Source organism: Halobacterium sp. R2-5 (assembly GCF_011734195.1).
Taxonomy (GTDB): domain Archaea; phylum Halobacteriota; class Halobacteria; order Halobacteriales; family Halobacteriaceae; genus Halobacterium.
Genome location: NZ_JAANTH010000002.1, coordinates 1,031,749 through 1,087,501 on the forward strand (window position 1 = coordinate 1,031,749; position 55,753 = coordinate 1,087,501).

General features: G+C 69.2%; 52 protein-coding genes (2 of these 52 running past the window's edge). 22 read left to right on the forward strand and 30 right to left on the reverse strand.

Features of this window, described 5'->3' with window-relative positions:
• Positions 1-700, reverse strand: the 5' portion of a protein-coding gene (locus G9C83_RS14195) for a phosphotransferase family protein (RefSeq protein WP_167247014.1). The gene continues 371 nt to the left of window position 1, outside the view; 700 of the gene's 1,071 nt are visible here — the first part of the coding sequence; it begins with the start codon at positions 698-700; its stop codon lies off the left edge, out of view.
• 107 nt (positions 701-807) lie between these two features.
• Here G9C83_RS14195 and G9C83_RS14200 point away from each other — a divergent pair, with 107 nt between their 5' ends.
• Together G9C83_RS14200 and G9C83_RS14205 are read left to right on the forward strand one after the other, a co-directional pair.
• A complete protein-coding gene (locus G9C83_RS14200; RefSeq protein ID WP_167247249.1) occupies positions 808-1,575 on the forward strand; it encodes a glucose 1-dehydrogenase in 768 nt (255 codons plus the stop codon).
• Positions 1,576-1,696: 121 nt separating this feature from the next.
• Positions 1,697-2,914: an acyl-CoA dehydrogenase family protein gene (locus tag G9C83_RS14205; RefSeq protein WP_167247016.1), complete on the forward strand. Its 1,218-nt coding sequence runs from the start codon at positions 1,697-1,699 to the stop codon at positions 2,912-2,914.
• Positions 2,915-2,927: 13 nt separating this feature from the next.
• On the opposite strand, the gene G9C83_RS14210 is transcribed toward G9C83_RS14205, so the two are convergent.
• Entirely contained in the window at positions 2,928-3,761 is an 834-nt protein-coding gene (locus G9C83_RS14210; protein WP_167247018.1) for a hypothetical protein, read from the reverse strand.
• 472 nt (positions 3,762-4,233) lie between these two features.
• Here G9C83_RS14210 and G9C83_RS14215 point away from each other — a divergent pair, with 472 nt between their 5' ends.
• On the forward strand, positions 4,234-4,545 hold the full coding sequence (locus G9C83_RS14215) for a pyrimidine/purine nucleoside phosphorylase (RefSeq protein ID WP_167247020.1): 312 nt from the start codon (positions 4,234-4,236) through the stop codon (positions 4,543-4,545).
• On the opposite strand, the gene G9C83_RS14220 is transcribed toward G9C83_RS14215, so the two are convergent.
• A complete protein-coding gene (locus tag G9C83_RS14220; RefSeq protein ID WP_167247022.1) occupies positions 4,542-5,363 on the reverse strand; it encodes an SDR family oxidoreductase in 822 nt (273 codons plus the stop codon). The two genes, G9C83_RS14215 and G9C83_RS14220, sit on opposite strands and share 4 nt — an antisense overlap.
• A 107-nt stretch (positions 5,364-5,470) precedes the next feature.
• Here G9C83_RS14220 and G9C83_RS14225 point away from each other — a divergent pair, with 107 nt between their 5' ends.
• The 6 genes from G9C83_RS14225 (at position 5,471) to G9C83_RS14250 (ending at position 10,931) form a co-directional block, all read left to right on the forward strand.
• The gene (locus G9C83_RS14225; RefSeq protein WP_167247024.1) at positions 5,471-6,565 is read left to right on the forward strand and encodes an amino acid dehydrogenase; all 1,095 of its coding nucleotides are present in this window, start codon (positions 5,471-5,473) and stop codon (positions 6,563-6,565) included.
• Between the two features lie 2 nt (positions 6,566-6,567).
• Positions 6,568-7,374, forward strand: a complete 807-nt coding sequence (locus G9C83_RS14230; RefSeq protein WP_208288748.1) for an SDR family oxidoreductase — start codon at positions 6,568-6,570, stop codon at positions 7,372-7,374.
• 35 nt (positions 7,375-7,409) lie between these two features.
• Positions 7,410-8,765 (forward strand): DolP-mannose mannosyltransferase, encoded by a 1,356-nt coding sequence (locus G9C83_RS14235; RefSeq protein WP_167247026.1) that lies wholly within the window; start codon positions 7,410-7,412, stop codon positions 8,763-8,765.
• Positions 8,766-8,819: 54 nt separating this feature from the next.
• On the forward strand, positions 8,820-9,215 hold the full coding sequence (locus tag G9C83_RS14240) for a MaoC family dehydratase (RefSeq protein ID WP_167247028.1): 396 nt from the start codon (positions 8,820-8,822) through the stop codon (positions 9,213-9,215).
• Positions 9,216-9,270: 55 nt separating this feature from the next.
• On the forward strand, positions 9,271-9,705 hold the full coding sequence (locus tag G9C83_RS14245) for a universal stress protein (RefSeq protein ID WP_167247030.1): 435 nt from the start codon (positions 9,271-9,273) through the stop codon (positions 9,703-9,705).
• A gap of 86 nt (positions 9,706-9,791) precedes the next feature.
• The gene (locus G9C83_RS14250; protein ID WP_167247040.1) at positions 9,792-10,931 is read left to right on the forward strand and encodes a site-2 protease family protein; all 1,140 of its coding nucleotides are present in this window, start codon (positions 9,792-9,794) and stop codon (positions 10,929-10,931) included.
• Here G9C83_RS14250 and G9C83_RS14255 read toward each other — a convergent pair.
• Positions 10,921-11,850 (reverse strand): DMT family transporter, encoded by a 930-nt coding sequence (locus tag G9C83_RS14255; protein ID WP_167247042.1) that lies wholly within the window; start codon positions 11,848-11,850, stop codon positions 10,921-10,923. The two genes, G9C83_RS14250 and G9C83_RS14255, sit on opposite strands and share 11 nt — an antisense overlap.
• Positions 11,851-11,978: 128 nt before the next feature.
• On the opposite strand from G9C83_RS14255, the gene G9C83_RS14260 reads away from it, so the two are divergent.
• A complete protein-coding gene (locus tag G9C83_RS14260; protein ID WP_167247044.1) occupies positions 11,979-12,569 on the forward strand; it encodes a DUF998 domain-containing protein in 591 nt (196 codons plus the stop codon).
• Here the strand turns inward: G9C83_RS14260 and G9C83_RS14265 are convergent.
• The 3 genes from G9C83_RS14265 to G9C83_RS14275 are packed head-to-tail and all read right to left on the reverse strand — an operon-like array spanning position 12,566 to position 15,815.
• On the reverse strand, positions 12,566-13,702 hold the full coding sequence (locus tag G9C83_RS14265) for an ABC transporter permease (RefSeq protein WP_347877804.1): 1,137 nt from the start codon (positions 13,700-13,702) through the stop codon (positions 12,566-12,568). The two genes, G9C83_RS14260 and G9C83_RS14265, sit on opposite strands and share 4 nt — an antisense overlap.
• Positions 13,699-14,361 carry an ABC transporter ATP-binding protein gene (locus G9C83_RS14270; protein WP_167247253.1) on the reverse strand — a complete coding sequence of 221 codons (663 nt, stop codon included), beginning with the start codon at positions 14,359-14,361 and terminating at the stop codon, positions 13,699-13,701. Before G9C83_RS14270 ends, G9C83_RS14265 begins: the two co-directional genes overlap by 4 nt.
• Positions 14,358-15,815 carry a hypothetical protein gene (locus tag G9C83_RS14275; protein ID WP_167247046.1) on the reverse strand — a complete coding sequence of 486 codons (1,458 nt, stop codon included), beginning with the start codon at positions 15,813-15,815 and terminating at the stop codon, positions 14,358-14,360. The genes G9C83_RS14270 and G9C83_RS14275 overlap by 4 nt, the downstream gene beginning before the upstream one ends.
• Positions 15,816-16,077: 262 nt before the next feature.
• Between G9C83_RS14275 and G9C83_RS14280 the strand changes: the two genes are divergently transcribed.
• Entirely contained in the window at positions 16,078-17,103 is a 1,026-nt protein-coding gene (locus G9C83_RS14280; protein WP_167247048.1) for an NADP-dependent oxidoreductase, read from the forward strand.
• Between the two features lie 21 nt (positions 17,104-17,124).
• Here G9C83_RS14280 and G9C83_RS14285 read toward each other — a convergent pair whose 3' ends face one another.
• Both G9C83_RS14285 and G9C83_RS14290 read right to left on the reverse strand, forming a co-directional pair.
• On the reverse strand, positions 17,125-18,270 hold the full coding sequence (locus tag G9C83_RS14285; protein ID WP_167247051.1) for an aminotransferase class I/II-fold pyridoxal phosphate-dependent enzyme: 1,146 nt from the start codon (positions 18,268-18,270) through the stop codon (positions 17,125-17,127).
• Entirely contained in the window at positions 18,267-18,755 is a 489-nt protein-coding gene (locus G9C83_RS14290) for an Lrp/AsnC family transcriptional regulator (protein WP_167247053.1), read from the reverse strand. Before G9C83_RS14290 ends, G9C83_RS14285 begins: the two co-directional genes overlap by 4 nt.
• Before the next feature lie 130 nt (positions 18,756-18,885).
• Here G9C83_RS14290 and G9C83_RS14295 point away from each other — a divergent pair, with 130 nt between their 5' ends.
• From G9C83_RS14295 to G9C83_RS14305, 3 genes are all read left to right on the forward strand, one after another.
• Positions 18,886-21,213: a response regulator gene (locus G9C83_RS14295; RefSeq protein ID WP_167247055.1), complete on the forward strand. Its 2,328-nt coding sequence runs from the start codon at positions 18,886-18,888 to the stop codon at positions 21,211-21,213.
• A 137-nt stretch (positions 21,214-21,350) separates the two neighbouring features.
• Positions 21,351-22,958 carry a hypothetical protein gene (locus tag G9C83_RS14300; protein WP_167247057.1) on the forward strand — a complete coding sequence of 536 codons (1,608 nt, stop codon included), beginning with the start codon at positions 21,351-21,353 and terminating at the stop codon, positions 22,956-22,958.
• 60 nt (positions 22,959-23,018) lie between these two features.
• A complete protein-coding gene (locus G9C83_RS14305; protein ID WP_167247059.1) occupies positions 23,019-23,492 on the forward strand; it encodes a redoxin domain-containing protein in 474 nt (157 codons plus the stop codon).
• A 13-nt stretch (positions 23,493-23,505) separates the two neighbouring features.
• On the opposite strand, the gene G9C83_RS14310 is transcribed toward G9C83_RS14305, so the two are convergent.
• Positions 23,506-23,865 carry a hypothetical protein gene (locus G9C83_RS14310; protein WP_167247061.1) on the reverse strand — a complete coding sequence of 120 codons (360 nt, stop codon included), beginning with the start codon at positions 23,863-23,865 and terminating at the stop codon, positions 23,506-23,508.
• A 139-nt stretch (positions 23,866-24,004) separates the two neighbouring features.
• Here G9C83_RS14310 and G9C83_RS14315 point away from each other — a divergent pair, with 139 nt between their 5' ends.
• Positions 24,005-25,006: an aldo/keto reductase gene (locus tag G9C83_RS14315; protein WP_167247063.1), complete on the forward strand. Its 1,002-nt coding sequence runs from the start codon at positions 24,005-24,007 to the stop codon at positions 25,004-25,006.
• 34 nt (positions 25,007-25,040) lie between these two features.
• Here G9C83_RS14315 and G9C83_RS14320 read toward each other — a convergent pair whose 3' ends face one another.
• The 3 genes from G9C83_RS14320 to G9C83_RS14330 form a co-directional block, all read right to left on the reverse strand.
• On the reverse strand, positions 25,041-25,679 hold the full coding sequence (locus tag G9C83_RS14320; RefSeq protein ID WP_167247065.1) for an NAD(P)H-binding protein: 639 nt from the start codon (positions 25,677-25,679) through the stop codon (positions 25,041-25,043).
• 71 nt (positions 25,680-25,750) lie between these two features.
• On the reverse strand, positions 25,751-26,170 hold the full coding sequence (locus G9C83_RS14325; RefSeq protein WP_167247067.1) for a hypothetical protein: 420 nt from the start codon (positions 26,168-26,170) through the stop codon (positions 25,751-25,753).
• Complete coding sequence (locus tag G9C83_RS14330; protein ID WP_167247069.1) at positions 26,170-27,045, reverse strand: ParA family protein; 876 nt, start codon at positions 27,043-27,045, stop codon at positions 26,170-26,172. The genes G9C83_RS14325 and G9C83_RS14330 overlap by 1 nt, the downstream gene beginning before the upstream one ends.
• A gap of 1,018 nt (positions 27,046-28,063) precedes the next feature.
• Between G9C83_RS14330 and G9C83_RS14335 the strand changes: the two genes are divergently transcribed.
• Positions 28,064-29,731 (forward strand): aldehyde ferredoxin oxidoreductase C-terminal domain-containing protein, encoded by a 1,668-nt coding sequence (locus G9C83_RS14335; RefSeq protein WP_167247071.1) that lies wholly within the window; start codon positions 28,064-28,066, stop codon positions 29,729-29,731.
• Here the strand turns inward: G9C83_RS14335 and G9C83_RS14340 are convergent, their stop codons facing one another.
• On the reverse strand, positions 29,732-30,979 hold the full coding sequence (locus G9C83_RS14340) for a Zn-dependent hydrolase (RefSeq protein ID WP_167247073.1): 1,248 nt from the start codon (positions 30,977-30,979) through the stop codon (positions 29,732-29,734).
• 97 nt (positions 30,980-31,076) lie between these two features.
• Between G9C83_RS14340 and G9C83_RS14345 the strand changes: the two genes are divergently transcribed.
• Entirely contained in the window at positions 31,077-31,889 is an 813-nt protein-coding gene (locus G9C83_RS14345) for an SDR family oxidoreductase (RefSeq protein WP_347877805.1), read from the forward strand.
• Position 31,890: 1 nt separating this feature from the next.
• Here the strand turns inward: G9C83_RS14345 and G9C83_RS14350 are convergent, their stop codons facing one another.
• Positions 31,891-32,994: a cis-3-hydroxy-L-proline dehydratase gene (locus G9C83_RS14350; RefSeq protein ID WP_167247075.1), complete on the reverse strand. Its 1,104-nt coding sequence runs from the start codon at positions 32,992-32,994 to the stop codon at positions 31,891-31,893.
• A gap of 88 nt (positions 32,995-33,082) precedes the next feature.
• On the opposite strand from G9C83_RS14350, the gene ddh reads away from it, so the two are divergent.
• Positions 33,083-34,024, forward strand: a complete 942-nt coding sequence (gene ddh, locus G9C83_RS14355; RefSeq protein WP_167247077.1) for a D-2-hydroxyacid dehydrogenase — start codon at positions 33,083-33,085, stop codon at positions 34,022-34,024.
• 153 nt (positions 34,025-34,177) lie between these two features.
• Positions 34,178-35,023: a succinylglutamate desuccinylase/aspartoacylase family protein gene (locus G9C83_RS14360; RefSeq protein WP_167247080.1), complete on the forward strand. Its 846-nt coding sequence runs from the start codon at positions 34,178-34,180 to the stop codon at positions 35,021-35,023.
• 35 nt (positions 35,024-35,058) lie between these two features.
• On the opposite strand, the gene G9C83_RS14365 is transcribed toward G9C83_RS14360, so the two are convergent.
• The 7 genes from G9C83_RS14365 to G9C83_RS14395 form a co-directional block, all read right to left on the reverse strand.
• Entirely contained in the window at positions 35,059-35,859 is an 801-nt protein-coding gene (locus G9C83_RS14365) for a creatininase family protein (RefSeq protein WP_243838044.1), read from the reverse strand.
• 3 nt (positions 35,860-35,862) lie between these two features.
• A complete protein-coding gene (locus G9C83_RS14370; protein WP_167247082.1) occupies positions 35,863-37,065 on the reverse strand; it encodes an FAD-dependent oxidoreductase in 1,203 nt (400 codons plus the stop codon).
• Between the two features lie 94 nt (positions 37,066-37,159).
• Positions 37,160-38,020, reverse strand: a complete 861-nt coding sequence (locus G9C83_RS14375) for an ABC transporter permease (RefSeq protein WP_167247084.1) — start codon at positions 38,018-38,020, stop codon at positions 37,160-37,162.
• A 1-nt stretch (position 38,021) separates the two neighbouring features.
• Entirely contained in the window at positions 38,022-38,975 is a 954-nt protein-coding gene (locus G9C83_RS16075; protein WP_167247086.1) for an ABC transporter permease, read from the reverse strand.
• A gap of 7 nt (positions 38,976-38,982) precedes the next feature.
• The gene (locus G9C83_RS14385; protein WP_167247088.1) at positions 38,983-40,080 is read right to left on the reverse strand and encodes an ABC transporter ATP-binding protein; all 1,098 of its coding nucleotides are present in this window, start codon (positions 40,078-40,080) and stop codon (positions 38,983-38,985) included.
• A 27-nt stretch (positions 40,081-40,107) separates the two neighbouring features.
• The gene (locus tag G9C83_RS14390) at positions 40,108-41,307 is read right to left on the reverse strand and encodes an extracellular solute-binding protein (protein ID WP_167247090.1); all 1,200 of its coding nucleotides are present in this window, start codon (positions 41,305-41,307) and stop codon (positions 40,108-40,110) included.
• Between the two features lie 157 nt (positions 41,308-41,464).
• On the reverse strand, positions 41,465-42,466 hold the full coding sequence (locus G9C83_RS14395; RefSeq protein WP_167247094.1) for an agmatinase family protein: 1,002 nt from the start codon (positions 42,464-42,466) through the stop codon (positions 41,465-41,467).
• A gap of 85 nt (positions 42,467-42,551) precedes the next feature.
• Here G9C83_RS14395 and G9C83_RS14400 point away from each other — a divergent pair, with 85 nt between their 5' ends.
• Entirely contained in the window at positions 42,552-43,451 is a 900-nt protein-coding gene (locus G9C83_RS14400) for an EamA family transporter (protein WP_167247096.1), read from the forward strand.
• Between the two features lie 26 nt (positions 43,452-43,477).
• Here the strand turns inward: G9C83_RS14400 and G9C83_RS14405 are convergent, their stop codons facing one another.
• Both G9C83_RS14405 and G9C83_RS14410 read right to left on the reverse strand, forming a co-directional pair.
• A complete protein-coding gene (locus G9C83_RS14405) occupies positions 43,478-44,752 on the reverse strand; it encodes an amidohydrolase (RefSeq protein ID WP_167247099.1) in 1,275 nt (424 codons plus the stop codon).
• A complete protein-coding gene (locus G9C83_RS14410) occupies positions 44,745-46,115 on the reverse strand; it encodes an aspartate aminotransferase family protein (protein WP_167247101.1) in 1,371 nt (456 codons plus the stop codon). Before G9C83_RS14410 ends, G9C83_RS14405 begins: the two co-directional genes overlap by 8 nt.
• 104 nt (positions 46,116-46,219) lie before the next feature.
• On the opposite strand from G9C83_RS14410, the gene G9C83_RS14415 reads away from it, so the two are divergent.
• The gene (locus G9C83_RS14415; protein WP_167247103.1) at positions 46,220-47,398 is read left to right on the forward strand and encodes a M24 family metallopeptidase; all 1,179 of its coding nucleotides are present in this window, start codon (positions 46,220-46,222) and stop codon (positions 47,396-47,398) included.
• On the opposite strand, the gene G9C83_RS14420 is transcribed toward G9C83_RS14415, so the two are convergent.
• The gene (locus G9C83_RS14420; RefSeq protein WP_167247105.1) at positions 47,395-48,357 is read right to left on the reverse strand and encodes a D-2-hydroxyacid dehydrogenase; all 963 of its coding nucleotides are present in this window, start codon (positions 48,355-48,357) and stop codon (positions 47,395-47,397) included. The two genes, G9C83_RS14415 and G9C83_RS14420, sit on opposite strands and share 4 nt — an antisense overlap.
• Complete coding sequence (locus G9C83_RS14425) at positions 48,350-49,681, reverse strand: aminotransferase class III-fold pyridoxal phosphate-dependent enzyme (protein ID WP_167247107.1); 1,332 nt, start codon at positions 49,679-49,681, stop codon at positions 48,350-48,352. The genes G9C83_RS14420 and G9C83_RS14425 overlap by 8 nt, the downstream gene beginning before the upstream one ends.
• 126 nt (positions 49,682-49,807) lie before the next feature.
• Between G9C83_RS14425 and G9C83_RS14430 the strand changes: the two genes are divergently transcribed.
• Positions 49,808-50,602: an IclR family transcriptional regulator gene (locus G9C83_RS14430; RefSeq protein WP_167247109.1), complete on the forward strand. Its 795-nt coding sequence runs from the start codon at positions 49,808-49,810 to the stop codon at positions 50,600-50,602.
• Positions 50,603-51,248: 646 nt separating this feature from the next.
• Here G9C83_RS14430 and G9C83_RS14435 read toward each other — a convergent pair.
• The 4 genes in view from G9C83_RS14435 to G9C83_RS14450 are tightly spaced (at most 60 nt apart) and all read right to left on the reverse strand, a layout consistent with a single transcriptional unit that may run on beyond the window.
• Positions 51,249-52,019, reverse strand: a complete 771-nt coding sequence (locus tag G9C83_RS14435) for an IclR family transcriptional regulator (RefSeq protein WP_167247111.1) — start codon at positions 52,017-52,019, stop codon at positions 51,249-51,251.
• 59 nt (positions 52,020-52,078) lie between these two features.
• Positions 52,079-53,503 carry a dihydrolipoyl dehydrogenase gene (gene lpdA / locus G9C83_RS14440; RefSeq protein WP_167247113.1) on the reverse strand — a complete coding sequence of 475 codons (1,425 nt, stop codon included), beginning with the start codon at positions 53,501-53,503 and terminating at the stop codon, positions 52,079-52,081.
• A gap of 47 nt (positions 53,504-53,550) precedes the next feature.
• On the reverse strand, positions 53,551-55,011 hold the full coding sequence (locus G9C83_RS14445) for a 2-oxo acid dehydrogenase subunit E2 (protein WP_167247115.1): 1,461 nt from the start codon (positions 55,009-55,011) through the stop codon (positions 53,551-53,553).
• A gap of 60 nt (positions 55,012-55,071) precedes the next feature.
• Positions 55,072-55,753 carry the 3' portion of an alpha-ketoacid dehydrogenase subunit beta gene (locus tag G9C83_RS14450; RefSeq protein WP_167247117.1) on the reverse strand. Its footprint extends 284 nt past the window's final position, so the window shows 682 of its 966 coding nt (coding positions 285-966); its start codon lies beyond the right edge, outside the window; its stop codon occupies positions 55,072-55,074.

Genomic DNA, 55,753 nt, shown 5'->3' on the forward strand with positions numbered 1-55,753 from the left:
CGGCCGCGATCTCGGGGTCGTCGGCGGGCGAGAACATGACGTTGTCGAGCTTGTAGTCGCCGTGGACCATCGCGTGCGGGTGGTCCTCGGGGCAGTGCTCGACGAGCCAGTCGCCGACCCTGTCGAGCGCCGGGACCTCGCGCTCCTCGGCGGTGACCTCGAACGCCCACTCGAGCTGTTCGCGCCACCGCTCCACTTGCCGGGTCGTGTACCCCGCCGGTCGGCCGAGTTCGCCGAGCCCGACCGCCTCGTAGTCCACTTCGTGAATCGCGACGAGCGTGTCCACGAACTCCTCGCCGAGCGTCCGCCGCCGCTCGGGCGTCGCGAACCGCTCGGGCTCGTCCTCGCGGAGCACGTCGCCGCGCTCGCGCTCCATCACGTAGAAGTCGCTCCCGATGACGGAGTGGTCCTCGCAGGCCGCCACTGTCGCCGGCACCGGAACGTCCGTGTCCTGTAGCGCGTCGATAACGCGGTACTCGCGCAACACGTCGTGGGCCGTGTCAGCCGTCTCCCCGGGCGGCGGCCGCCGCACCACCAGCCGCCGGTCGCCCCACTCCGCGAACAGCGTCTCGTTCGAGTGCCCCTCCGCGTGCCGTTCGACGTCGAACGTCGCCGCGTCGCCCAGTTCCTCGCGGAAGTACGCCGCCAGAGCGTCCTCGTCGACGAGGCGCGCGAAGTACTCCGGACTGTCTTCGCCCATACGCCCCGTTCGCACCCACCGCCCGAATAACTACGGGTCGTGCCGACGCGGACCACAGTCTGATGTGGGTGCCCGCTGAACGTCCGGGCATGACGCAGTTCGACGACATCGGAGACCTGTTCTCGCTGCACGGCCGGACCGCACTCGTCACGGGCGGCACGCGCGGCATCGGGAAGGCAATCTCTCGCGGGCTCGCCGCCGCCGGCGCGGACGTGGTGCCCGTCTCGCGGACCGAGGAAGACGTCGAGGCCGCCGTCGAGGACGTCCGCGAACTCGGCGCGACGTCGCTGGTCCAGCCGCTCGACGTGACCGACGAGGCGGCCGTTCGCGAGACCGTCGAGCGCGTCGCGGACGAACTCGGCGGCGTCGACGTGCTCGTGAACAACGCCGGCATCAACCCCGGGCACGCGCTCGGCGCGCCCGGGGACGTCGGCCTCGACGGGTTCGACGACACCGTGGACGTGAACCTCCGCGGCGCGTTCGCGTGCACGAGCGCCGCCAGCGAGCACCTGGAGGCCTCCGAGTACGGCGCCGTCGTCAACGTCGCGAGCGTCGGCGGCGTCGTCGGCCTGCCGCGCCAGCACCCCTACGTCGCCACCAAGCACGGCCTCGTCGGCCTGACCAAGAGCATGGCTCTCGACTGGGCGCCGGGCGTCCGCGTGAACGCGCTCGCGCCCGGCTACGTCGCCACCGACCTCACCGCGGAGCTCCGCGACGACGAGGACCTCCGGCAGTCGATTCTCGACCGAACGCCCCTGGACCGGTTCGCCGACCCCGAGGAGATCGCCGGGCCCGCGGTGTTCCTCGCGAGTCCCGCGGCGTCGTTCGTCACCGGCGAAGTCCTCGCCGCGGACGGCGGCTGGACCGCCCGGTAGGGGTCCGGAAGTCGTCGCCCGCGCGAATATTTATGGGCCGGGCCGGCGCAGTTGGAGGCACAGTGCTCGTCGACGCCGCGCGGCCCCAGCGCTCCGCCGCGGGCGCGAGCACGGCGACACTATGATCACGTTCAACGACTCCGAGACTGCCGAGGAACTGGCGACCCGCACCCGCGACCTGATGGAGGAGGTCGTGCTCCCGGTCGAGCGCGAGCTCGAAGGCGGGATGACTGTCTCCGAGGGAACGGTCTCCGAACTCCGCGAGGCCGCTCGCGAGTACGGCGTCTACGCACCACAGATACCCGAGGAGTACGGCGGGCTCGGCCACTCGTTCCGGGACGTCCTGCCGGCGTTCGAGGAGGCCGGCCGGTCGCTGCTCGGCCCGCTCGCGCTGCGCGTCTCCGCGCCCGACGAGGGGAACATGCACTTCCTCGAACTCCAGGGCACCGAGACCCAGAAGGAGCAGTACCTCCGGCCGCTCGTCGCCGGCGACATCAACTCCGGGTTCGCGATGACCGAGCCGCTGCAGGGCGGCGGCTCCGACCCGAAGATGCTGCAGACGACTGCCGAGAGAGACGGCGACGACTGGGTCATCGACGGCCACAAGTGGTGGACGACGCAGGGCGTCGAGGCGGACGTGTTGCTCGTGTTCGCGCGCACCGACCAGGACGCCCACCCCTACGAGGGGAGTTCGGTGTTCATCGTGCCGAAGGACGCCGACGGCGTCGAGGTCGTCCGGAACATCCCGCACCTCGGTAGCCCGGTCACGGGGAAGGGCCACGCCGAGATCAAGTTCGACGGCGTGCGCGTCCCCGACGAGCACCTGCTCGGCGAGGAGGGCGAGGGGTTCGCGCACGTCCAGGAGCGCCTCGGGCCCGCGCGGCTCACGCACTGCATGCGGTTCTCGGGGATGGCCGACCGCGCGCTCGACGTCGCGAAGGCGTACACGTCCGAACGCGAGGGGTTCGGCTCGAAGATCGCCGACAAGCAGGCGGTGCGCTTCGATATCGCCGAGCACGAGATGCGGCTCGCCGCCGCGCGCTCGCTCGTCCGCACCGCCGCCGAGGAGATCGCCGCGGGCAACCAGGCCCGCGTGGAGGTGTCGATGAGCAAGGTGTTCGCCGCGAACGTCGTCCAGGACGCCATCGACACGGCCGTCCAGCTCTGCGGCGGCAACGGCATGGCGCGGGACCTCCCGCTGGCGGACTTCTACGAGAGCGTCCGCCAGTTCCGCATCGTCGACGGCGCCGACGAAGTCCACAAGCGCACTATCGCCCGCGAGGCGTTCGCGGACGTCGACGAGTCCGAACTCGACCCGATTACGCGCTTCGACGCCTGAACTCCGCCCCCGCTCAAGCGTCCGTCTGCGCGTCGAGAACGTCCGTAATCCTCTCCCGGGTCGTCTCGACGTGGTCGCTCACCACCGCGGTTGCGCGCAGGACGGGGTACGTGAACGGCAGCGGGTCGTAGACGTAGTCCGTGAGCGAGGCGTCGCTGCTCGACCGGCGGCGGCCAGAGCCGGGTTCGAGGTCGCCGGACTGCCGGCGGGCGGCGAGCTCCCGGAGGCGCTCGTCGAGGACCGCGAGGTCGCCGAGTAGGTTCCGGAGCTCGGCCGGCGTGCAGCCGTAGAGCGGCCGCGACCGGACGACGCCGAGGTCCTCACAGACCTCGCGGAGCGCCGCGTTCCCCTCCTCTAACGCGTCCGCCTCTCTTTCGAGTTCGCCGAGCAGCTGTTCGCGTCGAACTTCCGCCTCGCGGGCCGCGGCGAGCAGCCGCGACTTCAGCAGCGGCGACACCGCCGCCGACTCGCGGAGCGCCGCCGCGAGGTCGGCGCCGAACTCCGCGGCGACGTGCTCCCAGTAGGATTCACCGTACTCCGCGTCGTAGTGTGCGGTGTCCATGACCGTCTCGGCGTACGCCTCACGGACGAGCGCCGCCGTGGACCGCTCGGAGCGGTGCTCCCGCGACTTCACGCCCCCGACCGCCGTGCGCGCCGGCACTCCCGACTGCGGCCCCGCCCGGTCGGTGTCGATCCCCGCCAGTCGCGCGCGGAACGCCTCGAAGGCGTCGAGCTCCGCGCGCAAAATGCGGCGCTCCCGCTCGACCACCTCCCGCGCCTCGTGGACGCAGTCGACGGTCCGGGGGCTGTCGGCTCCGCGGACCCGCAGGTGAATCGGTCGGGTCATGCGTGCTCCACCGCCAACGTACACAACTGTCACGGACGTCCATAATACTATTGTCGGCTCGGAAACACCGGGGAAGTAGCTAAGATCTATGCACTATGCTGAAATGGTACTTTCGAAAGTCGAGCCGAGTGGAGAATCCTCGACCGATTATTCGATATATGCGTATTCGAGACCTGTGTGGTGATAAAACTCGGATTTCGTCTGAACGGCTCCTCGATAGAGCTTCCTCGAGCTTACTTCTCAGATACTGGCTGGGAACAGCTGTTCCGGGTTTTTCGAGTGGAACCTGATATTCGTCTACGGATCGCTTCTAAAGGTACTAAATCAGAGGGGAGGAGAAATAAAACAGATTCAGTATGTTTTACGCTGCTGTCGCTCGTAACTCCGATTCTCGGCCGGAACCGACTGGGTCGCTCCAATCTACCGAGTGTCGTGGTAACACTTAACAATCTCTTGGTGGTGGATGGATACGATGCCCGACGACGCGTTCAAGGACGCCACCGTGCGCAAGCGCGCGAACGTCTACTACGACGGCCGAGTGACGAGCCGCGAAGTACAGTCCAGCGACGGGGAGCGCTACACGCTCGGGCTCGTGCTCCCGGGGACCTACGAGTTCGAGACGGAGACCGAGGAGACCATCGAGATACTCGCGGGCAGCGGCCGCCTCGAACTCCCCGAGGAGACGCTGCCGTTCGCGGAAGGCGACGTGGTCGACGTCGACGCCGGCGTGCCCTTCGAGTTCGTCGCGGACGAGGTCGTGGACTACTGCTGCGCGTACGGCTAGCGCTCCTTGCTCCCCCAGCCGAACGCCAGCCACCCGCCGTCGGCGTGCACGACTTCGCCGGTCATGTAGTGGTCGCCGCTCACAAGGAACACCGCGCAGTTCCCCATCTCCTCGACGGAGCCGAACCGATCCAGGGGCGTGCGGTTCTCGATGTCGCGGTCGTCGTAGCCGTACCGCGGCCACGGCTCCTTCTCGTCGTCGCCCTCGTCGGCTTTCTCCTCGCGGGTCTGCTCGTCGAGCTCGGTCTTCACGAACCCCGGCGCGAGCGCGTTCACGTGGACCTCGTGTTCGGCGAGCTCCACCGCCAGGCAGCGCGTGAGGTTGTTCACGCCGCCCTTCGAGGCGTTGTAGGGCGCGCGGCCCTGGACGCCGATACTCCCGAAGATGCTCGAGATGTTCAGGATGTGCCCGCCGTCGCCCTGCTCGGCCATCGCCTTCCCGGCGGCCTGCGCGCCGAAGAACACGCCGTTGAGGTTCACGTCGACGACGCTCCGCCACTCGTCCTCGGTCATCTCCAGGGCTGGCGCGATGACGCCGATGCCGGCGTTGTTCACCATGATATCGAGGCTGCCGTACTCCTCGATCGCTCGCTCCACGAGGTGTTCGGCGTCGTCTTTCTCGCTGACGTCCGCGCCGACGCCGATGGCTTCGCCGCCTACCTCTCGGATCGCTTCGGCGGTGTCCTCGGCGCGGTCCTGCGAGCGCGAGTTCGTCACCACGTTCGCGCCTTCCTCGGCGAATCGCTCGGCGATGTGCTCTCCGATGCCGCTGCTCGACCCCGTGACGATGGCCGTCTGGCCTGCTAACCGTCCCGACATACTCTGCCGTGTGTTATCATACGACGTAAGTATTTGCCCCGAAACACGGATCGCGCGCCGGCACCCCAACCCAATAGCTAAGTTCTTGTCCGTTATCAGCACACTCCATGCAAGGTATTTGTGAACAATTGGCAGAACACGACCACGACGAACTGAAGGCGTTCCGCGACGAGGAGACCGGGCTCCGCGGATTCGTCGGCATCCACGACACCACGCTGGGCGCCGCAGCCGGCGGGACGCGACGATACGCGTTCGACTCCGAGGCGGACGCCATCGAGGACGTGCTCCGACTGTCGCAGGCGATGACGTACAAGTACGCCATCTCCGGCATCAACATGGGCGGCGCGAAGGCCGTCATCTGGGTCGAGGACGACGACCACAACACCGAGGAGCTGTACCGCTCGTACGGCCGGATGGTCGACAGCTTCGGCGGCCGCTTCGTCACGGGCGGCGACGTCGGCACGGACGAGCGCGAGCTCCGCTGGATAAACATGGAGACCGACTACGTGCTCGGCCTCCCCGAGCAGTTCGACCACCCCGACGGCTACCACGGCGGCGGCCTCGGCGTGCTCCGTGCGATGGAGGCGTGCTGCGACTTGACGTACGGCGACCGCGACGTCTCGGACCGCCACGTCGTCGTGCAGGGCATCGGCGACATGGGCAGCGCGATCATCCGCTACCTCTCCGACCGCGGCGCCCGCATCACCGTCGCGGACCCGGACCAGGAGGCCGTCGACTGGGCCGTCGACGAGCACGGCGCCGAAGTGGCCGACCCGAACGACGTCTACGGCGTAGACTGCGACATCTTCGCGCCGTCCGCGCTCGGGTTCGTCATCAACGACGAGACAATCCCGCAACTGGAGTGCGACATCGTCTGCGGCGCCGCGAACAACCAACTGGAGGACCCCGAGCGCCACGGCCGCCGGCTCCACGAGGAGGGCATTTTGTACGCGCCGGACTACCTCGCGAACTCCGGGCGCACCATCGACGACACCGACCTGCTGCGGAAGGGCGGCTACCAGCACGACCGCGCGCGAGCGATGATCGACGCCATCTACGACCGCATGGTCGAAATCGGGCAGCGCTCCGAGGCCCAGGACCGGCCCACGAACGAGCTCGCCGACGAGATGGCCGAGCAGCGCATCGAGGCGGTCGGGTCGATGCGCGCGAAGGTGACAGAGCGGCGCGCGCCGAAGTGGTAACCATGAGCCAGTCGCTGGAAGGAGACACCGCGATCGTCACGGGGTCGAGTACCGGGCTCGGTCGCGCAATCGCGGAGAAGTTCGCGGACGAGGGCGCGAACGTGGTGACGAACTCGCGCTCGCAGGACCGCGCCGAGGACACCGCCGAAGCGATCCGGGAGGCCGGCGGGAACGCCGTCGCGGCGGAGGCCGACGTGAGCGAGAAGGCGGACGTCGAAGCGCTCGCGCAGGCGGCGGTCGACGAATTCGGCTCCCTGGACGTGATGGTCAACAACGCCGGGACGACCGTCGAGAAGCACGTCTTCGACCAGACGCCCGAGGACTGGCAGCGCGTCCTCGACGTCAACCTCACGGGGACGTTCTACGGCTCCCAGGTGGCCGGCGAGCAGATGGCCGAGCAGGGCACGGGCGGCCAGATTATCAACGTGTCCAGCATGTTCGGGAGCGTCGGCGTGCAGGGCCGCGCGCCCTACAACGCGACGAAGGGCGGTATCGAGAATCTCACTCGGTGTCTCGCGGTCGAACTCGCGGAGTACGACGTCCACGTGAACGCGCTCGCGCCCGGCTACGTGAAGACGGACCTCGCGGAAGCCCCGTGGGGCGAGGAGATCACCGAGGACCGCGAGTGGCCGTACTACGGCTACACCGAGGAGCACATCGAGAACCGCACGCCGCTCGGCCGCTTCGGCACGCTGGCGGAGGTCGGCAACTGCGCGGCGTTCCTCGCGGCCGGCGACCACTACATGACCGGGGAAGTGATGCACAACGACGGCGGGTGGCTGGCGTTCGGCTGGGGCAGCAAAGCGTAGGGGCCTGCGGGTCGAACCCGTAGTCACCCTCCAAGATGCCGGGCTTCGACGACTGGGCTCCCGAGTCGCACGCGACGCTCCAGCGCCGAATCGCCGACGACTGGCGGCGGCTGCTCGTCGCCGGCGCGGCCGGCCTCGTGGTCGCCGCGACCGCAATCAAGTTCGCGAGCGAGCCGTTCCACGTCAACCGGGACTCCGCGCTGTTCCAGCACGCGGGCTGGTACATCCTGGAGGGCGCGACCCTGTACGTCGACATCTGGGACCTGAAGCCGCCGCTCGTCTACGCCGTGACGACCTTGCTCGCGTTCCTCACCGGCGGGAACATGGCGCTGCTGCACGTCGTGAGCGTCGCCGTCGCGGTCGCTGCAGTCACCGGCGGCGTCGTGCTCACGGGGTTCACCGTCCACAGCCTCACGGACGACGGCTTCGCCGCCGTCACCGCCGGATTCTCGATGTTCGTGCTCACGTCGGTGTACGCGTTCCCGTACGCTGGGATCCGCCCGAAGTACTTCGCGTTCCTCTGCGCGGCCGCCGCGCTCTCCCTCGCCGTCGAAGACCGCCCGCTCGCCGCCGGTACCGCCGCGGCGCTGGGCGCGGGCTTCTGGCAGCTCGGCGGCGGCGTCGCCGCGCTCGTCGTCGCGATGGCGCTCCAGCGGGGCGGCGTGACGGCCGCAGTCCGCACCGTCACCGGCGGCCTCGCGGTCGCGGCGCTCACGGTGCTTCCGTTCGTGCTGACTGGAACGGCGATACCGCTGTTCGTGGAGGTCGTGCTCGCGCCCGTCTACGGCGTCGAGCGGTACACGGTCCCCGGCCGGGCGCTCGCGTTCGTCGCCGAACTCGGGCCGGGCGTGTTCCTCGTGCCCGTCGCCGCCTACGGCTGGTGGCGCGGCGTGCGTGCGGAGTGGCGGACGTATTGGTGGGTCGCCGCCGGCGGCCTCAGTTACCTATTCCAGATATTTCTGGAGTTCCAGGGCGCAATCGAGCTGATCCTCCTGTTCCTCTTCCTCGCGCTCGGCGTCGGCGTGCTCGCCGCCCGCGCCCGGACGCCCTCGGGTCGCTCGCTCGTCGCCGCCGCCGTCGTCGTGCTCGTCGTGACGTCGCTGTACTGGAACGCCAGCCCGGTCACGCCCGTCAGGGACGAAGTCGAGGAGGCCCGGGACCAGTTCGGCGTGTCGGCCTACGAGGACCTCCCGGCGGACCCGCCCGGGTCGCCGTCGATGCGGGAAATCTACTGGAACAAGCTGCAGCCCGAGAACTGCCACTACCGGCTCGGAGACAAGCAGAAGTACTTCGAGACGGCGACGGGCGGCTCCATCGAGAAGGAGCGCTGCGGCCAGTGGCCGTTCGACGAACCGCCCCGTTCGTGGCTCGTCGACGCGGTCGTCCCGTGACTGGCGGGTCGAGGCGACCCGTGGTGTTTTCGTCGTGGCCCGTCACGGACCGGTATGCCAGTCGCGTCCGTCGGCGACACCGCCGAGTCGTCCGTCCACGTCACCGAGGAGACCATCGAGGCGTACGCCGAAGTCTCCGGCGACGACAACCCCATCCACCTCGACGCGGAGTACGCCGCCGAGACGATGTTCGGCGGGCGCGTCGCCCACGGGATGCTCTCCGCGGGCGTCGTCAGCGCCGCCGTCGGCGACCTACCCGGCGACGTCGTCTACGTCTCGCAGGAGATCTCCTTCGAGCAGCCCGTCTACCCCGGCGACACCGTCACCGCCACTGCCGAAGTCGTCGACGCGCTCGGCGGCGACAGGCTCCGCCTCGACACCACCGCCGAGACGGAGGAGACGGTCGTCTCCGGCGAAGCCGTCGTGCTCTCGCTCCCCCACGACAGCTGAGGCGCTCCGACCCGCGGACGCCGGGACTTATCACGGTCCCGCGACAGCAGTCGGTATGGGTCAACACGTCCTCGTCCCGGTCGACGGGTCGGCGGAATCCGAGGCGGCACTCGCGTACGCGCTGGACGAGCTCCCCGAGGCCAGCATCACGCTGATTCACGTGCTCGCGCCGCTGAGCTCGTACGGGTACGGGGGCGACGAGTACTTCGACTACGACAGCTACCAGGAGGAAGCACAGCGACAGCGCGACCGCGGCGAAGCGCTGCTCGACGACCACCGCGAGACGGTCGCGGCGCGCGGCGTCGACGTCGAGACGGTGCTCGCGACCGGGAAGCCCGGCAGGGAGATTCTCGAAGCGATCGAGGCCCACGACGTCGACCACGTCGTCATGGGGAGCCGGGGGCGCTCCGGCGTCGGTCGGGTGCTGTTCGGGAGCGTCGCCGAGACGGTGACCCGCCGGTCGCCCGTCCCAGTCACCATCGTCCGATAGCGCGGCGCGCCGCCGTCGCGGACGCCGAGACGAACGGCAGTCGCCGCGGTCCGGACAACTAAACCTCCTGCGCTACACCACGACGTATGCGGAGTTTCACCGTCACCCGGATCTGGGACATCCCGATTCGCGTCAACACGTCGCTGCTCGTCTTCCTCCCGATTCTCGCGTGGCTCATCGGGAGCGGCGCGCAGATCCAGTTCTACGCCGGCCTCATCGAGGGCGTCACGGGCGTCGGCTTCGACCTCTCGCGGCTCGAAGCCGGGAACACCTCGTGGCTCATCGGCGTCACCGCCGCACTCGGCCTGTTCGTCAGCGTCACGCTCCACGAACTCGGGCACTCGTGGGCGGCGCTGCGGTACGGCATCGGCATCGAGTCCATCACGCTGTGGATCCTCGGCGGGCTCGCGGCCCTGGAGTCGCTGCCGAAGGAGTGGGACCGCGAGTTCTGGATCGCCGTCGCCGGCCCGGTCACGAGCGTGCTGGTCGCCGCCGGCTGTTACGCGGCCGTCCTCGCCGTCCCCGAGTCGCTGCAGGTGACGCGGTTCGTGCTCGGTTACCTCGCGCTCACGAACCTCCTGCTCGCCGGGTTCAACCTCCTGCCCGCGTTCCCGATGGACGGCGGGCGCGTCCTCCGCGCGCTGCTCGCACGCACCCGGCCGTACGGCACCGCGACCCGCATCGCGGCGCGAATCGGCGTCGGGTTCGCGTTCCTGTTCGCCGTCGTCGGCGTGCTCAGCTTCAACCTCCTGCTGTTGCTGCTCGCGTGGTTCATCTACGGCGCCGCCACCACCGAGTCCCGGACCGTGCTCCTCGACGAACTGCTCGAGGGCATCACGGTCGGCGACATCATGACCCGCGACCCCGCGACCGTCTCGGCGGACGTGTCCGTCGCGGAACTGGGCCGGCGGCTCCTCAGCGACCGCCAGACGCTCCACCTCGTCACCGACAGCACGGGAACCGCGCGTGGCGTGGTCGCGCTCGACGACCTCCGGAAAGTCCCCGAGCGCGAGCGCGACACCACCCGCGTCGACGAAGTGATGCGGGACGTCCCGAGCGTCGAGCCGTCCGCGGACGCCTTCGACACGCTCGCGCTGCTGCAGCAGTCTGGCGGGACGACCGCGCTCGTCGAGGAGAACGGCGAGCTCGTCGGCGTGCTCTCGCAGTCGGACTACGCCGACGCGCTGACGATTCGGCGCGGCTTCCAGAGCACCGTCACCGGGTAGCCGCGAACCGGCGGTACGCCCGCGAGAGCTCGTCGGCGACGACCTCCCGCTGGAGCAACGCGACGCCGGCGACGACGATGACGAACCCGGCAGCGGTCGTCAGCGACACGCCGTCGCCGAACAGCAGCCACGCCGTGATGGCGGCGAAGATGGGGACGACGTACGCCACGAGGTTCGCGCGCACGGGCCCGACGTCGCGGATGAGCGTGAAGAAGACGGGGTACGCCAGCGCGGTCGACAGCACGCCGAGCACGAGCGTCGCGTAGACGACAGTCGGCGTCACGAGGGCGCCGGAGACGGACTCGCCGAGGCCGAGGCTCGCGGCGTGGAGGAGCCCCGCGCCGCCGACCATCGCCCACGTCGTGAGCGGGATGCTCTCGATGGTGGCGTCGACGCGCCGCATCACGACGCTCCCGAGCGCGACGGCGGCCGCCGCGCCGAGCACGAGCAGCTGGCCGACGGTCGACCCAGCGGTGAGCGTCTCCGGGGACGGCTGGACGATGACGACGACGCCGACGAGCCCGAGCGCGATGCCCGCCAGACTCACCGGGTCGAGGCGCTGGTCGAGCAGCACGAACGCGAACGCGGGCGCGAGAATTGGGTTCAGGCCGTACATCACGGACGCCGCAGCGGGCGTGATCGACTGCTGGCCGAGGAAGAGCAGGCCGTTGTTCGCGGCGATGATGGTGGCCGCGCCGACGGCGATGCCGACGTAGTCCGCGCGAGTGCGCGGGAGCACGGCGTCGTAGCGCCACGCCACGAACGCCAACAGCAGCGGCACCGCGACGTCGAAGCGCAGCGCCGCGAAGAACACCGGCGGCAGCGCTTCCAGGCCGGCCTTGATGGCGACGAAGGAGAACCCCCAGAGGACGCCCAGCAGTACGAACAGCCCCGCGTTCCGGTAGTGAGAGAGATTCATGTGGATGCCTCGGTGGAGCGCGACGTGTCGAAATAGTGAACACGCGAGCGCTAAAGGCCGTCGTCTCCGCGCCGCCGGCCCGCCGCGAACCTCTCAATCTTATGTCGCGTCGGCGCGCGCTCGGAGACGTGAACCCAGACCAGTTCCGGGACGCCGCCGGCGCGCTGCTCGTCGCGGGCGCCGTCCTCACGGTGCTCGGTTTCGTCGCCGCGGAGGCGTCCTACCCGGGCTACAGCACGTCCGCACAGACGATCAGCGCGCTCGGCGCGGCGGACGCGCCCGCCGCCTCCCAGACCGTGTTCAACGCCACGATGGTCGCCGCCGGCGCCCTGTTGTTGCTGGCGACGTACGCACTCCGTCGCGGCGACGGCTCGCGTCGAGTTACGGCCATCCTCGCAATCACCGCCGTCGGCGTCGCTGGCGTCGGCGTCTTCCCGTCCCAGACCGGCGTGCCGCACTTCGTCGCCGCGATGCTCGCGTTCGGCGGCGTCGGCGTCGCCGCGCTCGCCGCCGGATTCGAGGCCCGCGGCGCGTTCCGCGCTCTCTCGGTGGGGCTGGGCGCGCTCGAACTGCTCGCGCTCGCGGGGTTCGTGGTCCTCGGGGACGGGACGCCGCTGGGCGTCGGCGGCATCGAGCGCTGGGTCGCCTACCTCGGGCTGCTGTGGACCGCGGCGTTCGGCGGCCGGCTCACGGCGGACGCCGGAGGGACGGGTAGCTAGCCGCGCAGCGAGTCGACGGGCCGCTCGTTGGCGGCCTTCCACGCGGGGTAGAGCCCGCTCACGAGGCTCGCCGCGAGCGCGAAGCCGACGCCGTAGACGAGGTACCGTGAGCTGCTCCAGGCGAGCGCGAGCAGCGGGTCGCCGACCAGCGCGTCGAAGATGACGAAGCCCACGCCCAGCGAGACGACCGCGCCAGCGAGCCCGCCGACCAGGCCGAGGAACCCCGCCTCCGTGAGGAGCATGCGGAGCACCTCGCCGCGACGGACGCCGACCGCCCGGAGGACGCCGATTTCGCCGCGCCGCTCGATGGTGCTCATCAGCATGACGTTCAGAATCGCCACGCTGGCGACCACCAGCGAAATCGAGCCGATGCCCAGCAGCGCGAGGTTCAGGGTGTTCAGGAAGGAGTTGATCTGTTCGAGCGCGTCGGCGGACGTCGTGGCGCTCACGACCTCCTCGCGCTCGTTGAGGCGCTCGTCGACCGCGGCCGCCAGCTCCCGTGCGGCGTCGCCCCCGTCGGTGACCAGGGTGACGCGGTCGTAGTACTGCTGGTCCGCGAGCGCGGACAGCGGCAGGACGAGCGTGTTGCTCCCGCCGCCGAAGCCGCCCGGGCTCTCGGTGACGCCGCGGATTCGGTACAGCTGGCCGCCGTACTCGACGGGGTCGCCGACGTCGAGGCCGAGTTCGGTGGCGAGGCTGCTGCTGACGACCGCGCCGGATTCGAGGCGCTCGGGGATCTCGCCCGCGCCGGCGTCGTAGAGCGCGCTCGCCTGCGTCACCCCCGTGACGCTCGCGCGGACCTCCTCGCCGTTCGCCGCGACGATCGTCTGGTCGCCCTTCAGCGGAATCACGTCCGCGTCCGTCGACACCTGCCGAATCTTCCGGACGTGCGTCTCGGTCAGCCCGTCCGGGTTGTCCTCGCCGGCCGTGACCGTGACCTCGTCCGCGAGCCCGCCGAGGTTCTGGGTCGCCTGGTACTGGAGGGCGGCTCCGGCCATCCCCAGCGACGCGATGGCGACGACGCCGATGACGACGCCGAGCGCGGCCAGCGCCGTGCGGACGCGGTTGCGGCCGAGGTTCCGCCACGCCATCAACACGCTCGGGTACTTGCGGAGGATGTCGGGCGGGCTCACTGTATCACTCCGTCGACCAGGCGGACGACGCGATCGGCGTACCCTTTCAGCTGTTCGTCGTGGGTGACGGCGACGATGGCGATGTTCTCGACCTCCTTCAGGCGCGTCAGCTCGTCGAGAATCGTGGCGCCCGTGTCCTGGTCGAGGTTCCCGGTGGGCTCGTCGGCGATGAGCAGGTCGGGCTCGTTGATGAGCGCTCGCGCGATGGCGACCCGCTGGCGCTGCCCGCCGGAGAGCTGGTCCGGCGTGTGTTCGAGGCGGTCCCCGAGGCCGACGCGCCGCAGCAGGTCGATCGCGCGGTCGTGGCGGTCGACGGTCGTGTCCCACATCGAGGGGAGTTCGACGTTCTCGACGGCGGTGAGCATCGGCAGCAGGTGGAACGCCTGGAAAACGAACCCGATGCTCGACCGGCGCTTCTCGGTGAGCTGGTCGCTCGTGTAGTCGGTCACGTCCTCGCCCTCGATGCGGACCGTCCCCTCGGTCGGCGTGTCGAGCAGGCCGATGATGTTCATCATCGTGCTCTTCCCCGACCCCGAGGGGCCGATGACGGTGACCATCTCCCCGCGGTCGACGTGGATGCTGACGCCCTTCAGCGCCTCCACGGTCTCCCCGCCGCTGTCGTAGCGCTTCACGACGTCCTCGAGTTCGACGACGCTCATCTGCGCCATCGGTACACCGCCGCGCCGACCACGAGCAGCGCGAGGACCGCGGCGACGCCCAGCAGCGGCACGCCGCCCGAGGGCCCGGACGAATCACCGTTCTCGCTGCCGGCGGGCGCCTGGCTGAGGTCGACGGTCGTGACCTTCGAGTGGCGCTCGCCGTTCACGGAGTAACTGACGTTGACGGGGACGCGCTCGACGTCCTCGGCCGCGTTCGCGGTCAACTCGAAGGTCGCGAACTCGCTCGACTCGACCGCGCCGACGAAGTACTCGCCGTTCGGCGGCATCGGGGACACGCGGTCGCCGTCGCCCACGGAGACGAGCAGGGAGTCGGCGTCCGCGCTCCCGAGGTTCGCGGTGTCGCCGCTGATGCTGACCGTCGACCCGTCGCGGGTGAAGTCGACGCCCGTGAGCTCGATCTCCGAGGTCGCCTGCGGCGAGTACTGAATCGTCTGCTCGGCGCTGCGGCGCTCCCCGGCGGCGCTGTACTCGGCGGCGACCGTCACCTCGCCAGCGGGGATGTCCGCGCCGTCGAGCGTGACCGTCCGCGCTCCCTCGGCCGGGACGTCCTCGGTGAGCGCGCGAGCGACGACTTCCCCGCCGCTGAGCGCGCGCACCTCGACGTCGCGGAGTTCGACGTTCCCGTACTCGGTGAGCGTCGCCTCGACGACCGACGAGCCGTTCGCCGCCGTCGGCGTCGCGGTCACCTCCGCGTCGACGTCGCTCTCGTCGACGTCGACGGTCACGCTCCGGTCGGTGGTCCGTGTCACGCCCTCGCTCGTCTTGTACGTCAGCGTCGCGTTCAGCGTCCGCTCGCCCGCCTCCGGGAACCTGACGCGGTACGCGTGGGTGACCTGCGAGCCGGAGGCGATGGACGCGCTCACGCGCTCGGCGTTGTCCACGGCCGCGTCGCCGTCCAGCTCGAGGCGGACGTTCGACAGCGTCCCGTCGTCGCCGTTCGAGACGGAGACGTTGACGGCGCTCTCCTGCCCCGCGACGAGGTCCGGCGTCGCGAACGAGACGACCGCCTCGTCGGGCTCCTCGACGTCCACGTACAGCGGGTAGTTGACGCGCTCGTAGTCTCCGTCGTCGTCCCGCACGACCACGAAGACCGTGAGCCGCCGCTCCCCGGTGCTGCCGATCTTCGCGGTCAGCGGCACGTCGAGTGTCTGCCCGGCGGCGATCGCGCCGACGTCCTCGATGCGGCCGTACTCCGTCGGGGTCCCGGACTTCCGCACGTACACGTCGGTGACGTCTACGGACCCGGAACTGCTCGCCAGGTTCGCGATGGTCGCCGTCAGCGTGAACGGCTCGCCGGGCGCGGGCTGGTCGACGGACGTCTCGACGCCCTGGATGGCGATGTCGGTCTGGGCGGCGCTCCCGACTGCGACGACGGCGCTCACCGACGCCACCAGCAACACGCCGACGACTGCCACCGTGACGCGTCGTCTCATCGCTGTCCCCAGACGGCTGTCTGTCCGGCGCTGCGCGCCGTCTCCGGCCCCCACCGGACGCGCGGCGCGACCACCGCGCTGCCTGTCAGCCCCGCCTCGCTGGTCTGTCCTCGCGGTGTCACGTTTCCGTGGACGGAGCCCGGTGACTTATTATTAGTAGTTTGGCGAACCTTTCGTCGAGCCTGCGGCACGCCGCGGACCAGGCGCCGGAAGTCGCTGCTGAAAGCGCAACCGGCCTCCGTGTGCAACGGGAAGGGGTGGTATGCGTGATTCGAACCGCGAGTGGGTGTTCGCCGAGCGCCCCGAGGGCGAGCCGGACATGGACAGCTTCGAACTCCGCGAGACCGACGTGCCGAGCCCGCAGCACGGCGAGCTCCTCGTTCGCGTGCGCTACCTCTCCGTCGACCCCTACATGCGGGGTCGGATGCGGGACGCCGAATCGTACGCCGAGCCGTGGGACGTCGGCGACCCGATGGCCGGCGCCGTCGTCGGCGAAGTCGTCGAGAGCGAGAGCGACGCGTACGACGCCGGCGACCTCGTGACGGGCAACGGCACGTGGGCGGACTACAGCGTCCTCGACGCCGGGGAGGTCGCGCCCGTCGACCCCTCGATCGCTGACCTCCCGGCGTACCTCGGCGTGCTCGGGATGCCCGGCCGGACGGCGTACTTCGGGCTGCTCGAAGTCGGCGACCCGAAGCCCGGCGACACGGTCGTCGTCTCCGGCGCGGCGGGCGCGGTCGGCTCCGTCGTCGGTCAGATCGCGAAGCTCAACGGCTGTCGCGTCGTCGGCTTCGCGGGCACCGACGAGAAGGTCGACTGGCTCACAGAGGACCTCGGGTTCGACGCCGCGATCAACTACAAGGACGTCGACGACTACCGCGCGGCGCTCGACGACGCTGCCCCCGACGGCGTCGACGTCTACTTCGACAACGTCGGCGGCCCGATCACGGACGCCGTGTTCACGGAGCTGAACCTCGACGCGCGCGTCGCGGTCTGCGGCCAGATCGCTCACTACAACGACGAGAGCGTGCCGACGGGGCCGCGGAAGCTCCCGCAGCTCATCGCGCCGCGCGCGAAAGTACAGGGACTGCTCGTCGGCGACTACGCGACCCGCTTCGGGGAGGCCAGCGAGCAGCTCGGCGAGTGGGTCGCGTCCGGCGAGCTATCCCACCGGGAGACCGTCGTCGACGGGCTCGAGAACGCCCCCGACGCGTTCCTCGGGCTGTTCTCCGGGGACAACGTCGGGAAGCAGGTCGTCGGCGTCGCCGAGCAGCCGGCCTCCGAGTAGGCGGGACGCGGGCGGCGCGGCTCAGTCGATGAATTCCTCGATGCGCGCGAGCGCCTCCTTGAGGTCGCCGAGCCCGGTGGCGTACGTCACGCGCAGGTGGCCGTCGCCGCCCGTGCCGAAGACGTCGCCGGGGACGACCGCGACGCCCTGCTCCTCGATGAGCGCCTCCGCGAACGCGTCGCTGTCCTCCCACGGGCACTCGGGGAACACGTAGAACGCGCCCGAGGCGGGGAAGCAGTCCAGACCCATCTCCTCGAAGCGCGAGAGCACGAAGTTCCGGCGGCGGTCGTACTGCGCGCGCATCTCCGCGACGTCGCTCTCGCAGTTCCGCAGCGCCTCGATGGCGGCGTGCTGGGCGGTCGTCGGCGCGGACAGCATCGTGTACTGGTGGATGCGGTTCATCGCCTCGATGGCCTCGGGCGGCGCGAGCGCGTAGCCCAGCCGCAGCCCCGTCATCGCGTACGCCTTCGAGAAGCCGTTGAAGACGACGGTGCGCTCGCGCATCCCGGGCAGCGTCGCGATGGAGGTGTGCTCGTGCTCGTAGGACAGCGCGGCGTAGATCTCGTCGGCGAACACCCGGAGGTCGTGCTCGCGGACGAACTCCGCGACCGGCGCCAGTTCCTCGCGGGTCATCGTCGCGCCGGTCGGGTTGTTCGGGTAGCACATCACGAGCGTGTCCGCCTCCGCGGCGCCCGCCGCTTCGAGGACCTCGGGAGTGAGCTTGAAGTCGTCCTCCGGGCGCGTCGGCACGTCGATGACGTCGGCGCCCGCGAGCGTCGCGCCCGGGACGTACGAGAGGTACGACGGCTGGGAGACTGCGACCTTGTCGCCGGGGTCGTGGAACGCCCGGAACGCCAGATCGAGCGCCTCGCTGGCGCCCGCGGTGACGAGAATCTCCTCGTCGGGGTCGTAGTCGAGGTCGTACTTCTCGCTCGTGTGGGCGGCGATCTCCTCGCGGAGCTCCCGCAGTCCGCGGTTCGGCGTGTACGACGTCTGGCCGCGCTCCAGCGAGCCGATGGCGGCGTCGCGGGCGGCCCACGGCGGCGCGAAGTCGGGTTCGCCCACGCCGAGCGAGATGATGTCGTCGTACTCCTCGGCGAGCTCGAAGTACCGGCGGATGCCGGACGGCGGCACGGACTCGAGGCGCTCGGACTCCTCGAAGCTCATGGCGAGATCGACAGCCGGTCGTCGTCGTCGCCGTCGCCGAACTCGACGCCGCCCTCCTTGTACGTCTCCATGATGTAGTGGGTGACAGTCTGGGTGATCTCGGGGACGGGCGCGACCTTCTCGCTGATGAAGTGCGAGACCTCGCTCATCGAGTCGCCCTCGACGTCCATCGCGAAGTCGAAGTCCCCGCTGACCAGCCGCAGGCCCTGCACCTCGGGGAACTTCGCGAGGCGCTCGGCGATGTCGTCGTAGCCCGTCTCGCGGTCGAGCGTGACGTTCAGCTCCACGGACGCGCGGACGCGCTCGGGCTCGACCTTGTCCCGGTCGACGATGGCTCGGTAGCCCTTCACGACGCCGTCGCGTTCGAGCTCCTGGATGGTCGCCTCGACCTCCGATTCGTCGAGGCCGGTCTGTCGCGCCAGGTCCTCGGTGGAGTAGCGGGCGTTCTCGCGCAACAACGGAAGTATCTGCTCGCGACTGCTCATGCGTACCGTCCACGCCATCCGAACAAAAGGATTTCTCACCCACGGCAGATACTGACACGGGACGGGGGCAGCTCCCATCCCCTCGGGACCACCGGAACGAATATCCAGAATCGGCCGCTAACGGAGGGCAATGGACGAGCCGATTCGCGTGCTCCACGTCGACGACGAGCCGGGGTTCGCGGAGCTCACCGCGGACTTCCTCGAACGCGAGGACGAGCGGTTCGCCGTCGAGACGGCGACGCGGACGAGCGCGGCCCTGGAGTACCTCGCGGACCACGGGGTCGACTGCGTCATCTCGGACTACGATATGCCCGAAATGAACGGCATCGAGTTCCTGGAGACGGTCCGCGAGAGCTTCCCCGAGCTACCGTTCGTGCTGTTCACGGGGAAGGGCAGCGAGGAGGTCGCCAGCGACGCGATTTCGGCGGGTGTCACCGACTACCTCCAGAAGCAGCAGGGGACCGACCACTACGCGCTGCTCGCGAACCGCGTGCGGAACGCCGTGCGGCAGTCCCGGACCGAGCGCGTCGCCGAGGACACCCAACAGCAGCTCGCGGAGCTCGCCGAACACACCAACGACGTCCTCTGGACGTTCTCCGCGGACTGGGACGAGCTGCTGTTCGTCAACGACGCCTACGAGGACATCTGGGGGCGGTCGGTCGCGTCCCTCGAAGCCGACCCGCGGAGCTTCCTCGACGGCGTCCACCCCGAGGACCGCGAGCGCGTCGAGGCGGCGATGAGCGACCTCTCCGCGGGCGAGCACTTCGACGTCGAGTACCGCGTCAACGAGGCCGAGGACTACGGCCGCTGGGTGTGGGCGCGCGGCGAGCCGATTATCGACGACGGCGAGGTCGTCCGCGTCACCGGGTTCTCCCGGGACATCACCGAACGGAAGGCCCGCGAGCGCGACCTCCAGCGCACGAACGCCGTGCTCTCGACGCTGGTCGACACGCTCCCGGTGGGCGTGCTCGCCGAGGACGCCGACCGGAACGTCCTCGCGGCCAACCAGCGCCTCGTCGACATCTTCGGGTTCTCCGGAGCCGCCGGTGACCTCGTCGGGATGGACTGCGAGCGTCTCGCGGTCGAGGCCAGCGACCGGTTCGCCGACCCCGACGAGTTCGTAGCGAGCGTCGACGAGCTGGTCGCGGCGAACGAGTCGGTGGTCGGCGAGGAGGTCGCACTCGCGGACGGCCGGACGTTCGAGCAGAGCCACCGGCCGATCGAGCTGCCCGACGGCCGCGGCCACCTGTGGATGTACCGGGACGTCAGCGAGCGCGTCGGCCGCGAGGAGCGCCTGCGGGCGCTGAGCGAGACGACGCGGGAGCTGCTGTCCGCGGAGAGTCGCGAACAGGCCGCAGAGACGGCCGTCGCCGCCGCCCGCGATATCGTCGGACTGGAGGCGAGCGCCATCCACCTCTACGACGACGAGGCGAACGCGCTCGTGCCCGTGGCGATCTCCGAGGCCGCCCGGGACATCGTCGACGACCCGCCGACGTTCACGCCCGGGAGCAGCATCGCGTGGCGCGTCTTCGAGGACGGCGAGCCACTCGCGATCGACGACGTCCACGCCGACCCCGACGCGTACCGCTCGGACTCGCCGGTCCGGAGCGAAGTCTTCCTGCCGCTCGGCGAGCACGGGATTCTCGTCTCCGGGTCGACGTCCCCGGCGGCGTTCGACGAGCAGGACGTCGCGCTCGGCGAAGTGCTCGCGGGGAACATCGTCACCGCGCTCGAGCAGGTCGAGCGCACCGCGGAGCTCCGCGACCGCGAGCGCGAGCTCGAACGGCAGAACGAGCGCCTCTCGGAGTTCGCGAGCGTGCTCAGCCACGACCTCCGCAACCCCCTGAACGTCGCGCAGGGGAACCTCGAGCTCGCCCGCGAGGACTGCGACAGCGACCACCTCGACGAGGCGGCGACCGCCCACGAACGCATGCAGGCGCTCATCGAGGACCTGCTCGCGCTCACCAGCGACGGCGGCCAGTCGACGGACGTCGGGGCCGTGGACCTCCGCGCGCTCGCCGAGGAGTCGTGGGCGTCCGTCGACACCGCGGACGCGGCGCTCACCGTCGACGCCGGCGCGACGATTCGCGCCGACGAGGGCCGGGTCAGACGGCTGTTCGAGAACCTCTTTCGGAATGCTGTCGAACACGGTTCGACAGTCGACCGGAACGCGAAGCGTTCCGAGGACGCTGTGGAGCACACGAACGACGACGTCTCCGTGACAGTCGGCGAACTCGACGGCGGCTTCTACGTCGCGGACGACGGCCCGGGAATCCCCGAGAGCGAGCGCGAGCGCGTCTTCGAGTACGGCTACTCGACCGAGGACGACGGCACCGGCTTCGGTCTGCGCATCGTCGAGCAGGTGGCCGACGCGCACGACTGGTCGGTGCGCGTGACTGACAGCAGGGGCGGGGGTGCGCGTTTCGAAGTCACGGGCGTGGAGACGGCCGAAGAGTAACCTATTCCGGGATAGGTGACTATCGCAGAATCGGCGACTGTCGTGGCGCGTACGGACGACGAGCGGTCGGCCGTATGCTGTCCTTACTGCCGAGAAACAGACGTATAACAATACGGCCGTCGGGTCACGCGGGGGGTATGCAGGATTCGCGCGCCGACGGCGAGCGGTCGACTGTCGCGATCTCCCGGCGAGAGTTCCTCCGACTGGCCGCCGTCGCCGCGGGCGGCACCGCGGCGGCGACGCGAGCGCGGGGCGCGGCCGAGCCGGACGAGTGGCTCGCGGCCGACCGCTGGAACGCGCTCCGGTCCGTGCTGGCGGTCGACGACGGCTACCTCGCGACGGGTATCCGGACGAACGCGAGCGACGAGCAGGTCGGGTGGGCACACCGGCTGGACGACGACCTCGAGACGGTGTGGAGCCGCACGTACCAGGCGCCGCCGCACCTCGAAGAGACCGACGTCGGGGAGGATTCCAGCGGCCTGGAGTTCGCGCTCCCCGCGGGCGACGGCTTCCTGCTCGTTGGGTGGTGGCACTCGCTGAGCTCCGACAACCGGTACGGGTGGGCGGTCCGCGTCGACGGCGAGGGGAGCCCGCAGTGGAGCCGCACGTACCGCCGCGAGGGCGTGAACTCGTTCCGCGACGACTTCGCGGGCGGCGTCCGCACCGACGAGGGCTTCCTGCTCGTCGGGCGCACCATCGCGGCCGAGTTCCTCGACGAGCGCCGAGGCGACGGCTGGGTCGTCCGCCTGCGCGAGGACGGCCGCGTCGACTGGGAGCGCGCGTACAGCGCGGGCGCCGAGCCGAGTTCCGGACTCGACGACGAGCACCACGCGGAGTTCTCTGCGGTCACAGAGACGGACGAGGGCTTCCTGGTCGTCGGCGAGGCGTCCCCGGACGGCCCCACGGAGTCGAACCCGACCGCGGGGTGGGCGGTCGAAATCGACGGCGAGGGCGACGAGCAGTGGTCGGAGACGTACCGCCGGAGCGAGGACGCGCGCAACGAGTTCCGGGACGTGACGGCGACCGGCGACGGCTACGTGCTCGCGGGCGTCTCCGGCGAGGAGGCGTACGTAGCGGAACTCCACGACTACGAGATGCGAGGCGAGGGCTGGGTCGTCGGCGTCGACGCCGGTGGCGAGGCCCGCTGGAGCGACGGCGGCGGCGACGGCTTCCACGCGGTCGCGCCGAGCGACGCGGGCGCGCTGCTCGCGGGCCGACGCGACGGTCGGGCGTGGGCAGTCGAGTACGACGCCGAGGGCGAGCGGACAGACACGGAAGCCACGGAGGACGCACCCGAGAGCGTCTACGCGGGTGTCGCACGGACCACCGACGGTCACCTCCTCGCGGGGTACGGCCAGCAGGACGACGAGACGAACGCGCTGCTCGCCGCGGTGGGAACCGAGAGCGAGGACACGGAGGACGCCGAGGCGGCCGAGCGCCTGCTGGAGGTGGTGGTCACCGAGCGCGGCGAACTGAAGTACGAGTTCACCGCGGACGGCGCCGTCGAGGGCGTCAGGGTGAACGGACGCGTGAAGGCCGAGCGCAACGACGACGTCATCGAGCACGACGACGGCACGGTCACCGTCTCGGGGTACACCGGGAAGCCCGGCTACGGCGACGCCGGGTTCGGGGACGCGTTCCGGGTCACAGGCCCGGTGACGTCGTTCGCGCGGACGGGCGGGGACGCCGACTTCGTCCTCCGAGTCGACGGCGAACGTGTTCCACTCGAGGAACTCGTCGAGTGAGCGGGCTACTCGCAGTCGTTCGGACCCACGCTTAAGTGTCAGAGTGGCGTATCGTCTCGCATGGTCTCGACAGGCGACTCCGCACCGGTGTTCTCGGCGACGCTCGGCACGACCGACCACGAGGACTTCGACCTCGGCGACCACCTCGGCGACGGCCCCGTCGTGCTCGCGTTCTTCCCGGGCGCGTTCACGCCGCCGTGCACGAACGAGATGGTCGCCCTGCAGGACCGCCTCTCCGAGTTCGAAGACGCGGGCGCCACCGTGTTCGGCGTGAGCGCGGACTCCCCGTTCTCGCAGGGCGCGTTCCGCGACGAACACGGCATCGAGTTCGACCTCGTCAGCGACACGGGCGGCGGCGCCATCCGGGAGTACGGCCTCGAGATGGACATCCCCGACCTCGGGCTCTACGGCATCGCCAACCGCGCCGTGTTCGTCGTCGACGACGACGGCGAGGTGACGTACTCGTGGGTCGCCGACGACCCGACGAACGAACCCGACTACGAGGAGCTGCTCGACGCGGTCGAAGCGGCGTAGAGCGGGAGAGCCGCTACTCGCGCCCGGCGCTCGACTCGTTCTCGATTACGTCGACGGTGATCGTCTGCCCGTCAGGTATCGCGCCGACGAGCGTGGCGTCGCCGTCGCTCGCGAGCGCGGTCGCGACGAAGCGCTCGCCCGTGTGGTTCGCGACTGCGTCCGCCGCGGTCGGTGCGTCGTCGGTGCTGTTCGTCCTGGTCGTGTCGTTCGTCTCCGTCGGCGTGCTCGTCGTGCCGGTCGCCGCGTCGCCGGGCTGGTCGGCGGGGCCCGACAGCAGCGGCCCGGTACCCGCGTCCAGCGGGCCCGCGACGACGCCGCCAGCGAGGAGGGCTGCGGCGACGAGCACGCACGCGAGGACCAATCGTCGTCGCATGCGAGTGGGGCAACGGAGCCCCGGCTTCAATCGATTTCGTTCCGCTGCAGCCACTGAGAACCCACCGGAAGCCGAACGGAGCCCGGCGTTGCCGCTTGCTGAATCCTTTTTCGGCCGGTGTGCGTATCACCGACCGACTATGACCGACACTGACCTCCGGTTCGTGCAGTTCGGCGACACGGGCCTCCAGACCAGCGAGCTGCAGTTCGGGACGTGGCGCTTCGGCCGAGAGACCGAGGAAGGAAACGTGGAGATCGGCGAGAAGCGCGCGAAGAACCTGCTGGACGCGTACGCCGACGCGGGCGGCCGGTACATCGACACCGCGGACGTCTACGGCGGCGGCAAGAGCGAGGAGTGGATCGGCGACTGGCTCGCCGACCGGGACCGAGAGCGATACACCATCGCCTCGAAGGTGTACTGGCAGATTCGGGACGGCGACCCGAACAGCCGCGGGAACAACCGGAAGAACGTCCGCGACCGCGTCGACGCCATCCTCGACCGCCTCGGCACCGACTACGTCGACGTGCTGTACATCCACCGCTGGGACGACCAGACGCCGACGCGGGAGCTCATGCGCACGCTGAACGGCCTCGTCGAGGAGGGGAAAGTCCACTACCTCGGCGCGTCGACGCTGCGGCCGAACGCGTGGAAGGTCGCGAAGGCCAACGAACTCGCGCGCAGCGAGGGCTACGAGCCGTTCACGGTCGTCCAGCCGCGGTACAACCTCGTCGACCGCGAAATCGAGGGAGATTACTTAGAGATGGCCCGCAGCGAGGGGCTCGCGGTCTGCCCGTGGAGCCCGCTCGGCCAGGGCTTCCTCACCGGAAAGTACGACCGCGAGGACGGTCTCACCGGCGAGTCCCGCGCCAGCGAGGACACGCGCTGGGAGAAGAACTACCTCACCGAGGAGAACTTCGACCTCCACGACGCCCTCGACGAAGTCGCCGACGAGGTCGACGCGACGCCCGCTCAGACCGCGCTCGCGTGGCTCAGCCACCGCGACGGCGTCACCGCGCCCATCGTCGGCGCGCGCACCGTCGAACAGCTAGAGGAGAACCTCGCGGCCGCCGACATCGACCTCTCCGACGAACAGGTCGACCGTCTCACGGAGGCCAAGGAAGGCCCGTACGACGGGCTCTGAACCGGGAGAGCGAAGCGCCGTCTCCGGTCTGTCCTCAGTAGCCGGTGCCGAGGTAGGTGTGGACGTGGTCGCCGGATTCGAGTTCGTCCACGAACGCGACCGCGAAGTCCTCCATGGAGATGTAGCTCTCGCCGTCATCGTCGGCGACGAGTTCGCCCTCCGCGGTCCGGTACTCGCCCGTGCGCTCGCCGGGTTCGATGAGCGCCGCGGGCGCGACGTACGTCCACTCCAGGTCGTCGGCCGCGCTAATCACGTCGTAGGCGTCGATGGCCGCGCGAGCAATCGGGACCCAGTCTTCGGGGAAGTCCTCCGTTTCGACCAGCCGGGTGTCCGGACCGACGTAGAGGCCGCCCGCGCCGCCCGTCCAGACGAGGCGGTCGACGCCCGCATCCCGCATCCCCGCGACGACCGCTTCGGACATCTCCACGAGCACGTCTACGTCCTCGTCTTCGCCGGGACCGAGCGCGGACGCCACCGCGTCGTGGCCCTCCGCGAGGTCCGCGACGTCGACCTCGTTGGTGGCGTCGATCGCGACGGTTTCGAAGTCCGGGTCGTCGATGCCGTCGACGTGGCCACTCCGGGAGACGCCAGTTACGGTGTGCCCGCGGGACAAGAGTTCGTCCGCGATCCGGTGGCCGATGCGTCCGCTCGCGCCCAGGAGGAGTACGTCCATGTCGCGTCTACGTTCGTCGGGCACCGACATATGGGTTTGCGAAGCGACACGTAAGGTACGGTTCCGGCGCCCTACTCCTCGCGGCGCGCCTGCCGGACCGCGTCAGCTATTTCGTCCGGGTGGTCGGCGGCGACCCGGAGCACAGCGTCGTGGAGCTCCCGTTTCTCCTCGTTCCGGATGCCGGCGTCTCGGAGCGAGCGCACGACGTCCAGGTCGAGCGCGTCCTCGAGCGCCGTCCACGCCTCCGGCCGCGCGTACATCGGGGACTGCTTCACGTCGTCGTACTCGAACGCGGGCGTGTCGCTGACCGCCGGTTCCGGGGACTCCTTCTCGGGTTCCGAATCGGCCGTCTCCTCCGCCGTCGAGTCGGGCGTCGACGACCCGGCCGGAACCTCGGGCGCCGCGTCGGGTTCCGGCTCGCTCGCTTCCGTTTCCTCGTCCTGCTTGTCCGGGCGGTCCTGCTCGGCGGCTTCGAGGTCGTCGAACCCCATTACCGGCTCACCTCCCCGCGCTCGACGATCTGCGCGAGCTCGTCGTAGGCCGCGAGCTGGTCGCACTCGGGGTCGTAGTCCCGCAGCGGCACGCCCTCCTGGTGGGCGTCGTCGATGGCCGCGCGGTACCGGACGCCCGGCAGGTCGCCGTCGTAGCTCCCGTCGTCGATGGCTTCCCAGTCGTCCTCGGAGAGGTACGCGAAGTTCGGGACGAGGTGGTCAATGGCGTCCCGCGTCGTGATCTCGCGGAGGAGCTTGCGGTCCCGGGTCGACTGGTCGATGCGCTTGCGGAGGTCCGAGGGGACGACCGCGAGGATGTCCAACTCGAAGTACTCGCGGGCCTCCTGGACGAGCCGGTCGAGCGTGTTCGACAGCCCGGTCTCGTAGCCGTTCTCAGGCCGCAGCGGGATGATGAGGTTCCCGGTGGCGTACATCGCGTTGTCGTTGAGCTTCCCGCGGTTCGCGGGGCAGTCGATGACCACGTAGTCGTAGTCCTCGCCGAGCAGCGGGTCGACGAGGTCCTTCTTCAGTCGCGTCGTCCCCATCGTCGCCTCCTTGAGCGCGGACTGCACGCTCTCGAGGTCCTCGTGGGCGGGGAAGAGGTCCAGTCCCTCGGCGACGTTGACGACGTGCTCGCGCGGGTCCTCGCCTTCGAGGAGGACGGCCTCGGCGTGGTTGCTGCCGTCCTCGTCCGTGCTGTTGTACCGCTGCTCGAACCCGAGGTTGAGCGTCATGTGCCCGTTGTCGTCGAGGTCGACGACGAGCGCGCGCTCGTTGCGGTGCGCGAGTTCGCGCGCGAGGTTGAGCGCTGTGGTCGTCTTCGCGAATCCACCCTTCAGGATACCGACACTGACGGCGCGTGGTTCCGTTTGCATTGTGTACCTCGTCAGGGATAGGCACCTATCGCGTCTGTGGTGCCTACGCTGAATCAGGTGGCCATTCCTCGCCACCAGGCATAAAACGACGGGAATAGGTAGCAGAGGTAGGTAAAATAGGTACCTAATCTACACCAACTACCTAAGGTAGTATAGGTAAGTAAGCTAGCTCAGCTAGCTTGACTACCTTCAGCGGAATTCCGGCGGTAGTGACGGCACACAGATGTCGCTCCCGGTCGGCGTTCTACTCGCCAGCGAATCGACGAGCGGGCGAGTGCTGGTCGCCGAGGGAATTCACCGCCACTCTTCCGACTGCAGACCGACAGGCTGGGACCCTGTTCTCGGCGCGAGCGGACCTCCGATTCTACCCCTCTCGAGCCTGGTCTTCCACGTCTTCGCTGTCGGCTTCGGGCAACGGCTTCCGTATCACGGTATCCGATTTATCGACGCCGTGGGACCCGGTCCACTCGCGGTACGCACCTGCTGATTGCTCGGCATCGACTGAACCGAAAACGGACCAGGCAACTTCCGGCGGATGGGGAGCTTGCTTCGCAGACGCGGTTCACACCTCGGTCTGGCGGCGAGTGGTGAGGGTCCCCTCCTTATTCGTGTGCCACATTCGCAGGCACCTCGGCGATGTGGATTTTGCGTAATTTCCGCCCATCGCTGGTCGGGCTTCGAGGACGAACTACTGGAACCCTCGGCGTCTGGCAGTAACTCTCGTGCTCGCGAGCGCGCACGCGAGGCGGCCCGGTTTGTCTACTCGATTCGACGACCGCCCGAGCGACAGCCTCGTCGACGAACAAGCGGGGGCCGAGAGATATTGTCGGAGGGAGACACGATCAGTGTGAGCCCTCAGATGCGAGCGAGTGACTGTGGTTGTCCCTCCCGTTTCGCCGCCGAGAGCGAAAATCAGTCCCGGAGCCACCATCGATAAACCGTATACTGGGATATCGAAAGTCGGCCGTCCGTGCCAGAGAGACGTAGATTTTTGTATCGCACCGCCCGATGAGTGAACATGCTCCACAGCAAGGGACCGCTGGTGTCCATCGACGTCGGCGAGCGCGAGGCGTCGGAGACCGACATCACACAGGTCCAACGGCAGTACATCGGTGGGCGTGGCGTGGCGACGCGGCTCGCACACGAACGCATCCCGTTCGACGCGGACCCGTTCGGGCCGGAGAACCGCGCAGTGTTCACGACGGGGCCGATGCAGGCCTCTCAGATGAGCTTCACTGGACGGACGAACTGCACGGCGCTGTCGCCGCTGACGGACGGCCTGCTGTCCTCGAACGCGGGCGGGTTCGTCTCCAGGCACCTCGCGGCCACGGGCTACGGCGCCGTCGAGCTCGCGGGCGCGAGCGACGAACTACTCGCCGTCCACGTCACCGACGAGGGCGTGGAGTTCGAGGAAGTCCCCCAGTTAGAGGAAGCCACCGTCTCGGAGACGGTCGAGTACCTGGAGGACGAGCACGGCATCTCCAGCGACCAGACCGCAGTCATCGGGCCGGCGGGCGAGCACGAGGTGCGGTTCGCGTCGGTCATGACGACCGAGGAGCGCGCGTTCGGGCGTGGTGGGCTCGGTGCCGTCCTGGGCTCGAAGAACGTCAAGGCCGTCACGTTCGAGGGCGACTCCGCGCCGGACATCGAGGTGCCGGCGGGCCAGATGGACATCCACCGCGAGGCCGCCACTGACGACCACATCATGAAGCGGCAGGGCACGGTCTCGGTGATGGACCTCGCCAACGAGATGGACGGCCTGCCGTCGTACTACTTCTCCGAGCGCTCCTTCGAGGGCGTCGAGGGCATCAACGGCGCCGCCGTCGAGTCGAAGAAGTACAAGAAGGCGACGTGTTCGGCGTGCGCGTTCGCGTGCAAGCTCCCGACGCGGGACGAAGAGCGCGGCGTGGAGACGGAGGGCCCGGAGTTCGAGGTGGCGATGGCGTTCGGCTCTAATTCGGGCGTCGACGACATCGTCGACGTGATGCAGTCGAACGAGCTCTGCGACGAGTACGGCCTCGACGCCATCTCCGCGGGGAACACCATCGCGGCGTACCTCGACGCCGAGGACGAGTTCGGGAACACCGACCTCATCTGGGAGCTCGTCGAGCAGATCGCGCACCGCGAGGGCGTCGGCGACCGGCTCGCGGAGGGCATCGGGCGCATCCACGACGACCTCGGCGTCGAGAACTGGTCGGTGAAGAACATGGACTTCGCGGCCCACGAGGGGCGGCTCCTCCACGGGCAGGGGCTGTCGTACGCGGTGGCGAACCGCGGCGCCGACCACATGTACGCGACGTTCTACTCCGTGGAGTACCCGCTCGTCGACGAAGACGAAGCCATGGACCCCGCGGGCTTCGACGGGAAGCCCGAGCGCCTCGTCGAGCGCGAGAACCTGATGGCGCTCAACGACAGCGGCGTCGTCTGCAAATTCTCCCGGGACTTCATGTCCCCGGAGCGCTACGAGATGCTGTTCGGCGCGGACTTCCAGGACTTGCTGGAGGTGGGCGCGCGCACGGTGACGCTCGAACGTCACTTCAACAACCAGCGCGGCATCGACGAGGCCGACGACCGCCTCCCCTACGAGGACGAGCTCCCCGGCCTCGACGACGCCATCCAGACGTACTACGACGTCCGCGGCTGGAACGACGACGGGACGGTCCCGGAGACGGCGCTGCCCGCGTAGCTACGCGTCCTCGTTCGCGAGTTCGAGCGTCGCGTTCGCGAACACGTGAGCGCCCGCGACGCAGTCGTCCCACTCCGTGAACTCCGCTTCGTTGTGCGTGCGGCCGTCGACGCTCGGCACGAACAGCATCCCGGCGTCCGTGACCCGCTGGAGGTGCTGGGCGTCGTGGCCGGCGCCGCTGACGAGGTGCGTCGCGGGTACGTCGGCGGTCTCGACCGCGCGGTCGGCGGCGTCGCGGACGCGCTCGCTGAACGCCATCGCCTCGTGGCGGGAGACGTAGTCGATCTCGTAGTCGGCGCCGTGGCGCTCACAGGCCGCTTCCACCTCGCGCTCGATGCGTTCGACGCCCTCGTCGACGACAGCGTCGTCGTAGCTCCGGATGTCGACGGTGAACGTCGCGCGCGCCGGGATGACGTTGATGGAGTTCGGCTCGACGTCGAGTTCGCCGACGGTGGCGACGGCGTCGTCGGCGAGCCGGCCGGGCAGCCGGTTGATCTCCGAGATGGCGTCGCTGGCGGCAGCGAGCGCGTCCTCGCGGCCGTGCATCGGTGTCGGACCGGCGTGGTCGGCGGCACCTTCGATCGTAATCCGGAGCCACGACAGCCCGTAGACGCCGTCGACGACGGCGAGCGGGAGGTCGCGGTCGTCGAGCACCGGTCCCTGTTCGACGTGGAGTTCGAGGAAGCTGTGGACGCCTTCCTCGGGGAGCTCGCAGCGGGCGTCGCCGTCGTAGCCGATGCGCTCCAGTTCGTCACCGGCCGCGTTGCCGTCGCGGTCGGTCGCCGCGAGCAGTTCCTCGACCGTCTCGAAGCCGACGTACCCCGAGCTCCCCATCATCGAGGGCTGGAAGCGCGTGCCTTCCTCGTTCGTCCAGTTCACGACCTCCACGGGACGCGCGGGCTCGACGTCCGCTTCGGCGATGGACTGGACGGCTTCGAGCGCGGTCAGGACGCCGAGCTGGCCGTCGAAGCGGCCGCCGTACGGCTGGGAGTCGAGGTGGGAGCCGACGAGCACGGGCGCGGCGGCCGGATTCTCGCCCTCGTACCTGCCGAAGATGTTGCCGAGTTCGTCCACGCGGACGTCCAGGTCGGCGTCTTCGAGGTCCTCGACGAATCGGTCTCGGACTCGTTTGTCGGCGTCGGAGAGCGCGAGCCGGTGGAGACCGTCGTTCTCGGTCGCGCCGATGTCGGCGTACGCCTCGAATCGCTCCCGGAACCGGTCGGCGTCGATGTCGACTGCGGCTGGCATGCGTGTACCCTCTGCGCCCGCCGCCAAAAGTAGTCGGGACGCGGCGAGAGCGGCCCCGCGGGCGCGATTTAAGCTCTCCGCCGGAGTAGAGTGAGCCGTGACAGCAATCGACACGGAATCGGAGGCGCCGAACCTCGAAGGGAACACCGCGCTCGTCGCGGCGTCCAGCAGCGGCCTCGGGAAGGCCGCAGCGACGTCGCTGGCGGAAGCCGGTGCGAACGTCGTCCTGAACGGCCGCGACGAGGACCGCCTGCAGGCGGCCGTCGAGGACGTGGACGCCGTCGGCCCGGGGGAAGTTGTCGGCCGTGCCGCGGACCTCACGGACGGAGACGCCGTCGCGGGTCTCGTGGAAGCCACCGCCGAGCGCTTCGGCGGCGTCGACCACCTCGTGTTGAACACGGGCGACCCGACCAGCGGCGGCCTCTTCGACGTGAACGAGGACGACTGGTACCACGCGTTCGACCTGCTCGTGATGAGCGCCGTGCGCCTCGTCCGCGAGTCCGCCGAATACCTCACCGACGGCGCCGGGTCTATCGTCGCCATCACGTCCATCACCGTCCGACAGCCAGTTCCCGACCTCGTGCTGTCCAGTTGCGTCAGGATGGCGGTGCTCGGCCTCGTGAAGACGATGTCCCGCGAACTCGCGCCGGCGGTGCGCGCGAACGCCGTGCTCCCCGGGCCGGTGGAGACGCCCGCACTCCGGAACATCGTCGAGGACGCCGTCGAGCGCGGCGAGTACGACACCTACGAGGAGGGGCTGGCGAGCTACTGGCCCGACGACATCCCCACGGGCGGCGTCGCTCAGCCCGATGAGCTCGGGGACGTGGTGGCGTTCCTCGCGAGTCCGGCGGCGAGCTACGTCAACGGGGCGTCGCTGCTCGTGGACGGCGGGGTCGTCCGGTCGGTGTGAGTCACTCGTAGACGGCGACCGGGTCGCCGAGCACGTCCATCCGCGGCTCGACGCCCAGTCCGGGGTCGGTCGGTGCGGCCATCGTCCCGCCCGCCGCTTCGGGCGCGCCGTCGGCCGTCGTGACGGCGTTGTAGTTGTGGAAGTCCGTCGCCGCGAACCGGGCCTCGGCGGGCGTGCTGTGCGCGAGGTGCGCGATGGCGGCGGTGGCTATCTCGCTGCCCCACGTGTCCTCCAGGATCATCGCGACCTCGAACTCCGCGCAGAGGTCGCGGACGGCACGGGCGCGCGTGAGGCCGCCGACCTTCGAAATCTTGACGTTCACCACGTCCATCGCGTCGTCCTCGTAGCCGCGGACGACCGAGTCCAGTCCCGTCATCACCTCGTCCAGCACGAACGGGAGGTCGGTCTGCCGCCGGACCGCGCGGCAGGCCTCGTAGCTGTCGCAGGGCTGTTCGAGGTAGACGTCCACGTCGCTGACCGCGTTCGCGACGCGCACGGCCTCGTGGCGGCTGAGGCCGGTGTTGAAGTCCGCGTCGAGGACGTGGCCGTCGTCGAGCTCCTCGCGGGTCGCGCGGATGCGCTCCTCGTCTATCACCGGCCCCTCGCCGACTTTCAGCTGGAACTTCCCGTACCCCTCGTCGCGGTAGCGCGCGACGCTGCGGGCCATCGCCGCTGGCGTGTCCTGCGAGATGGCCCGGTAGAGTTCGACGGACTCGCCGAATCGCCCCCCGAGCAGGTCCGCGACGGGCGCGTCCCGCACCTTCCCCGTGAGGTCCCAGCACGCCACGTCGAACGCCGACTTCACGTACGGGTGGCCGCGGAGGCGGGCGTCGAGGTCCGCCGCCAGCACTGCCGGCTGTGTGGGGTCGGCGCCGAGCACGGCGCTGGAAAGCTCTTCGACGCCGGCGCGCGCGCCCTTCCCGAACGCCGGGAGGTACGACGACCCGAGCATCGACACCTCGCCCCAGCCGACCGGCCCCTCGTCGGTGCGGAGGCGGAGCACCGTGGAGTCGAACGTCGCGTAGGAGTTGCCGCCGGCCCAGTCGTACGTCCCCTCCGCGATCGGCAGTTCGACGTTGTACACGTCGATACCGGTCACTTCCATGGTTCGAGTTCACACACCACGGCAGGGGGGATAAGGCTAGGGTCGGAGCGGGCAAACATTGATGCCCCGGCCCGTGCCTCTCGGTAGCATGGCAGTCGAACGCATCGGGGTCCACGAGTCGACGTCGATAGACTTCCCGTTCGAGGTGTTCCGCGACGAGCTCGCCGACCTCGGGCCGGAGCTCGTCCCGATTCGCGAGGACGGCTCGGGCGCGGACCCCGCGTCCTGCGACGCGTTCGTGACGTTCACCCACCAGCAGCGCCTCCTGGAGGCCGACCCGGAGTGGATTCACACGACGCTCGCGGGCGTCGAGGCGTTCCCGCTCGACGAGTACGAGGCCCGCGGCGTCGTCCTCTCGAACAGCACGGGCCTCCACGGCGACAGCGTCGGCGACACGGCGCTCGGCCTGATGTTGACGCTGGCGCGCCGGCTCCACGACTTCGTCGCCGCCCAGCAGCGCCGCGAGTGGGCGTTCCCCGACTGGGACGAGGGGTTCACGCTCCCCGGGGAGCGCGTCTGCGTCGTCGGCCTCGGCACCGTCGGGGGTGCGGTCGCGCGGCGCTGTAGCGCGCTCGGAATGGACGTCGCGGGCGTCCAGCGTTCCGAGGAATCCGTCGAGGGCGTCGACGACCTGTACCACCCGGACGACCTCGACGCGGCCATCGCGGACGCGCGTTTCGTCGTGCTCTGCGTGCCGCTGACCGACGAGACGGACGGATTGATCGGCGAGCCGGCGCTCCGGCGGATGCGCGAGGAGGCCTACCTCGTGAACGTCGCGCGCGGCCCGGTCGTCGACGAGGGAGCGCTCGTGGACGCGCTCGAATCGGGCGAAATCGCGGGCGCCGCGCTCGACGTCTTCGAGGCGGAGCCGCTGCCCGAGGAGTCGCCGCTGTGGGGGTTCGACGACGTGGTGATCACGCCCCACGCGGCAGTGGCGAACGAGGACTTCTACGTGGACGTCGCGGCGCTCGTCCGCGAGAACTTCGCGCGGCTCGAAGCCGGCGAGGAACTGGAGAACCGCGTCGTCTAGCAGCCGTCGCTAGCGTGTTGGTCTGTTCAGACCGAGCGCCGGCACTGTGACGGCTGGATCGGCGAAATGGGGTGCGTGTTCAGCGAAGCCGTCCCTTTGGACGGTCCCGTCGGCTGGAGAGACTTTCCGGATGCATCACCTACGTTCGACCACATGTTCGACCAAGATGTCACCCCCGACGTTGTAGAGTTCGGGCCGGGGGACGCGGACCTCGCCGTGGTCTGCAACGTGCACGGGGACGAACCGACCGGCGCCCGCGCGATTCACCGTATCCTCCGGTCGTCCCCCGAGTTCGAGCGGGGGGTCAAGTTCATCGTCGCCAACCCACCGGCGTCCATCTCACATCGGCGCTTCCTCGACGTGGACATGAACAGGGTGTTCCCGGGCGACCCGGAAGCCGACGACCGCGAGCGACGCCTCGCCGCTCAACTTCTGACGGAGACGGCCGACTGCGATACCATCTCCTTCCACACGACCCACGCGACCCACGAGCCGGTCGCGTTCGTCTCGGAGGGGAACTCTCGCTCGCTGGAGATCGTCTCACAGCTACCGATCACGTACGTCGTCAACGAGGCGTCGGTCGTCGACGGCTCGTTCTGTTCGACTGGCCACGTCGTCTCGATAGAGGCGGGGAAGGTCCAGCAACCGAACGCGGTCGCGAAAGCCGAGATGCTGATCCGGGCGTTCCTCGACAACGAGGGCGCGCTCTCGGAGGAGCCGCCGATGCACGCGCCCGTGACGAACTACTTCGAGATCGACGACAGAGTCGAGAAGCCGTCCGGGGACGAATCGTACGAACTGCTCGCGCGGAACTTCGAGCGAGTCGAGGCGGGAGAAGCGTACGCGAAATCGAAGGAGGGGTTCCTCCTCGCCGACGAGCCGTTCGTTCCGGTCCTGATGTCGCAGTCGGGGTACGGCGAGATATTCGGCTACCGGGGACGGAAGGTCGGCGAGTCGGTCGAGGACGCGAAGACGGCGTGGCTCGACGACGAGACCTGACTGGTCGAAGAACCCGTCTCGGGGACGACTGCCAGCTACTCCGCGGCGTCTGGCGGGTCGAGGCCGGCGAGCGCGTCCACGAGGTGCGTGATGTTCGCGACCGCGTCTTCGACCATCTCCGCGCCCTTCTCGCGGGTCGCGACCGTCGGGTCGCCGAGGTTGCCCGTGTGCGTGAGCGCGTTCATGCGCTCGGCGGACAGCGCCCAGCCGACGCGGTTGTCGCCGTACGCGTCGTAGTCGGTCAGCGGGAGCGCGTCGTCGGGCACGTCGACGGCCTCCGCGCGGTCCATGTCCACGAGCTCCGGGAACAGCTCCAGCATCAGGCTGGTCTCGAACTCGGAGGCGTGGAAGGAGACGTCGCTCGTGCGGACGGCCGTCGCGGCGTCCTCGAACACCGAAATCAGGGGGACGTGGAACGCCCGCAGCCCGTGCTCGGTGGTGAGCTCGCGGACGACCACGTCGAGTTCGGGGTCCTGTACGAGGTAGTGGCCGTTCACGAGCAGGACGTTCTCGACGCCCCACTCCGCCGCGGACGTGCAGACGTCGCGGACGTAGTGCTGGAACGTCTCGCTCTCGACGGTGAACGTCCCCGGTTTGAACGTGTGGTGGGGGCTGACGCCGTACCAGACGGGGGGCGCGAGCAGGCAGCCCGTGCGCTCTGCGACGCGCTCGGCGATGGCCTCCGGCATGTAGACGTCCACGCCGAGGGGCATGTGGTGGCCGTGCTGCTCGGTGCTGCCGACCGGCAGGAGCATCGTCTGGGTCTCCTCGACGGCGGCCTCGACCTCCTGCCAGGTCATGTCCGCGAGCCGGCGGACGGCGTCGGCGTCTGCCATCGCTCAGATGTTGTCGGCGGGCATCCCGTGGCCTGCGGGGTTCTCCTCGAAGCGGTCGAGCGCGAAGTAGTCGACGTCCACGAGGCCCGTATCCCCATCGACCACGAGGTCGCGGACGATGCGGCCGACCGCGGGCCCGTGCTTGAAGCCGTGGCCGGAGAACCCGCAGGCGAGATAGCAGCCGACGGGGCCGGCGTCGTCGATGACGAAGTCGTGGTCGGGCGTCGTGGAGTAGACGCCGCAGTACTGGCCCTGGATGCCGGCGTCCTCGAGGCCGGGCATCGTCTCCGTGACGAGGTCCGTGAGCTCCAGCAGCGTCTCCTCGTCGGGCGTGTCGTCGTAGCTGTCGGGGTCGGTCTCCTCGGTGAGGTAGTGGGTGGCGACGAGGACGTTGTCCCCGAAGTCCGGGCGGAGGTACCACTCGCCGCCCGGCATGCTCGTCGTCGGCGTCAGGTCCGGGAACTCCTCGACGTAGTCGTCCGAGGGGTCGAGGATGACGACCTGCTCGCGGGTCGGGGTAATCGGCACGTCCACGCCGACGTCCGCGGCGAGTTCGGGCGTCCACGGGCCGGCGGCGACGACGACGTCCTCGCACTCGACGTAGCCGTTCTCGGTCTCGACGCCCGCGACCGCGCCGTCCTCGGTGTCGATGGATTCGACGCCGACGCCCGTGACGACCGTCGCGCCCTCCTCGGCCGCGCCACGCGCGAACCCGTTGGCTGCGTCCGTGCCGTCCGAGTACGCCGCGCTGTCGTCGCTGACCGCGAAGTCGTAGTCGTCGAGGCCGTCGTACATCGGGTACTGCTCGGGGAACTCCTCTGGCTCGACCCACGACACGGGGATGTCGCGCTCGGCGAGCACGTCGTAGCCGGCGGCCGCGTAGTCGCCGACCTCCGTGCCCTCCTCGCCGAAGCGCACGAGCGGGCTGCCGGCGTACGCGATGGGCTGGCCGGTCTCGTCCTCGAACGCCCGGAAGAACTCGTGGCTCCAGTGGGCCATGTCGGTGTAGATCTCGTCGTCGCCGTAGTGGTGGCGCAGAATCGCCGACGAGTCGCCCGTCGACCCCGAGCCGATGCTGTCGCGCTCGACGAGCGTCACGTCGCGGTCGCTGTCCGCCGCGAGGAAGTACGCCGCCGCGGCGCCCATGATGCCGCCGCCGACGACCACTACGTCCGTGCTGTCCGGCAGTGTCGGTCTCCCGCTCATGGTAGCACCATGCGTGACCGGATATATGTCTCTTTGGTACGTGAAGACGTGACCTGGTACGGGCGCGAGCGAGCGGAGACGGCGGCTCAGCGACTCACATGAAGTCGCTGATGCCGAAGAGGTACTCCATGACGAAGATGACGGTGAGCACGCCGGCCATCAGCAGCGTCGCGATGGCGGCCAGCGTCGCGGGCGCGGTGTTGTAGAACAGGCTGAACAACACCAGCGGCATCGTCGTCGTCTCCGACCCGGAGAGGAACAGGGAGATGATGTACTGGTTGAAGGATAGAATGAACGCGAAGACGAACCCGCTCATCAGGCCGGGCTGAATCAGCGGCACCGTGACCCGGAGGTACGACTCCAGTTCGGTGGCGCCGAGGTTCTGCGCGGCCTCCTCCAGCGAGTGGTCGTAGTTCTGGAGGCTCGCGCCGATCGTCCGAATCGGGTACGGCAGCGTGAACATCACGTGGCCGACGAGCAGCGTCCAGAACGACAGCTCGATGGCAACGCCGAGGGCGGTGCCGATGCGGTTGATGAACAGCAGCAGCGACAGCCCGACGACGATCCACGGGTAGATGAGCGGCGAGATGAGCACCGTCTCCAGGGTCGTCTGGTACTTGAAGTCGTACCGGACGATGGCGAACGCCGCGAGCGCGCCGAGCACCGTCGAGACGACGCCGGTGGCGATCGCGAGCTCGAGGCTGGTGAGCAACGCCTCCTCGACGCCGAGGAAACCCAGTTGGCCCGGCAGCCCGGTGTAGTGGTCGAGCGTGAACCCCTGCGGCGGCCACGTCGCGTACGCGGACTCCTGGAAGGAGATGATGACGACGATGACCAGCGGCGCGAGCAGGAACAGGATGGTCCCGTACAGCAGCGCCTCGTAGCCGACGGTGGTCGCCCGCTGGACCAGCCAGTCGACGCGCAGCGAGCGCGAGGAGTCGTCTGACGTCGCCATCTCAGACACCCCCCACGCCTTCCATCTGTTTGAGGACGCGCTGGTAGCCGACGATGACCAGCAGCGCGACCGCGACCAGTATCATCGACAGCGCGCTCGCGAACGGCCAGTTGCTCGTGGACGTGAACGTCTCCGTGATGACGACGGGGACGACCCGCACGCCGCCGCCGAGCAGGGCCGGCGTCACGTACGACGCCAGCGAGACGACGAACGTGATGAGCACGCCCGCGCTGATACCGGGGAGCGCGAGCGGCACGAGCACCCGCGCGAACACCGTGAAGCGGTTCGCGCCGAGGTTCTGTGCGGCCTCCTCCAGTTCCTTCGGGATGGTGTGCATCACGTTGATGATGGGGAACACCATGAACGGCAACATCACGTGCGAGAGCCCGATGATGATGCCCGTCTCGTTGAACAGCAGCTGGGGCGTGTTCCCCTGGGAGACGATTCCGAGCGCGACCAGCGTGGAGTTGATCACGCCGGACCCGTTCAGCAGGATGAACCAGCCGAACGAGCGCACGACCAGGTCGATGGTCAGCGGCGCGAGCGTCGCGATGACGATGAGCTTGCCCATCCAGCCGCCCTTCCGCACGGCGGCGTACGCGAGCGGGAAGCCGAGCGCGAAGTCGATGATCGTCACGGCGAGCGCGATCTTCACGGTGCGGATGAGCGTCTCCTGGTAGAGCGCGCTCGTGAACGCCCGCACGTAGTGCGCGAGCGTCACGCCCGCACCAATCGCGCCCTGGTCGTAGGGGTTGAAGCTGTAGCTCAGCAGGATGAGCGTCGGGAATATCATCAGCACCGCGACGACGAGTAGCGTCGGGCCGATGAGCGCGTACTTCCCGAACCGGGTGTCGCTGTACTTCCGGAGCACGCCCGAGAGCCCCTCGTTGACGCGGCCGAGCGTCGACTCGGACTGGCCGCGGTTCACGCCCGACTCCGATTGTTTGCGTGCCACGCGGGAATCACCCGTGTGCGAGCCGCGTGTCCTCGATGCTCCACGCGAGCACGACGTCGTCGCCGGGCCCGTAGAGTGTCGTGGCGTGCTGGTTCGCGTCGTCGACGACGACCTCGCGGCCGCCGGAGTCGACGAAGTACCGGACCTTCGACCCGAGGAACAGCCGGCGTTCGATGCGGCCGGCGAGCGTGTTCAGCGAGTCGTCGCTGAACCCCGGCTCGCGGGCGTTCATCTTCTCCGGCCGGACGAAGACCGCACCCTCGCCGTCCGCCGGGACGCCGGTCGTGTTCACGCCGATGTCGGTGTCCCCGACGGTGAGCACGACGCGGCCGTCGGCGGTCTCGCGGAGGTCGCCCTCGAGGAAGTTGGTGTCGCCGATGAAGTCCGCGACGAACTCCGTGGCTGGCTCCTCGTACACCTCGATGGGGGGCGCGATCTGCTCGATCTGGCCCTCGTTCATCACCGCGATGCGGTCCGCGATGGTGAGCGCCTCCTCCTGGTTGTGGGTGACGTAGAGGGTGGTGATGCCGAGGTCTTTCTGGAGCTCCGTGAGCTCGACTTCGAGCTGGTCGCGGAGCTTCTTGTCGAGAGCGCCCAGCGGCTCGTCCATCAACAGCACTTCCGGCTGGATGGCGATGGCGCGTGCGGTCGCGACGCGCTGCTGCTGGCCGCCCGAGAGGTTCTTCGGGTTGCGGTCCGCGTACCCGCCGAGGTCGACCATCTCCAGCACCTCGCTGATGCGGTCCTGGATCTCGTCCTTCGGGAAGTCCTGTCGCTTGAGCCCGAACGCGATGTTCTCCCCGACGGTCATGTGGGGGAACAGCGCGTAGTCCTGGAACACCATCCCCGTGTCGCGCTTGTGCGTCGGGACGTGCGTGACGTCGTCGCCCGCGAGCGAGATGGTGCCCGACGTGGGCTTCTCGAAGCCGGCGAGCATCCGCAGCGTCGTCGTCTTCCCCGACCCGGACGGGCCGAGCAGCGCGAGGAGCTCGCCGTCCTCGACCTCGAAGGAGACGTCGTCGACCGCCGTCAGGTCGCCGTACTCCTTGGTGACGCCGTTGTACTCGATGGCGGCTCCGGTACCAGTGCCGTCGGGGGGTTCCATGGTGGGTGTCAAAGCTGTGTGGAGAGGTCAGAAGATGGAGTTGTACCGCTCGGACCAGTCGCTGCGGTTCTCCCAGATGTACTGGAAGTCCGGGAACGCGAGCTGGTCGAACTCGTCGGACGTGGTCGCGCCGAACTCCTCGGCGGCGGGCGCGACGGTGGCGTCCTCGTGGGTGACACCGCAGCCCATCTGCTCGGAGGCCGTCTCCTGGAACGACGGGGAGAGGCACTCGTTGGCGTAGACGAGCGCGGCGTCCATGTTGTCGGCGTTCCGCGTGACGGCGACCGACTCCGCGAACGCGATGCCGGCCGGGTCGAGGCGGAACAGCGGGTCGATGGGCTGGTCGTTCTGGAACATGTCGAAGACCATGTAGTCCCAGAACAGGTTCAGCGTGTCGACGTTCCCGCTGGCGAGCTGCTGTTTCGCGGACGCGACGCCGCCGTACTCGGAGCTGACGTTCGGCGCGAAGTTCTCCTCGAGCCAGTCGAAGCCGGCGTCGACGTCGAGTTGGGAGTTGTACGGCTCGCCGGTGGCGATGGCGGACGCCATCAGCAGGAGGTAGGGGCCGCCGGACCACGAGAACGGGACGACCGCCGTGGAGTTCGAGTTCTGCATCACTTCCGCGTGCGAGGACGGCGTCGAGTCCCACATCTGGGTGTTGATGACGGGCAGCACTTCGCCGACCTCCCAGGAGGCGCCGGCGCCGTCGTAGTGCACGAACTTGTCGTAGATCCCCTCCACGTTCGGGACCATGTCCGTGTGGTCCGTGAGCGGTTCGAGCCACTCCTCGCGGGACGCCCGCTCGATGCCGATGACGTCCGGAATGAGGACGTCCGGCGGGCTCTCCGGGTTCGCCTCCACCTGGGTCAGCTGCTCGGTGGTGACCGCGGTCGTGGTGTTGATGTTGAGGTTGTACTTCTCCTCGACGCGCGGGATGAGGTGCTCCTGGTGGACGGTGGAGATGGCGCCGACGTTGAGCATGACGTCGAGCTCCGCGCCGCCGAAGTCCATCGCGTCGCCGTCGTCTTCGGTGGTCCCGTCGCCGCCGTTCCCGCCGCTGTCCTCGGTCGTTGTGTCGCCGTTCCCGTCGCCGTCGCCGGCGCCGTCACCGTCGCCGCCACCGGTGAGACACCCCGAGAGGGTGGCCATCCCGATGGCGCTGGCGCCACCGACTTTGAGGAACGTCCGACGGTCGCTACTGTCGAGACCGGAATCACTGTCTGGCATTGTCTCTCACACTGTATTGTTAGACCTGGTATATATAATTTTGGCGCGAACTGGAGGGGAGGACGCGGGTTCGACGGGGAACCGAGAAACATTCGCAGTCCGGCGTCCAAATTTAACGCGGCGGCGCGGCCAATTACGGCGGTCGTCGAGCGCGCGCCTACCGGGAGGCGTCCTTGCGCGCGCCGAGGAACTGCGTCGCGACGGCCGCGCCGATGGCGGTCGTCGCGCCAGTCGAGTCCAGCGGCGGCGCGACCTCCATCAGGTCGCCGCCGCGGACGAGGTCGTGGCGGCCGAGCTGGTAGACGAGTTCGAGCAGCTGCCAGGGCTGTAGTCCGCCCGGACTCGGCGCGCACGTTCCCGCCGCGTCCCCGGCTTCGAGCACGTCGATGTCCACGGAGACGAACACCGCGTCCGTGCCGTCGGTCGCCGCGTCGAGTGCGCGCTCGGCGGCAGCGTCGACGCCGTCCTTGTGGACGTCGCGCGCGGAGATGACTTCCGCGCCGACGTCGCGCACCCAGTCGACGTAGTACTTCGAGTTGTGCCAGCCCGAGAGCCCGAGCTCCACGAAGTTCTCGCCGTCGAGCTGACCGCTGTCGTCTTCGAGTAGCCGCCGGAACGGCGTCCCCGAGGAGAGCTCGCCGCCGTGGGAGTGGCGGACGTCGTGGTGTGCGTCGACGTTGACGACGCCGACCTGGCCGTCGACGGCGTTCATCATCGCCTTCGCCGTCGGGTACGTCAGCGAGTGGTCGCCGCCGATACTGAACGGCACGACGCCGTCCTCGGTGACGGCGGTGAGCACGCGCTCGACGCGCTCGTGAGTCGGCAGCACCTCCGTGTGGACGACGTCCACGTCGCCGTAGTCGACGACGTCGATGCCCTCGCTGATGTCCACGTCGATTTCGGGGTTGTAGCAGGTGCCGTGCGTCATGTCCTCGCGGACGCCTTCTGGGCCCAGTCGGGAGCCTCGCGGTCCCGCCACGCAGGCCGTGTCGAAGGGAATGCCGACGAGCCCGACGTCGGCGCTGTCGGCCTCGCGGGCGTCGGTGATGATCTCGCCGACGTTCGTGTCGTATTCGTCCTCGACGCCGATACTGTACCCCGGATAGGGGGTGAGCAGGTCGGCTACCTCTGGGGGGACGACCCCGTCAGAACGTGCCATGAAGTACCGTACCGTGGACCGGTGTAATAGGTGTTGCGCCCGACGCGCCGGAACGACCAAGACACCACGGAATAGTGTGAGGTACGTGAACGCGCCGCTCGGAATCGCGCTCGCCGTCGCCGGCGCCGCCGGCTGGGCGCTGCAGTACGTCGCGGTCCGCCTCGCCACCGACCACGACGAGGGCTCGGTGGCCGCGGCGATGGTCGTCGCGCTCGCGACGAACGTCGTCGTCGTGGTTCCCGCCGCGGCGGTGTGGTTCTACCCCGACTACGGGCTGACGCCGCTCGCGGTCGGGTCGTTCGCCGCGGCCGGGTTCGCCGGGTCGCTGGTCGCGCGCGTCGCCCAGTTCGCCAGCACCACCGCCATCGGCGCGTCCCGGACCGCGCCCGTCGTCTCGACGGCGGCGCTGTTCTCCGCGGTGTTCGCGGTCGCGTTCCTCGGCGAGACGCTGACGCCCGTCCACGCCGCCGGCATCGTGTTCGTCGTCGTCGGCGTCGCGGTCGTCTCCTACGACACCGCCCGCGGCGGCGACGAGGTCGGCTTCCGGGAAGCCGGCGCGGCGCTCGTCCTGCCGCTGGTGTCGGCGCTCGCGCTCGGCGTCGAACCCGTCTTCGTGAAGACCGGGCTCGCGGAGGGGCCGTCCCCGTTCGTCGGCCTCGCCGTGATGTCGACGGCCGCCACAATCGGGTACGGCGCGTACGCCCGCGCCACCCACGCCGTCACGCTGCCGGACGTCCGCGCCGGCCCGGTGAGGCTGTACGTCGTCTGCGGGCTCGGCAGCACGCTCGCGCTCGCGGGCTACTTCGCCGCGCTCGCGCTGCTGCCCGTGGTCGTGGTCGTCCCCATCTTCCAGACCGCGCCGCTGCTCGTGCTCGCGTTCTCGGCGCTCGTGATCCCCCAGCGCCTCGAACGCGTCACGCCGCGGCTCGTCGCCGCCGCTGCCGTGGTCGTCGTCGGCACCACCATCGTCTCGCTGTCGACGTAGCGCGGGACGCCGGGATTAGCTGGCGCCTAAAGCCCGCCGTCGGCCACGCGCTCGATGGATTTGGCCAATACGTCCACGGCGACGGGGAGCGAGCGCTCGTCCACGTCGAACGTCGGCGTGTGGTGCGCGCCCGGGTGGTCAGTGCCGACGATTGCGTACGTCGCCAGCCCGCCCTGCTCCTGCACCGCTTCCATCAGGAACGTGGCGTCCTCGCTGGCGCCGAAGTCCGCGTGCTTCAGCACGCTGTCCACGCGGTCGTCGCCGTCCGCGACGTCGGCGACGAGCGACGCCAGCGCGGGGTCGCTGTCCGCGCGCGGCGACTCGCTCACCACGTCGAAGTCCACCGTGCAGCCGTGCATCCCCGCGGCGCTCTCGAAGATTCGCTCCAGCTCGTCGCGGGCGTACGCCATCAGTTCGGTCGTCTCGCCGCGCGCCTCCGCGAGCAGGTTCGCGCGCTCGGCGATCACGTTGCTGGACGTCCCGCCCTCGATCCGCCCGACGTTCACGCGGGTCATCCCGTCGGCGTGCCGCGGGATTCCGTACGCGTTCTGGATGGCCGTCGCTGCGGCCTGAATCGCGTTCCGACCCTCGTTGGGCGCCTTCCCGGCGTGCGCGGACTCGCCCCTGAATGTGGCTTCCACGTGGCACATCGCGAGCGGCTTCCTGATGCCGCCGACCACCTCGCCCGTGGGGTGGCCGAGCCCGAGGTGGACCGCGAACAGGTAGTCGATACCCTCGACGTGCTCGCTCTCGGCCATCGGCTTCCCGCCGCCCGAGGCTTCCTCCGCGGGCTGGAAGAACACGGTCAGCGTCCCCGCGAAGTCGCTTTCTTTGACGGCTTCGACGACGCCGACGCCGATGGTCATGTGGCCGTCGTGGCCGCACGCGTGCATCGACTCGCCGGTCTCCGAGCGGAACCCTTCTCGGACTGGCGCGTGGCTGTCGCTCTCCGACTCCTCGATGAACAGCCCGTCGATGTCCACGCGCAGGCCGACGTGCGGGCCGTCGCCGCAGTCCAGGCGCGCGACGAGGCCCGTGTTACCCCCCGCTAATCGCTCCAGCACGGACTCGTCCACTCCCGCCTCGCGGGCGCGCTCGAACCAGTCCGCGAGGTCGTCGTCGTCGGGGACGGCCATCCGTTCCTCGGTCGCCAGCGCGTCTGGGCCGACGTGGAGCTCGTCCACACCGACGGCTTCGAGTTCCTCGACGAGCCGGCAGGTCGTCCGGAACTCACGCCACGCTGGCTCGGGGAACCGGTGGAGGTCGCGTCTGAGCGCGCGCAGCCGCTCGGCGTCAGGCATGGCCGTCCGCGGTCGCCTCGATGGCGTCCGCGATGATCTCCGTGCCGACCTCGGCCTGCTCCTGGGTGAGCACGAGCGGCGGGAGCAGCCGCAGGACGTTGCTGTACTGGCCCGCCGTCCACACGAGGACGCCGTGCTCGTAGCAGTACTTCTGGATCGCCTCCACGCGGTCGTCGTCGGGTTCCCCGTGCTCGTCGACGAACTCCGCGCCGACGAACAGGCCCTTCCCGCGGACCTCCCCGAGCCCCGGGTCGCCGTCGCCCGCGTCCCGCAGGCGACCGCGGATGTACTCGCCGACCTCCGTCGCGTGGTCGAGGAGGTCGTGGTCCTGGATGTACTCGATGGCGCGCAGGCCGCCGACCATCGCGGGGACGTGGCCGCGGTACGTGCCCGCGTGGTCGCCCGGCCCCCACGTGTCGAGGTCCTCGCGGTACATCGTGCCCGAGAGCGGCTGGCCGTTCCCGCCGAGCGCCTTCGCGGACGTCATGATGTCCGGCGAGACGTCGAAGTGGTCGCAGCCCCACCACTCGCCGGTGCGGCCGAGGCCGACCTGGATCTCGTCGAACATCAGCGGCAGGTCGTTCTCGTCGGCGATGTCCCGCAGCCCCGAGAGGAACCCCTCCGGCGGGACGACGACGCCGCCCTCGCCCTGGATCGGCTCGACGAAGATGCCCGCGGGGTCGGAGAGGCCGCCGTACGGCTCCTCGACGATGGCCCGCACCTCTTCGAGCGCGCGCTCGACGGACGCCTCGGGGTCGCGGTCCTCCTGGAACGGGTACGGGAACGGCGCGTGCACGACGTCAGGGAGCAGCGGCGCGTACGGCTTCTTGAACTTCTTGTTCGACGTGATGCTCATCGCGCCCGACGTGGCGCCGTGGTAGGAGTTCCGGAACGCGAGCAGCCCGCTGCCGCCCGTGTTGTACTTCGCGAGCTTGATGGACGCCTCGACGGCGTCGCTGCCCGTCGGCCCGCCGAAGACGACGCGGTTGTTGCCCGCGAGGCCGTCGGGCGCGATCTCGTCGAGCTTGTCGATGAGGTCCATGCGGGGCTGGGTCGGGAAGTCGACGGCGTGCGTGAGCTTGTCGATCTGCTCGTGGACGGCGTCGTTGACGTAGGGGTTCGCGTGGCCGACGTTGTAGACGCCGATGCCCGCGAAGAAGTCCAGATAGACGTTGCCGTCGGCGTCCTTCAGCGTCGCGCCCTTCCCCTCCGCGAACGCGAGCGGGATGTTGTCCGGGTACGCGACCGCGCTGCTGTCGACGTCGACCTGCTTCTCCAGCAGTTTCCGGGACTGCGGCCCGGGGACCTCGTCGACGGACGGCTCCTGTGCGAAGTGCAGTTCGTGGATAGGCGGTCCTGCCATATCTGCGCTCACACAGTACGTCCACAAATAGCTTGGTAACGACAATCACGGCGGGCCCGCGGGCAAAGTTTATGCGAACAGTCCGCGAGATTCGAGTGAGACAGATGAGCGAGCTAGCTCCGTTCCCGACCAGCGAGTACACACGACGTGTCGAGCGGACCCGCGAGCGGATGCGCGAGGCGGGTCTCGACGCCGTCCTCGTCACCGACCCGGCGAACATGAACTACCTCACGGGCTACGAGTCGTGGTCGTTCTACGTCCACCAGGGCGTGCTCGTCACGCTCGACCACGACCCCGTGTGGGTGGGCCGCGAGATGGACGCCAAGTCCGCGGAGGTGACGACGTGGATGGACGACGAGCACGTGCTCTCGTACACGGACGATTACGTCCAGTCCCCCCACGACAAGCACCCGATGGACTACGTCGCCGCCGTCATCGAGGAGTACGGTTACGACGACCGTACACTCGGTGTGGAGATGGACGCGTACTACTACACGGCGCGCTCGCACGCTCGGCTCACCGACCAGCTCCCCGAGGCCGACGTGCAGGACGCGACGCTGCTCGTGAACCAAGTACGCCTGAAGAAGTCCGACGCGGAACTCGACTACATGCGGCAGGCCGCGGAGCTCGCGGAGACGGGGATGCAGGCCGCCGTCGACACCATCGCGGAGGGCGTCCGCGAGTCCGACGCCGCGGCCGCCATCTACGAGGGCCTCATCGGCGGCACCGAGGAGTTCGGCGGCGACTACCCCGCTATCGTCCCGCTGATGCCCTCCGGGGACTACACGGGCACCCCGCACCTCTCGTGGTCGGACCGCGAGTTCGAGGAGGGTGACCCCGTCATCGTGGAGCTCGCGGGCTGCAAGCACCGCTACCACTGCCCGATGGCGCGCACGCTCACCGTCGGCGAGCCCTCCCCGGAGATGGCCGAGACCGCCGAAGTCGTCATCGAGGGCCTCGAAACCACGCTCGACCGGATTCAGCCCGGGATGACCGCGGCCGAGGCCGAAGCCGTCTGGAGCGAGTCCATCGCGAAGCACGGCATCGAGAAGGATTCGCGGCTCGGCTACTCCACGGGCGTCGGCTACCCGCCGGACTGGGGCGAGCACACGGTCAGCCTGCGGCCCGAGGACGACACCGTGCTCGAACCCGGGATGACGTTCCACGTGATTCCCGGCATCTGGTTCGACGACTTCGGCGTCGAGATCAGCGAGACCATCCACATCACGGAGAACGGCGCGGAGACGCTCGCGGACTTCGGCCGCGACCTCTTCGTCGTCTAGGGGCGCAACACGACGTTTTCGAGGGCCGCGCCGGACTCCAGCGCGTCGTAGTTGTGCGCGAGGATGTCCGCGAGGCGGTCCCAGTGCTTCGGCGTGTGGCCGCCCGTGTGCGGCGTGATGAGCGCGTTCTCCAGCGTCCAGAGCACGTGGTCCTCGGGCAGGGGCTCGGGGTCGGTGACGTCGAGGGCGACGCCGCGCAGGCTCTCCGTCTGGAGGGCGTCCACGATGGCGTCGGTGTCGACAATCGGCCCGCGCGCCGTGTTCACGACGACCGCGTGCGGGGGAAGCGTCGCGATCTCCGCCTCGGCAATCAGCCCGCGCGTGAGGTCGGTGAGCGGGCACGCGACGACGAGGTAGTCGGTCCGTGCGAGCGCGTCGTGGAACGCGCGGTCCTCGAACCCGATGACCTCGTCCGTGGGGCCGCCCTTCTCGGGCGTGTACCGCACGCCGATGGTGTCAACCTCGAAGCCCTGGAGGCGCTGAGCGAGCGCCTGCCCGATGGAGCCGAGGCCGACGATGGTGACCGTCGAGTCCGTCAGCTCGTAGGACTGGAAGTGCCGCCACTCGCGGTGCTGCTTGCGCCGCCATCCCTCGTGGAGGTTCCGGGCGAACGCGAGGATGTTCCCGATTGCCTGCTCGGCGATGCCGGGCGCGTGAATCCCGCCCGCGTTCGTGACCGTGACGCCCGCCGCCTCCAGCGCCTCGTTGGGGAGGTGGCCGGTGCCGGCGAACGCGCAGGCGAACAGCTCCAGTTCTCCGGCGGCGTCCAGAACGTCCTCGTCGATGTCGACGCCCGTGACGACTGGCGCATTCTCGACGAGCTCGCGCTCCTCGTGGGGCGTGCGGGCGTGCCGGACGTCCGCGTCCGGGAGGCGCTCGCGGATGGCGTCGGCGTACTCGGCCATCCCGAGGCCCTCGGTGCCTTCGCGCAACACGACCACGTCGGGCGCGTCACTCATCGTCGACCTCCGCGACGGCCTCGTTCAGCAGCGACGCGCCGAGGTCGACCTCTCGCTCGGTGACGTCCAGCGGCGGGAGCAGGCGCAGCGTCTTGTGCCCGCAGCCGAGCGTGAGCAGCCCGCGGTCTAAGGCCGCCGCGACCACGTCGTTCCGGCGCTCCCTGGTGTCGAAGTCGACGGCGACGAGCAGCCCGAGGTTCCGGACGTCCTCGACGCACGCGTGGTCGGCGTCGACGAGCCGGTCGGCGAGCTGGCCGCCGCGTACCTCGGCGTTCTCCATGAGGTCGTACTCCTCGATGGCTTCGAGCGTGAACACGCCCTGCATCGCGGAGACGATGTCGCCGCCGCCCCACGTCGAGCCTAAGCGATTCTTCTCCTCGGGGAACAGCTCCGACTTCCCGACCGTTGCACCGACCCTGAGGGCCTTCGCGGACGTGATGAAGTCCGGCTCGAAGGGGTAGTGGTCCGAGGCCCACATCGACCCGGAGCGCCCGACGCCGGTCTGAATCTCGTCGACGATGAGCGGGATGTCGTACTCCTCGGAGACGCGCCCGACCTCGCGGGCGAAGTCCTCGTTCGGGAAGCGGTAGCCGCCGACGCCCTGAATCGGTTCGAGCACGAGGAACGCCACCTCGCGCGGGTCGATGTGGCCGTTCGGGCCGAGCATCGCTTCGAGCCGGGACTCGTCGCCCGCCCAGAAGCCGCAGGTGCAGTCGCCGTCGCACGCGCAGAACGGCACCTCGCGGACGCTCGCGATCTCGGGGTACTTCCGGGTGTAGACGCTGCCCGAGCGCGTCAGCGACAGCGTGCCGAGCGTGCGGCCGTGGAACGCGCCCGTGAACGTGATGCCGTACTTCGGGGCCTCGCAGGCGTCGTAGGCCGCCTTCATCGCGTTCTCGATGGCCTCCGCGCCGGAGTTCGAGAGGAAGACGGTGTCGAGGCCGTACTGGCTCGACACCTCGGTGAGCTTCTGCATGAGCTGTGTCGACCCCGGGAACTCCGGGTCGTCGACCGTGCCGCTCCCGAAGTAGAAGTCCTGACCTGCGATCTTCAGCGGGTCGACGAGGTCGAACTCCCGGAGCTCGTCCATGATTTTGGGGTTGTTGTACCCGAGCGGCGCGGCGCCGATGTGGCACGTGAAGTCCATCAGCACGTTCCCGTCGAGGTCCGTGACGAACGGGCCCTCGGCGTCGGCGGTGACGTCCCAGACGAACTCGTGGGAGTGTTCGCTCGGCGCGGCGACCTCGCGGTGGGCGGCGATCCACTCGCGGGCCGCCTCGCCGGACGGTTCTGTGACTGTCGGCTCGGCTGTCTCCCGGTCCATACACGGAAAGCGTGGAAACGACGTATAAGTCTTGCTTCCAGCCAGACGGACGCCGGCCAGTCGAAAATATCGCGCTCCGTTTGAGTGCGTCAAAAAGTATATGTCGCTGCCCGCGAACGAACGTGTATGGCAACGGACGACACGGAGCGGCGGACGATAACGTCGGTGGACCGCGCCATCGGCGTCCTCGAGGAGCTCCGCCGCCTCGACGGCGCGACGCTCTCGGAGCTGGCCGACGAAGTCGAGCTCTCGAAGGGCGCGCTCCACACCCACCTCGCGACGCTGCGCGAGCACGGGTTCGTCGAGCACCGCGGGGACAGCTACGCGCTCGGCCAGCAGTTCCTCACGTTCGGCGAGTACGTCCGGAACAGCCGGCCGCTGTACCGCGCCGCGAAGAGCGAGGTCGACGAGCTCGCGATGAAGACCGGGGAGTGCGTCCACCTCCACACCGAGGAGAACGGCATGGAGTCGCCGCTGTACGAGTCGTTCGGCGAGCGAGCGGTCGGCCGCGAACTCTTCATGAAGAACCGCGAGCAGATGGGACGGCACCTCCACTACTCGGCGGTCGGGAAGGCCATCCTCTCGGAGTTCGACGAGGACGAGCTAGACGCGCTACTCGACCAGCACGGGCTGCCGGAACGGACTCGCCACACGATCACCGACCGCGAGGAGTTCGAGGCGGAACTCGAACGCGTTCGCGAGCGCGGCTACGCCGTCAACGACGAGGAGGACCTGCTCGGGATTCGCGCCGTCGGCAGCCCCATCGTGGGTCCGGACGGCGAGGTGCTGGGCGGACTCAGCATCTCCGCGCCCGCGAGCCGGATGGAGGGCGAGCGGTTCACCGAGGAGCTTCCGAGAATGGTCAAGGAGTACGCGAACATCATCGAGGTCAACCTCCAGACCGGCGACGGCTACGCCTGACCCGTCGTCTGATCGCGCGTCGCACCGACCCATCTGCGTTTGTCCACGTCAAATACAGTCTCTTCCCTCGAAAACGCCGCTCCGGCTCGTCACGCCCCAGCCCGAGAAAAATCGCCCGTCATCTCCGAACAACGACAGGAACCATGTTTGTTATTGTCAACCGTTGCTTCGGTGTTTGTCCGATTCACTCCGTAGAAACTGTACGATCGGCGTCGATAGTCGCCCTCGATTGGATTATCGTCTCCTCTTCGCGTGTGTGAACACGGCCGGCATAAAATAACAAAAGTAACTCTGTTATCCTCATCTGTGGTTCTGGGATTTTGATTCGTATAATACGAATCGTGTCTGGCGGCTCGAACGCCGCTCTGATCGGGGTGGTCTGCCTTCCCGTAGTGATTCCGCGAAAGATTCCGATTCGGAGAACGCAAGACTGCGGAGCGGCGGAACGACTACTCGGAGCCGTCCAGCCCGCGAGCTGAGGGGGTGCGTTCCGCCCGATACCCGTTTCCGAAATACGAATTACCGCGCCTCCGGATAAGTTTTTAACCCATTCCGTCATCAAATTTCACGTTGTTACTTCAGAAACGCCGACTCACATCGTTCGTTGTTCGCATTTCGGTAATCCTCGGTCGGATTTCGCGAGTAGCTACGAGTGCGAGAGGTTGAGCTCGACGACGTTCTTGGCGTTCCGGAGCTGCTGTTTGAGCTCGCCCTCGATGCGGTCCTCGGACATCCGGCTCGTCGGTCCCGTGACGCTGATGGCGCCCGCCACCTCGTCGCCGTGGAACACCGGCGTCGCGACGCAGTTCAGCCCGCGGATGCGCTCCTCGTGGTCGTAGGCGAACCCCTCCGCGCGAATCTCCTCGAGCTCCTCGTAGAGCGCCTCGCGGTCCGTGATCGTGCGGTCGGTCTTCGCGGGGAGGCCGTGGCGGTCGAGGATCGCTTCCACGCGGTCCTCCGGGAGGTTCGCGAGGATCGCCTTCCCGATGGCGGTCGTGTGCAGGAGAATCTGCTGGCCGTTGTAGGAGTCGATCTTCACGGCGCTCTCGCCCTTCTTCCGGTAGACGAACGTGCCGCGGCCGTCCTGCTCGACGAGGAGGTTCGCGAGCTCCCCGGTCTCCTCGGCGACCGTCTCGAGTTCGGGCTCGGCGACCGGGTACAGCGGGACCTTGGTGCGCGCGAACGCGCCCAGGTCGAGGAAGCGCAGCCCGACCTCGTAGACGCCGTCGGTCTCCACGACGTAGCCGCGGTGTTCGAGGGTCTTCAGGTAGTTGTGGACGCTGCTCTTCGGGAGGTTGACGGCCTCGGTGGCCTCCGCCAGCGTCGCGCCGTCGGCGTCCTTCAGGAACTCCACGAGCTCGAACGTCCGTTCGGCCGTCTTCACGCGGGATTTCGGTCCCGTGTTCTCCTGTCCCATACGTGGTAGAGCGGCGGCACCGAGAAAAGCGTTCGGGAAATACGAACTCGCGGCGGGGCCTACCGATTGAGCGTGTGAATCGCCTGCCCCTGGGCGTGCTCGGCGGCCTCCATCACGGCCTCCGAGAGCGTCGGGTGGGCGTGAATCGTCGAGGCGACGTCCGCCAGCGTCGCGCCCATTTCGATCGCGAGCGTGACCTCCGCGACGAGTTCGCTGGCTTCCGGGCCGACGATCTGCGCGCCGAGCACGAACCCGGCGTCGCCGCCGGCGATAATCCGCACGAAGCCGTCGTCGTTGCCCGTCGTCAGCGACCGGCCGTTCGCGCGGAACGGCATCTCGCCGACGACTGGGTCGAAACCGGCCTCTGCGGCCTCCGCTTCGGTCAGCCCGGCGGTCGCGATTTCGGGGTCCGTGAACACCACTTTCGGGACGGCCTGGTAGTCCAGCGCCGTGGGTTCGCCCGCCGCGACCTCCGCCGCGACGATCCCCTCGTGGCTGGCCTTGTGCGCGAGCATCGGCTCGCCCGCCACGTCGCCGACGGCGAAGACGTTCTCGACGTCCGTCCGCGCCCGGTCGTCCGTCTCGAGGAAGCCCTGCTCGTTCGGTTCGAGTCCGATGGCGTCCAGTTCGAGGGTGTCCGTGACGGGCTCGCGGCCGACCGCCACGAGCACCTTCGCCGCGTCGTACGTCGACTCCTCACCGGCTTCAGTTTCGGTGGTGACGGTGAGGTCGCCGTCCTCGCCCTCCCAGCCGGCGGCGCCCTCGCCGAACTGGAAGTCGATGCCGAGGTCCTCGGCGCGGGACTTCACGACGTCCGTGAGGTCCGCGGGGTAGGCCGGGAGCACGTCGTCGAGCATCTCCACGACCGTGACGTCGGCCCCGGCTTTCGCGAACGTCGTCGAGAGCTCCATCCCGATGTAGCCCGCACCCACGACGACCAGTTCCTCGGGGACTTCGTCGGTCGCGAGCGCGTCCTTCGACGACCAGACGGCGTCGTCGGCGTACTCGAAGCCCGGAACCTCGATCGGCCGGGAGCCGGTCGCGACGATGGCGTGCTCGAACTCGATGGTCTCCATCCCCTGTCCGCTGCCGCCGTGGGCGATGCGCGCGGTGTGCTCGTCCTCGAACGCCGCGGTGCCCTCCACGAGGTTGACGCCGTTGGCCTTGCAGAGCTTCTCGACGCCGCTCGTGAGCTGGTCGACGACGTCGTCCTTCCAGTCGGCCATGGCGGCCATGTCGACTTCCGTCTCCGCGCGGACGCCCATCGCCTCGGCGTTGTCCGCCTCGTGCGCGAGGTCCGTCGCCGTGATGAACGCCTTCGAGGGGATGCAGCCGTAGTTCAGGCACGTCCCGCCGTACGCGTCGCGCTCCACGAGCGTCGCGTCGAGGCCGTGCTGCGCGGCGCGGATCGCCGCGACGTAGCCGCCCGGCCCGCCGCCGACGACGAGGACGTCTGTGCCAGTCGCTATGTCGCCCATTACCATACCACTCGCTTCGCAGCCCCCCGCTAAAAGTCCCCGTGTTCCCCGAGCTACAGCAGCAGGCGCGCGGGGTGCCCGAGCAGCTCCTGCACGCGGTTCGTGAACTGCGCGGCCTCCGCGCCGTCGACCAGCCGGTGGTCGAGGGACATCGACAGCCGCATCGTCTCGCGGGCGACGACCTCGTCGTCGACGACCCACGGGCGCTTCTCGACGGGGCCCATCGCGAGGATCGCGGCCTCGGGGTGGTTGATGATGGGCGCGGAGAACTCGCCGCCGATGACGCCGATGTTCGTGATGGTGAACGTCCCGCCCTGCATCTCCGAGCGGGCGAGCTCGCGGTTTCGCGCGCGAGTCGCGAGGTCGTCGATTTCCGCGGCGAGCTCGACGAGGCTCTTCTGGTCGGCGTGTTTCACGACCGGGACCATGAGGCCCGCGTCGGTCGCCACCGCGATGCCGATGTTGTACTCGTCGTGGAGGACGATCTCCTCGGCGTCCTCGTCGAGGCTGGCGTTCAGGTACGGGAACTCCTGGAGCGCGCGCGTCACCGCCTTCACGACGAACGGCAGGTACGTGAGGTTCACGCCCTCCGCCTCGGCCGGGCCGCGGAGCTCCTCGCGGACGGCGACGAGGTCGGCGGCGTCGAACTCGTCGTGGTGGGCGACGTGGGGCGCGGTGTACTTCGAGCGCGCCATCTGCTCGCCGATGGTCTTCCGAATGCCGCTGTACGGCACGCGCTCGCCCGACGACGCCCCAGACGCAGCCTCGCTCGCGGTCGAGCCAGCGGCAGCCTCGCCGTCGGATTCGACGTACGCCCGGACGTCCTCGGGCGTGACGAACGCCTCCCCGTCGCGCTCCTCGCTCGCGGGCACGTCGTTGAGGTCGACGCCCTCCTCGCGGGCGAGCCGGCGGGTCGCGGGCATCGCGAGCGTCCGGTCGCGGGACCCGTCGCCGCTCTCCACGACGACCGGCTCCTCGTCCGTCGACTCCCCTCGTTCTGCTGCGGCGGGCTCCGCGGGCTCGGGCGTCCCGCCGGATTCGGCGTACGCGCGCACGTCGGCGGCCGTGACGCGGCCGCCGGGACCGCTGCCCGACACGTCCGCGAGGTCGACGTCGAGTTCGCGCGCGAGCGTTCGCGTGCTCGGCGACGCGAACACGCGCTCGTCCGATTCGTCGCCCGCCTCGTCGTCGACCTTCTCGACGGCGGACTCCACGTCGTCCTCGCCTCCGGCTTCGGTTTCGGCCTCGGCTGCTCCCTCGTCGTCCGGTGCGCCCTCCACGTCGAAAGTGACGATGACGGAGTCGACGGGCACCGTCTCGCCCTCCTCGGCGTGGAACTCTTCGACGGTGCCGTCGTACGGGGACGGCACCTCCACGAGCGCCTTGTCGGTCTCGACTTCGGCGATCGTCTGGTCGGCTTCGACCGTCTCGCCGACCTTGACGAGCCAGGAGACGAGTTCGCCTTCAGCGATACCCTCACCGAGGTCCGGTAGCTCGAACGTCTGCTCGGCCATACCCTGTACGCGTCGGCTGTCCCTTTCAGTATTTCCGTCTGTCTAAGAACTGGTAGGAGTTCAGGCGGAGAGCGCGCGCTCGATGGCGTCGAGGATGCGCGGCGGGTGCGGGAAGTAGTAGTCCTCCATCGACAGCAGCGGTACGGGCGTGTCGAAGCCCGTGACGCGCTCGACGGGGGCTTCGAGGTACATCAGCGCCTCGTCGTTGATGCGCGCGACGACGTCCCCGCCCACGCCGTTGCTCCGCGGGCCCTCGTGGACGACCACTGCGCGCCCCGTCTTTTTGACGGACTCCACGACCGTTTCGGTGTCCAGCGGCGAGATCGTACGCAGGTCGACGACCTCCGCGTCGGCGTCGAGTTCGTCGACCGCTTCCAGCGTCGCGGGCATCATCGACCCCCAGCTAATCACCGTGACGTCCTCGCCCTCGCGCCGGACGGCGGCCTCGCCGAGCGGGACCTCGTAGTCCTCCTCGGGGACCTCCTCGCGGAACGACCGGTAGATGCGCTTGGGTTCCATGAACAGCACGGGGTCGGGGTCCCGGATCGACGCGAGCAACAGCCCCTTCGTGTCGTGAGGCGTGCTCGGCGCGACCACCTTCAGGCCGGGGATGTGGGCGTACGCGCCCTCCATGCTCTCGGAGTGGTGTTCGAGCGCGCGCACGCCGGCGCCGTACGGCATCCGCACGACCATCGGCGCCGTGAGCTCGCCGCGGGTGCGCCACCTGATCCGGCTCGCGTTC

Coding starts and splice junctions, on each gene's coding strand:
- G9C83_RS14435 (WP_167247111.1), bottom strand. CDS start 52,019: ATGGGACAGGAGAACACGGGACCGAAATCCCGCGTGAAGACGGCCGAA.
- G9C83_RS14445 (WP_167247115.1), bottom strand. CDS start 55,011: ATGGCCGAGCAGACGTTCGAGCTACCGGACCTCGGTGAGGGTATCGCT.
- G9C83_RS14330 (WP_167247069.1), bottom strand. CDS start 27,045: ATGCAAACGGAACCACGCGCCGTCAGTGTCGGTATCCTGAAGGGTGGA.
- G9C83_RS14310 (WP_167247061.1), bottom strand. CDS start 23,865: ATGCGACGACGATTGGTCCTCGCGTGCGTGCTCGTCGCCGCAGCCCTC.
- G9C83_RS14295 (WP_167247055.1), top strand. CDS start 18,886: ATGGACGAGCCGATTCGCGTGCTCCACGTCGACGACGAGCCGGGGTTC.
- G9C83_RS14405 (WP_167247099.1), bottom strand. CDS start 44,752: ATGCCTGACGCCGAGCGGCTGCGCGCGCTCAGACGCGACCTCCACCGG.
- G9C83_RS14370 (WP_167247082.1), bottom strand. CDS start 37,065: ATGAGCGGGAGACCGACACTGCCGGACAGCACGGACGTAGTGGTCGTC.
- G9C83_RS14300 (WP_167247057.1), top strand. CDS start 21,351: ATGCAGGATTCGCGCGCCGACGGCGAGCGGTCGACTGTCGCGATCTCC.
- G9C83_RS14350 (WP_167247075.1), bottom strand. CDS start 32,994: ATGGAAGTGACCGGTATCGACGTGTACAACGTCGAACTGCCGATCGCG.
- G9C83_RS14420 (WP_167247105.1), bottom strand. CDS start 48,357: ATGAGTGACGCGCCCGACGTGGTCGTGTTGCGCGAAGGCACCGAGGGC.
- G9C83_RS14315 (WP_167247063.1), top strand. CDS start 24,005: ATGACCGACACTGACCTCCGGTTCGTGCAGTTCGGCGACACGGGCCTC.
- G9C83_RS14390 (WP_167247090.1), bottom strand. CDS start 41,307: ATGCCAGACAGTGATTCCGGTCTCGACAGTAGCGACCGTCGGACGTTC.
- G9C83_RS14335 (WP_167247071.1), top strand. CDS start 28,064: ATGCTCCACAGCAAGGGACCGCTGGTGTCCATCGACGTCGGCGAGCGC.
- G9C83_RS14425 (WP_167247107.1), bottom strand. CDS start 49,681: ATGGACCGGGAGACAGCCGAGCCGACAGTCACAGAACCGTCCGGCGAG.
- G9C83_RS14280 (WP_167247048.1), top strand. CDS start 16,078: ATGCGTGATTCGAACCGCGAGTGGGTGTTCGCCGAGCGCCCCGAGGGC.
- G9C83_RS14285 (WP_167247051.1), bottom strand. CDS start 18,270: ATGAGCTTCGAGGAGTCCGAGCGCCTCGAGTCCGTGCCGCCGTCCGGC.
- G9C83_RS14395 (WP_167247094.1), bottom strand. CDS start 42,466: ATGGCACGTTCTGACGGGGTCGTCCCCCCAGAGGTAGCCGACCTGCTC.
- G9C83_RS14410 (WP_167247101.1), bottom strand. CDS start 46,115: ATGGCAGGACCGCCTATCCACGAACTGCACTTCGCACAGGAGCCGTCC.
- G9C83_RS14320 (WP_167247065.1), bottom strand. CDS start 25,679: ATGGACGTACTCCTCCTGGGCGCGAGCGGACGCATCGGCCACCGGATC.
- G9C83_RS14275 (WP_167247046.1), bottom strand. CDS start 15,815: ATGAGACGACGCGTCACGGTGGCAGTCGTCGGCGTGTTGCTGGTGGCG.
- ddh (WP_167247077.1), top strand. CDS start 33,083: ATGGCAGTCGAACGCATCGGGGTCCACGAGTCGACGTCGATAGACTTC.
- G9C83_RS14360 (WP_167247080.1), top strand. CDS start 34,178: ATGTTCGACCAAGATGTCACCCCCGACGTTGTAGAGTTCGGGCCGGGG.
- G9C83_RS14430 (WP_167247109.1), top strand. CDS start 49,808: ATGGCAACGGACGACACGGAGCGGCGGACGATAACGTCGGTGGACCGC.
- lpdA (WP_167247113.1), bottom strand. CDS start 53,503: ATGGTAATGGGCGACATAGCGACTGGCACAGACGTCCTCGTCGTCGGC.
- G9C83_RS14365 (WP_243838044.1), bottom strand. CDS start 35,859: ATGGCAGACGCCGACGCCGTCCGCCGGCTCGCGGACATGACCTGGCAG.
- G9C83_RS14230 (WP_208288748.1), top strand. CDS start 6,568: ATGAGCCAGTCGCTGGAAGGAGACACCGCGATCGTCACGGGGTCGAGT.
- G9C83_RS14225 (WP_167247024.1), top strand. CDS start 5,471: ATGCAAGGTATTTGTGAACAATTGGCAGAACACGACCACGACGAACTG.
- G9C83_RS14375 (WP_167247084.1), bottom strand. CDS start 38,020: ATGGCGACGTCAGACGACTCCTCGCGCTCGCTGCGCGTCGACTGGCTG.
- G9C83_RS14305 (WP_167247059.1), top strand. CDS start 23,019: ATGGTCTCGACAGGCGACTCCGCACCGGTGTTCTCGGCGACGCTCGGC.
- G9C83_RS14205 (WP_167247016.1), top strand. CDS start 1,697: ATGATCACGTTCAACGACTCCGAGACTGCCGAGGAACTGGCGACCCGC.
- G9C83_RS14340 (WP_167247073.1), bottom strand. CDS start 30,979: ATGCCAGCCGCAGTCGACATCGACGCCGACCGGTTCCGGGAGCGATTC.
- G9C83_RS14235 (WP_167247026.1), top strand. CDS start 7,410: ATGCCGGGCTTCGACGACTGGGCTCCCGAGTCGCACGCGACGCTCCAG.
- G9C83_RS14250 (WP_167247040.1), top strand. CDS start 9,792: ATGCGGAGTTTCACCGTCACCCGGATCTGGGACATCCCGATTCGCGTC.
- G9C83_RS14220 (WP_167247022.1), bottom strand. CDS start 5,363: ATGTCGGGACGGTTAGCAGGCCAGACGGCCATCGTCACGGGGTCGAGC.
- G9C83_RS14240 (WP_167247028.1), top strand. CDS start 8,820: ATGCCAGTCGCGTCCGTCGGCGACACCGCCGAGTCGTCCGTCCACGTC.
- G9C83_RS14325 (WP_167247067.1), bottom strand. CDS start 26,170: ATGGGGTTCGACGACCTCGAAGCCGCCGAGCAGGACCGCCCGGACAAG.
- G9C83_RS14255 (WP_167247042.1), bottom strand. CDS start 11,850: ATGAATCTCTCTCACTACCGGAACGCGGGGCTGTTCGTACTGCTGGGC.
- G9C83_RS14415 (WP_167247103.1), top strand. CDS start 46,220: ATGAGCGAGCTAGCTCCGTTCCCGACCAGCGAGTACACACGACGTGTC.
- G9C83_RS14290 (WP_167247053.1), bottom strand. CDS start 18,755: ATGAGCAGTCGCGAGCAGATACTTCCGTTGTTGCGCGAGAACGCCCGC.
- G9C83_RS14385 (WP_167247088.1), bottom strand. CDS start 40,080: ATGGAACCCCCCGACGGCACTGGTACCGGAGCCGCCATCGAGTACAAC.
- G9C83_RS14245 (WP_167247030.1), top strand. CDS start 9,271: ATGGGTCAACACGTCCTCGTCCCGGTCGACGGGTCGGCGGAATCCGAG.
- G9C83_RS14270 (WP_167247253.1), bottom strand. CDS start 14,361: ATGAGCGTCGTCGAACTCGAGGACGTCGTGAAGCGCTACGACAGCGGC.
- G9C83_RS14215 (WP_167247020.1), top strand. CDS start 4,234: ATGCCCGACGACGCGTTCAAGGACGCCACCGTGCGCAAGCGCGCGAAC.
- G9C83_RS14210 (WP_167247018.1), bottom strand. CDS start 3,761: ATGACCCGACCGATTCACCTGCGGGTCCGCGGAGCCGACAGCCCCCGG.